At 47.0% G+C, this 55,098-nt stretch carries 62 protein-coding genes, 1 tRNA gene and 1 riboswitch (2 of these 64 running past the window's edge); of the genes, 32 read left to right on the forward strand and 31 right to left on the reverse strand.

What is annotated here, in order from left to right; genetic code table 11:
- From ACQ4M5_RS09650 to ACQ4M5_RS09660, 3 genes are all read right to left on the reverse strand, one after another.
- Positions 1–619 carry the 5' portion of a Uma2 family endonuclease gene (locus tag ACQ4M5_RS09650; RefSeq protein ID WP_430675369.1) on the reverse strand. 26 nt of this gene lie to the left of the window's left edge, so 619 of the gene's 645 nt are visible here — the first part of the coding sequence; its start codon is at positions 617–619; its stop codon lies beyond the left edge, outside the window.
- Between the two features lie 484 nt (positions 620–1,103).
- Positions 1,104–1,544, reverse strand: coding sequence for a peptidylprolyl isomerase (locus ACQ4M5_RS09655; RefSeq protein WP_430675370.1), 441 nt, complete (start codon positions 1,542–1,544; stop codon positions 1,104–1,106).
- A gap of 59 nt (positions 1,545–1,603) precedes the next feature.
- Complete coding sequence (locus ACQ4M5_RS09660; protein WP_430675371.1) at positions 1,604–2,734, reverse strand: cob(I)yrinic acid a,c-diamide adenosyltransferase; 1,131 nt, start codon at positions 2,732–2,734, stop codon at positions 1,604–1,606.
- A 160-nt stretch (positions 2,735–2,894) separates the two neighbouring features.
- Here ACQ4M5_RS09660 and ACQ4M5_RS09665 point away from each other — a divergent pair, with 160 nt between their 5' ends.
- A complete protein-coding gene (locus ACQ4M5_RS09665; RefSeq protein WP_430675372.1) occupies positions 2,895–3,425 on the forward strand; it encodes a phosphate-starvation-inducible PsiE family protein in 531 nt (176 codons plus the stop codon).
- 281 nt (positions 3,426–3,706) lie between these two features.
- On the opposite strand, the gene ACQ4M5_RS09670 is transcribed toward ACQ4M5_RS09665, so the two are convergent.
- The 5 genes from ACQ4M5_RS09670 to ACQ4M5_RS09690 form a co-directional block, all read right to left on the reverse strand.
- Positions 3,707–5,101, reverse strand: coding sequence for an amidohydrolase family protein (locus ACQ4M5_RS09670; RefSeq protein ID WP_430675373.1), 1,395 nt, complete (start codon positions 5,099–5,101; stop codon positions 3,707–3,709).
- Between the two features lie 23 nt (positions 5,102–5,124).
- Positions 5,125–5,436 carry an Mpo1-like protein gene (locus ACQ4M5_RS09675; protein WP_430675374.1) on the reverse strand — a complete coding sequence of 104 codons (312 nt, stop codon included), beginning with the start codon at positions 5,434–5,436 and terminating at the stop codon, positions 5,125–5,127.
- 346 nt (positions 5,437–5,782) lie between these two features.
- Complete coding sequence (locus ACQ4M5_RS09680; RefSeq protein ID WP_430675375.1) at positions 5,783–6,559, reverse strand: MBL fold metallo-hydrolase; 777 nt, start codon at positions 6,557–6,559, stop codon at positions 5,783–5,785.
- 35 nt (positions 6,560–6,594) lie between these two features.
- On the reverse strand, positions 6,595–7,962 hold the full coding sequence (locus ACQ4M5_RS09685) for a TRAP transporter large permease (protein WP_430675376.1): 1,368 nt from the start codon (positions 7,960–7,962) through the stop codon (positions 6,595–6,597).
- Positions 7,962–8,516, reverse strand: a complete 555-nt coding sequence (locus ACQ4M5_RS09690) for a TRAP transporter small permease subunit (protein WP_430675377.1) — start codon at positions 8,514–8,516, stop codon at positions 7,962–7,964. Before ACQ4M5_RS09690 ends, ACQ4M5_RS09685 begins: the two co-directional genes overlap by 1 nt.
- Before the next feature lie 132 nt (positions 8,517–8,648).
- On the opposite strand from ACQ4M5_RS09690, the gene ACQ4M5_RS09695 reads away from it, so the two are divergent.
- The 4 genes from ACQ4M5_RS09695 (at position 8,649) to ACQ4M5_RS09710 (ending at position 12,713) form a co-directional block, all read left to right on the forward strand.
- Positions 8,649–8,720 (forward strand) — tRNA-Asn (locus tag ACQ4M5_RS09695).
- A 10-nt stretch (positions 8,721–8,730) separates the two neighbouring features.
- Positions 8,731–9,891, forward strand: coding sequence for an aminotransferase class V-fold PLP-dependent enzyme (locus ACQ4M5_RS09700; RefSeq protein WP_430675378.1), 1,161 nt, complete (start codon positions 8,731–8,733; stop codon positions 9,889–9,891).
- 497 nt (positions 9,892–10,388) lie between these two features.
- The gene (locus ACQ4M5_RS09705; RefSeq protein WP_430675379.1) at positions 10,389–11,858 is read left to right on the forward strand and encodes a GUN4 domain-containing protein; all 1,470 of its coding nucleotides are present in this window, start codon (positions 10,389–10,391) and stop codon (positions 11,856–11,858) included.
- Between the two features lie 6 nt (positions 11,859–11,864).
- Positions 11,865–12,713, forward strand: coding sequence for an Rpn family recombination-promoting nuclease/putative transposase (locus tag ACQ4M5_RS09710; protein ID WP_430675380.1), 849 nt, complete (start codon positions 11,865–11,867; stop codon positions 12,711–12,713).
- Positions 12,714–12,774: 61 nt separating this feature from the next.
- Here the strand turns inward: ACQ4M5_RS09710 and ACQ4M5_RS09715 are convergent, their stop codons facing one another.
- The gene (locus ACQ4M5_RS09715; RefSeq protein ID WP_430675381.1) at positions 12,775–13,980 is read right to left on the reverse strand and encodes a phosphoglycerate kinase; all 1,206 of its coding nucleotides are present in this window, start codon (positions 13,978–13,980) and stop codon (positions 12,775–12,777) included.
- 80 nt (positions 13,981–14,060) lie between these two features.
- Between ACQ4M5_RS09715 and ACQ4M5_RS09720 the strand changes: the two genes are divergently transcribed.
- The 6 genes from ACQ4M5_RS09720 to ctpC all read left to right on the forward strand — a co-directional run bounded on the left by ACQ4M5_RS09720 (position 14,061) and on the right by ctpC (position 19,306).
- Complete coding sequence (locus ACQ4M5_RS09720; RefSeq protein WP_430675382.1) at positions 14,061–14,492, forward strand: universal stress protein; 432 nt, start codon at positions 14,061–14,063, stop codon at positions 14,490–14,492.
- Positions 14,493–14,496: 4 nt separating this feature from the next.
- Positions 14,497–15,081 carry a Uma2 family endonuclease gene (locus ACQ4M5_RS09725; protein ID WP_430675383.1) on the forward strand — a complete coding sequence of 195 codons (585 nt, stop codon included), beginning with the start codon at positions 14,497–14,499 and terminating at the stop codon, positions 15,079–15,081.
- 4 nt (positions 15,082–15,085) lie between these two features.
- Positions 15,086–15,928, forward strand: a complete 843-nt coding sequence (gene ylqF / locus ACQ4M5_RS09730) for a ribosome biogenesis GTPase YlqF (RefSeq protein WP_430675384.1) — start codon at positions 15,086–15,088, stop codon at positions 15,926–15,928.
- A 379-nt stretch (positions 15,929–16,307) separates the two neighbouring features.
- Complete coding sequence (locus tag ACQ4M5_RS09735) at positions 16,308–16,496, forward strand: hypothetical protein (protein WP_430675385.1); 189 nt, start codon at positions 16,308–16,310, stop codon at positions 16,494–16,496.
- A gap of 109 nt (positions 16,497–16,605) precedes the next feature.
- The gene (gene ispG, locus ACQ4M5_RS09740; RefSeq protein ID WP_430675386.1) at positions 16,606–17,829 is read left to right on the forward strand and encodes a (E)-4-hydroxy-3-methylbut-2-enyl-diphosphate synthase; all 1,224 of its coding nucleotides are present in this window, start codon (positions 16,606–16,608) and stop codon (positions 17,827–17,829) included.
- A gap of 199 nt (positions 17,830–18,028) precedes the next feature.
- On the forward strand, positions 18,029–19,306 hold the full coding sequence (gene ctpC, locus ACQ4M5_RS09745) for a carboxyl-terminal processing protease CtpC (RefSeq protein ID WP_430675387.1): 1,278 nt from the start codon (positions 18,029–18,031) through the stop codon (positions 19,304–19,306).
- Here ctpC and ACQ4M5_RS09750 read toward each other — a convergent pair.
- Positions 19,303–19,500: a hypothetical protein gene (locus tag ACQ4M5_RS09750; RefSeq protein WP_430675388.1), complete on the reverse strand. Its 198-nt coding sequence runs from the start codon at positions 19,498–19,500 to the stop codon at positions 19,303–19,305. The genes ctpC and ACQ4M5_RS09750 overlap by 4 nt on opposite strands.
- Positions 19,501–19,676: 176 nt before the next feature.
- On the opposite strand from ACQ4M5_RS09750, the gene ACQ4M5_RS09755 reads away from it, so the two are divergent.
- Positions 19,677–21,095, forward strand: coding sequence for a type IV pilus twitching motility protein PilT (locus ACQ4M5_RS09755; RefSeq protein ID WP_430675389.1), 1,419 nt, complete (start codon positions 19,677–19,679; stop codon positions 21,093–21,095).
- Between the two features lie 54 nt (positions 21,096–21,149).
- On the opposite strand, the gene map is transcribed toward ACQ4M5_RS09755, so the two are convergent.
- From map to ACQ4M5_RS09775, 4 genes are all read right to left on the reverse strand, one after another.
- Positions 21,150–21,911: a type I methionyl aminopeptidase gene (gene map / locus ACQ4M5_RS09760; protein WP_430675390.1), complete on the reverse strand. Its 762-nt coding sequence runs from the start codon at positions 21,909–21,911 to the stop codon at positions 21,150–21,152.
- A 65-nt stretch (positions 21,912–21,976) separates the two neighbouring features.
- Positions 21,977–22,372, reverse strand: a complete 396-nt coding sequence (locus ACQ4M5_RS09765; RefSeq protein WP_430675391.1) for an acyl-CoA thioesterase — start codon at positions 22,370–22,372, stop codon at positions 21,977–21,979.
- Positions 22,372–23,622, reverse strand: coding sequence for an ATP-binding protein (locus ACQ4M5_RS09770; protein WP_430675392.1), 1,251 nt, complete (start codon positions 23,620–23,622; stop codon positions 22,372–22,374). Before ACQ4M5_RS09770 ends, ACQ4M5_RS09765 begins: the two co-directional genes overlap by 1 nt.
- A 1-nt stretch (position 23,623) precedes the next feature.
- On the reverse strand, positions 23,624–25,213 hold the full coding sequence (locus ACQ4M5_RS09775; protein ID WP_430675393.1) for a site-2 protease family protein: 1,590 nt from the start codon (positions 25,211–25,213) through the stop codon (positions 23,624–23,626).
- Here ACQ4M5_RS09775 and ACQ4M5_RS09780 point away from each other — a divergent pair.
- The gene (locus ACQ4M5_RS09780) at positions 25,191–25,913 is read left to right on the forward strand and encodes an MBL fold metallo-hydrolase (RefSeq protein ID WP_430675394.1); all 723 of its coding nucleotides are present in this window, start codon (positions 25,191–25,193) and stop codon (positions 25,911–25,913) included. The genes ACQ4M5_RS09775 and ACQ4M5_RS09780 overlap by 23 nt on opposite strands.
- Positions 25,914–25,927: 14 nt before the next feature.
- Positions 25,928–27,565 (forward strand): ArnT family glycosyltransferase, encoded by a 1,638-nt coding sequence (locus ACQ4M5_RS09785; protein ID WP_430675395.1) that lies wholly within the window; start codon positions 25,928–25,930, stop codon positions 27,563–27,565.
- 249 nt (positions 27,566–27,814) lie between these two features.
- Here ACQ4M5_RS09785 and ACQ4M5_RS09790 read toward each other — a convergent pair whose 3' ends face one another.
- From ACQ4M5_RS09790 to ACQ4M5_RS09800, 3 genes are all read right to left on the reverse strand, one after another.
- Entirely contained in the window at positions 27,815–28,924 is a 1,110-nt protein-coding gene (locus ACQ4M5_RS09790; protein WP_430675396.1) for an ATP-binding response regulator, read from the reverse strand.
- Positions 28,925–28,999: 75 nt separating this feature from the next.
- Positions 29,000–29,527 (reverse strand): GAF domain-containing protein, encoded by a 528-nt coding sequence (locus ACQ4M5_RS09795; protein ID WP_430675397.1) that lies wholly within the window; start codon positions 29,525–29,527, stop codon positions 29,000–29,002.
- Positions 29,517–30,341 carry a DUF3891 family protein gene (locus ACQ4M5_RS09800; protein ID WP_430675398.1) on the reverse strand — a complete coding sequence of 275 codons (825 nt, stop codon included), beginning with the start codon at positions 30,339–30,341 and terminating at the stop codon, positions 29,517–29,519. Before ACQ4M5_RS09800 ends, ACQ4M5_RS09795 begins: the two co-directional genes overlap by 11 nt.
- A gap of 77 nt (positions 30,342–30,418) precedes the next feature.
- On the opposite strand from ACQ4M5_RS09800, the gene ACQ4M5_RS09805 reads away from it, so the two are divergent.
- From ACQ4M5_RS09805 to ACQ4M5_RS09825, 5 genes are all read left to right on the forward strand, one after another.
- Complete coding sequence (locus ACQ4M5_RS09805; RefSeq protein WP_430675399.1) at positions 30,419–30,619, forward strand: type II toxin-antitoxin system VapB family antitoxin; 201 nt, start codon at positions 30,419–30,421, stop codon at positions 30,617–30,619.
- On the forward strand, positions 30,616–30,843 hold the full coding sequence (locus ACQ4M5_RS09810; protein WP_430675400.1) for a hypothetical protein: 228 nt from the start codon (positions 30,616–30,618) through the stop codon (positions 30,841–30,843). Before ACQ4M5_RS09805 ends, ACQ4M5_RS09810 begins: the two co-directional genes overlap by 4 nt.
- On the forward strand, positions 30,830–31,015 hold the full coding sequence (locus tag ACQ4M5_RS09815) for a hypothetical protein (RefSeq protein ID WP_430675401.1): 186 nt from the start codon (positions 30,830–30,832) through the stop codon (positions 31,013–31,015). The genes ACQ4M5_RS09810 and ACQ4M5_RS09815 overlap by 14 nt, the downstream gene beginning before the upstream one ends.
- Positions 31,016–31,251: 236 nt before the next feature.
- Positions 31,252–31,767: an orange carotenoid protein N-terminal domain-containing protein gene (locus tag ACQ4M5_RS09820; protein ID WP_430675402.1), complete on the forward strand. Its 516-nt coding sequence runs from the start codon at positions 31,252–31,254 to the stop codon at positions 31,765–31,767.
- A 66-nt stretch (positions 31,768–31,833) separates the two neighbouring features.
- A complete protein-coding gene (locus ACQ4M5_RS09825) occupies positions 31,834–32,229 on the forward strand; it encodes a ketosteroid isomerase family protein (protein WP_430675403.1) in 396 nt (131 codons plus the stop codon).
- Here ACQ4M5_RS09825 and ACQ4M5_RS09830 read toward each other — a convergent pair.
- From ACQ4M5_RS09830 to ACQ4M5_RS09860, 7 genes are all read right to left on the reverse strand, one after another.
- A complete protein-coding gene (locus ACQ4M5_RS09830; protein WP_430675404.1) occupies positions 32,226–32,660 on the reverse strand; it encodes a hypothetical protein in 435 nt (144 codons plus the stop codon). The genes ACQ4M5_RS09825 and ACQ4M5_RS09830 overlap by 4 nt on opposite strands.
- A 386-nt stretch (positions 32,661–33,046) precedes the next feature.
- Entirely contained in the window at positions 33,047–34,084 is a 1,038-nt protein-coding gene (locus ACQ4M5_RS09835) for a Rieske 2Fe-2S domain-containing protein (RefSeq protein WP_430675405.1), read from the reverse strand.
- A 2-nt stretch (positions 34,085–34,086) separates the two neighbouring features.
- Positions 34,087–35,241 (reverse strand): LptF/LptG family permease, encoded by a 1,155-nt coding sequence (locus ACQ4M5_RS09840; RefSeq protein WP_430675406.1) that lies wholly within the window; start codon positions 35,239–35,241, stop codon positions 34,087–34,089.
- Positions 35,242–35,245: 4 nt separating this feature from the next.
- Positions 35,246–35,974, reverse strand: coding sequence for an LPS export ABC transporter ATP-binding protein (lptB, locus tag ACQ4M5_RS09845; protein ID WP_430675407.1), 729 nt, complete (start codon positions 35,972–35,974; stop codon positions 35,246–35,248).
- 42 nt (positions 35,975–36,016) lie between these two features.
- Positions 36,017–36,487 carry an LptA/OstA family protein gene (locus tag ACQ4M5_RS09850; protein ID WP_430675408.1) on the reverse strand — a complete coding sequence of 157 codons (471 nt, stop codon included), beginning with the start codon at positions 36,485–36,487 and terminating at the stop codon, positions 36,017–36,019.
- Positions 36,488–36,656: 169 nt separating this feature from the next.
- Entirely contained in the window at positions 36,657–37,070 is a 414-nt protein-coding gene (locus ACQ4M5_RS09855) for a DUF309 domain-containing protein (RefSeq protein WP_430675409.1), read from the reverse strand.
- A gap of 286 nt (positions 37,071–37,356) precedes the next feature.
- The gene (locus ACQ4M5_RS09860) at positions 37,357–37,845 is read right to left on the reverse strand and encodes a WbuC family cupin fold metalloprotein (RefSeq protein ID WP_430675410.1); all 489 of its coding nucleotides are present in this window, start codon (positions 37,843–37,845) and stop codon (positions 37,357–37,359) included.
- 38 nt (positions 37,846–37,883) lie between these two features.
- Here ACQ4M5_RS09860 and ACQ4M5_RS09865 point away from each other — a divergent pair, with 38 nt between their 5' ends.
- Entirely contained in the window at positions 37,884–38,294 is a 411-nt protein-coding gene (locus tag ACQ4M5_RS09865) for a gamma-glutamylcyclotransferase family protein (RefSeq protein ID WP_430675411.1), read from the forward strand.
- Positions 38,295–38,330: 36 nt separating this feature from the next.
- On the opposite strand, the gene ACQ4M5_RS09870 is transcribed toward ACQ4M5_RS09865, so the two are convergent.
- The 3 genes from ACQ4M5_RS09870 to ACQ4M5_RS09880 all read right to left on the reverse strand — a co-directional run bounded on the left by ACQ4M5_RS09870 (position 38,331) and on the right by ACQ4M5_RS09880 (position 40,018).
- On the reverse strand, positions 38,331–38,813 hold the full coding sequence (locus ACQ4M5_RS09870) for an anti-sigma factor family protein (protein WP_430675412.1): 483 nt from the start codon (positions 38,811–38,813) through the stop codon (positions 38,331–38,333).
- A 191-nt stretch (positions 38,814–39,004) separates the two neighbouring features.
- Positions 39,005–39,664, reverse strand: coding sequence for a sigma-70 family RNA polymerase sigma factor (locus ACQ4M5_RS09875; RefSeq protein ID WP_430675413.1), 660 nt, complete (start codon positions 39,662–39,664; stop codon positions 39,005–39,007).
- Between the two features lie 105 nt (positions 39,665–39,769).
- Positions 39,770–40,018: a hypothetical protein gene (locus tag ACQ4M5_RS09880; RefSeq protein WP_430675414.1), complete on the reverse strand. Its 249-nt coding sequence runs from the start codon at positions 40,016–40,018 to the stop codon at positions 39,770–39,772.
- A 197-nt stretch (positions 40,019–40,215) separates the two neighbouring features.
- Here ACQ4M5_RS09880 and ACQ4M5_RS09885 point away from each other — a divergent pair, with 197 nt between their 5' ends.
- From ACQ4M5_RS09885 to ACQ4M5_RS09895, 3 genes are all read left to right on the forward strand, one after another.
- Positions 40,216–40,791: a L,D-transpeptidase gene (locus tag ACQ4M5_RS09885; protein WP_430675415.1), complete on the forward strand. Its 576-nt coding sequence runs from the start codon at positions 40,216–40,218 to the stop codon at positions 40,789–40,791.
- A 24-nt stretch (positions 40,792–40,815) separates the two neighbouring features.
- The gene (locus tag ACQ4M5_RS09890) at positions 40,816–41,439 is read left to right on the forward strand and encodes a hypothetical protein (RefSeq protein WP_430675416.1); all 624 of its coding nucleotides are present in this window, start codon (positions 40,816–40,818) and stop codon (positions 41,437–41,439) included.
- Positions 41,440–41,573: 134 nt separating this feature from the next.
- Positions 41,574–42,056, forward strand: coding sequence for an NUDIX domain-containing protein (locus tag ACQ4M5_RS09895; protein WP_430675417.1), 483 nt, complete (start codon positions 41,574–41,576; stop codon positions 42,054–42,056).
- Here the strand turns inward: ACQ4M5_RS09895 and cysW are convergent.
- Genes cysW through ACQ4M5_RS09910 form a run of 3 tightly spaced genes read right to left on the reverse strand, consistent with a single transcriptional unit; the run spans position 42,041 to position 44,852 of the window.
- Positions 42,041–42,886 carry a sulfate ABC transporter permease subunit CysW gene (gene cysW / locus ACQ4M5_RS09900; protein ID WP_430675418.1) on the reverse strand — a complete coding sequence of 282 codons (846 nt, stop codon included), beginning with the start codon at positions 42,884–42,886 and terminating at the stop codon, positions 42,041–42,043. The two genes, ACQ4M5_RS09895 and cysW, sit on opposite strands and share 16 nt — an antisense overlap.
- Before the next feature lie 2 nt (positions 42,887–42,888).
- A complete protein-coding gene (gene cysT / locus ACQ4M5_RS09905) occupies positions 42,889–43,779 on the reverse strand; it encodes a sulfate ABC transporter permease subunit CysT (protein WP_430675419.1) in 891 nt (296 codons plus the stop codon).
- A 17-nt stretch (positions 43,780–43,796) separates the two neighbouring features.
- On the reverse strand, positions 43,797–44,852 hold the full coding sequence (locus ACQ4M5_RS09910; protein ID WP_430675420.1) for a sulfate ABC transporter substrate-binding protein: 1,056 nt from the start codon (positions 44,850–44,852) through the stop codon (positions 43,797–43,799).
- Positions 44,853–45,065: 213 nt separating this feature from the next.
- Between ACQ4M5_RS09910 and ACQ4M5_RS09915 the strand changes: the two genes are divergently transcribed.
- From ACQ4M5_RS09915 to ACQ4M5_RS09935, 5 genes are all read left to right on the forward strand, one after another.
- Positions 45,066–46,376, forward strand: coding sequence for a PQQ-dependent sugar dehydrogenase (locus tag ACQ4M5_RS09915; protein WP_430675421.1), 1,311 nt, complete (start codon positions 45,066–45,068; stop codon positions 46,374–46,376).
- A 50-nt stretch (positions 46,377–46,426) separates the two neighbouring features.
- Complete coding sequence (locus ACQ4M5_RS09920) at positions 46,427–47,224, forward strand: M15 family metallopeptidase (protein WP_430675422.1); 798 nt, start codon at positions 46,427–46,429, stop codon at positions 47,222–47,224.
- Positions 47,221–47,898 (forward strand): ATP-dependent Zn protease, encoded by a 678-nt coding sequence (locus ACQ4M5_RS09925; RefSeq protein WP_430675423.1) that lies wholly within the window; start codon positions 47,221–47,223, stop codon positions 47,896–47,898. The genes ACQ4M5_RS09920 and ACQ4M5_RS09925 overlap by 4 nt, the downstream gene beginning before the upstream one ends.
- Before the next feature lie 189 nt (positions 47,899–48,087).
- Positions 48,088–49,788, forward strand: a complete 1,701-nt coding sequence (locus ACQ4M5_RS09930; protein ID WP_430675424.1) for an NAD(P)H-quinone oxidoreductase subunit 4 — start codon at positions 48,088–48,090, stop codon at positions 49,786–49,788.
- Positions 49,789–50,215: 427 nt separating this feature from the next.
- The gene (locus ACQ4M5_RS09935) at positions 50,216–50,365 is read left to right on the forward strand and encodes a hypothetical protein (protein ID WP_430675436.1); all 150 of its coding nucleotides are present in this window, start codon (positions 50,216–50,218) and stop codon (positions 50,363–50,365) included.
- On the opposite strand, the gene ACQ4M5_RS09940 is transcribed toward ACQ4M5_RS09935, so the two are convergent.
- Entirely contained in the window at positions 50,362–51,216 is an 855-nt protein-coding gene (locus ACQ4M5_RS09940) for an ABC transporter permease (RefSeq protein ID WP_430675425.1), read from the reverse strand. The two genes, ACQ4M5_RS09935 and ACQ4M5_RS09940, sit on opposite strands and share 4 nt — an antisense overlap.
- Positions 51,217–51,427: 211 nt before the next feature.
- Between ACQ4M5_RS09940 and ACQ4M5_RS09945 the strand changes: the two genes are divergently transcribed.
- The 4 genes from ACQ4M5_RS09945 to ACQ4M5_RS09960 form a co-directional block, all read left to right on the forward strand.
- The gene (locus ACQ4M5_RS09945; RefSeq protein ID WP_430675426.1) at positions 51,428–52,243 is read left to right on the forward strand and encodes an ABC transporter ATP-binding protein; all 816 of its coding nucleotides are present in this window, start codon (positions 51,428–51,430) and stop codon (positions 52,241–52,243) included.
- A gap of 138 nt (positions 52,244–52,381) precedes the next feature.
- Positions 52,382–52,494, forward strand: a riboswitch (guanidine-I (ykkC/yxkD leader).
- 84 nt (positions 52,495–52,578) lie between these two features.
- Positions 52,579–53,580 (forward strand): ABC transporter substrate-binding protein, encoded by a 1,002-nt coding sequence (locus tag ACQ4M5_RS09950; RefSeq protein ID WP_430675427.1) that lies wholly within the window; start codon positions 52,579–52,581, stop codon positions 53,578–53,580.
- Between the two features lie 6 nt (positions 53,581–53,586).
- Positions 53,587–54,588 (forward strand): fatty acid desaturase family protein, encoded by a 1,002-nt coding sequence (locus ACQ4M5_RS09955; protein ID WP_430675428.1) that lies wholly within the window; start codon positions 53,587–53,589, stop codon positions 54,586–54,588.
- Between the two features lie 16 nt (positions 54,589–54,604).
- Positions 54,605–55,098 carry the 5' portion of a creatininase gene (locus ACQ4M5_RS09960; protein WP_430675429.1) on the forward strand. It continues 271 nt past the right edge of the window, so only the first 494 of its 765 coding nucleotides appear in the window; its start codon is at positions 54,605–54,607; the stop codon falls past the right edge of the window.

The following is a 55,098-nucleotide window of genomic DNA, read 5'->3' on the forward strand; positions in this document are numbered from 1 at the left end:
GTCTGACTTCTCGCAACATTCGGCTTGTCCCTTGAGCGATCGCAGTTTGTACCAGTTGCGGAATCAGTGTAATGATGGGTAGCTCTGGAAACGTGGGACTGGTAGAGGATTCAACGTAACGATCTCCCTGCAACAAACTGATTTTGAGAGTGTGATTGCGGTAGACCCAGATTTCAGGAACGCGCATCGCTTCGTAAGCACTAACTACGGTGATTGAGGTAACATCAGCTTCAATGGCTAAATCGGGTGGCGGATAGTTGTCTAGATTTAGATCAGTGCAGCCTTGAACGAGTGCAGCATTCTGAATGTAGAAGCAGGTATCAGGTTCAATGCCAGCAACTTCGGGACGTTTGAGTGTTGTGGAGCCAAAATTTTCCCAGTCGCGTCCTCGTAGCTCTAATAAGGTTGTGAGAATGTGAGTAATAATTCGATGAGAGCGTTCGTAGATAGTAGGTGAAGACGCAATTTCTAATGTGCCTTGATAGTATGCGATGCGGGTGTTTCGGCTTTCTCCCAAGTCTGTGAGCAGGGTTTCAAAGTCCTGCCACGATAGGTTGTAAATGCTCATCATGCTGCCGGGAGCAAGTTCGATCGCATTAATCGGAATTGTTAGAGTCATGATGTAAACCTATTCTTAAAGATTCAGAAGTTGATACTCATCGGGCGAGTCGTCGAAAAATCTTAGTGATAATAGGATTCTATAAAAGATTTGCTGAAAGATTGCACATCTCCCAGCAAACCTAAAAGCATGTTTGAAAAGTGTAAAAAGTCACTTCACTGCGATGTCTTCTCGCCCCGGAATGGAATTCGGGGCTAACCGAACGAAGTCCACTGAAGGGACTAATAGCCGATAAAACTCACGTCTTTAGGAGATTTCTACGAAAGAGCTTACCGCTTGAAAGACTGCCCTTCGGCTTCGCTCAGGGCGCGATCTCTAGCTGACTGAGCGAAGCCGAAGACAGCGGGTAATTTGTTTTCGATAAATCTCCTTAGTCCTTTGAAAAGGACTTTCCCCTGATAGCCCCGAATTCATTCCGGGGCGAAATCGAACGAAGCGAGAAAACGAAAACTTTCAGGCTTTTCAAACATCCTCTTAGACAGTTCTAAGCCTCAATCTTCACCGACAAAATACGATCGTTGCCACGAATCGCATTCACGATATCCATATCTTCAGTCTTACCAAACACCGTATGAACGCCATCCAAATGGGGCTGTGCAGAATGGCAGATAAAGAACTGACTTCCGCCCGTATTGCGTCCTGCATGAGCCATCGATAAGCTTCCAGCCTGATGCTTATTCGGATTGATCTCGCAGTTAATCTTATAGCCAGGTCCACCCGTTCCAGGCATTCCCGACGCGCCTTCGCGTGTATTCGGACAACCGCCCTGAATCATAAAATTCGGAATCACCCGATGAAACGCCAAGCCATCGTAGAATCCCTTATTTGCTAAATTCACAAAGTTCTTCACGGTATTTGGCGCATCTTTATCAAACAACTCAAGGTTGATTGTGCCTTTATCCGTTTCCATGATTGCGCGAGTCATATTGGCGCTCCCTTAATTTTCAGCTTTTCCATCCTATCAGGCAGTTCACGATCGCATCATTAAAAATCGACCCCCCGTTTCAGATCAATTCCTTTCTCTGCGTAATGTTTGTGACAGACCATCTCCGAGTGAACCGTTGCTAAATCAAAGTAAGCAGGCGGATTCTTACAGCGTCCAGTAATTACAATTTCCGTATCACGCGGCTTTCTTAACAAAGCTTGTACGATCGGTTCTTCGGGTAATAGTTCTAGATCAACTGTCGGGTTCAATTCGTCCAGAATAATAGTTTTATACAATCCCGATGCGATCGCGGCTCGTGCAATTTCCCAACCGCGTTCCGCCTCGACATAATCTAATTCTTGCTGTTGACCACGCCAGACGATCGCATCTCTACCCGATCGCTGATGATCAACCAAACTCGGATAGCTTTGTCTGAGTGCATTAATCGCCGCATCTTCGGTGTATCCGCTTCCGCCTTTGAGCCACTGCATGATTAACACGCGATGCGACTTATCTTGACTAATGCCTTTCCCGATCGCTTGCAATGCTTTTCCTAATGCACTCGTCGATTTTCCTTTCCCTGCACCCGTGTAGATTTCAATTCCTGCAATGCCTTCCTCTTTTGCCACATGATAGTGCGGTTTCATTTCAGAATGCAGATCGGCAATATCAATCAAAGCTTGTGGTGCAGCCCGACCCGTGACAATCACTTCCATGTGATCGGGCTTGTGTTTTAACGTTCTCACTACGTCATCAACCGCAAGCAATCCAAGATCCAGCACTGGATTCAGTTCATCCATTACGACGACCGAATAAAGTCCGGATGCGATCGCACCCTTCGCGACATCCCATCCTCTTTGAGCTTCTTGTCGATCGAACTTCGTAATCTCATCGGCTCCGAAGAATTCTCCCCGTCCCGTCCGAACTTGGTCGATTAGATGCGGAAACGCTCTTTGCAGCGCTTGAATCGACGCATCCTCGTCATACGTCCGTCCAGGACCTTTCAGAAATCGGAGAAGTAACACTCGTGTTTGAGAAAAAGTTTGAATTCCCAGCCCGATCGAGCGCAGCACCACGCCTAATGCAGCCTGAGACTTTCCCTTGCCTGCACCGTCATAGACATGAATTTGTCCGGTCATGCGTTCTGATCGCGCTTGGGCGGTGCGAATCCCCACGCCTGCTCTAGTCATATCGATCGCCGTTTCTAAATGCAGATTTACTGTAACAGTTTTCTTAGAAATGGAACATCGATCCTTGATGAAATCGATAAAGCACTCTGATGTAAAGTCTCTTGAAATATAAACTTCACTCAACTTAAATAGGAATCAGTCTCATATCAAGGAGTACGAAATGCAGGATTCGATTAAGCCATCGTTTACACCTATGACTGAAACTGATCGATGGTCTGCAAATTTCAGCCGAAATCATGTCGTCAAAGCATTAGAGACGGTTCAAGATCTGATCGTCGTATCGTTATGTATCGGATTGTTCTGCGTAATGGTAATTCAATTACGCGCCATGTTCATTTCTCTGTTTCCCCCGCTGCACTTTCATGAAGTCACGGCAGATATTTTGTTTTTGCTGATTCTGGTTGAGTTGTTTCGATTGTTAATTATCTATCTGCAAGAGCAGCGAATCTCGATCGGGGTTGCAGTCGAAGTTGCGATCGTTTCGGTTTTACGAGAAGTCCTGGTGCGCGGAATCTTGGAAGTACATTGGACTCAAGTTCTGGCGACTTGTTCTTTTTTGATGGCGTTAGCATTTCTGCTGATTGTCCGAGTCTGGTTGCCGCCGACTTTCAAGGGAATTGACCCGGAGAAGCGGTTTTCAGCACAACATCATGAGAAAGATTTTGAATCTATTTCGCTGAATGGACACTAATTTCTGAAGCTGAGTAGAGATTAGAGGATGTTTTAAAGGTAGCCGTTCGGACGCATTCATCCGCGCCGGACTGGAAGTCGGCGCTAACAGTGCGAAGTCCGGTAAACGGGACTGAAAATCCTGAAATTGGCTCCTAGTCCCCTTCAGTGGACTTCGTTCTGTTAGCCCCGAATTCTATTCCGGGGCGGGAGGGCAACGTGAGCGCAGAGCCTTTTTATACTTTTAAAACGCCCTCTCAGAATGGCGTAGAGATGACTAGCACCTCTGCGCCATTTTTCGATCTAAACCGCTGCTCCAACCAAGTTCGAGGACTGAGGCAGAGAGTTTCTAAGTCGATCGCCATACAATGCCAAAGCATTCCCGCTCAAGAGCAGTTCCAAATGAGCACGATCGTAATCCGAAACTTCAGCCGCCGATTTTACACAGTCGCGCAAAACTCCATCCCAGTGCCCGTAATCCCCAGAGAAACAAGTCAACCGCTTACCCATTTCACCCATCGCCATTGGCAGGTAAGCAGGAGCCGGATCATCCGATTCAAACGAGGTAAAGATCTGACCCCGATCGAAGTAATCCATCGGATCACGATGTTTTAGATCGAAATGCTCGTACAAGCTGGAATCATCGATTTTGCTTGGGTCGTGCTGTTTTGTCCAAAGCAAATCGAAGAGGTTTTTCGCCTGCGTGACGATGCTGCTACTGTTATGTGCGCCGCGTTCTTGAATCATCAGTTTCGTGAACTCGATCGCAGATGGACGATATGGGTGTTTCGGGTCAAAGTCGCGAATCCGTTTTTCCCAATGTTCATGAAACGCATGAGCCAAATCGGGAAGCCACCCACAGCCGCCTTCAAGGAATCCTACTCGCAACGTTGGATAACGCTCAAACACGCCATCGAAGACCATTCGAGCAAGTGCTAACTGCTGCTGATTGCGCTGCACAAAAATGTGACTCAAGACAAACGTTTCAGTGTGATCAGACAAGCCACCGACCATGTACGAACCGGGACCACCGTGAATTCCAAGTGCAATGTCGAGTTCAACCGCAGTTCGGATAATCGGGTCAAAATCGGGATGCGAAATCGTTTTACAAGTGCGAACTTCAGGGAAAGCTTCGGGTGCTTTCGGATGTGGAATTGCAATATTGGGCGGAACTGCTACCCCGATGAGTCCCAGTTCTTCCACACACCGCCGCATTTCCTTCACGGATTCTTCGACATCTTGAATCGGCAGAACCCCGATCGCTTTCAGTCGTCCATCATATCCACGACAATCATCAGCAATGTAATTGTTGTACGCTTTGCAGAGTGCAACGGCTAAATCTCGATCGAGATAACTGCCAAAACTCAGATTCCAAGTTCCGAAAATCACCTGCACATCGATTCCCTCTTGATCCATGTGTTCGAGGCGAATCCGGTTGAAGGCGGCTCCGAGTGTCGTTTCCGGGTGCAAGTTCCGGAATCCACCTTTGCCCAATCCTTGAGGTTGCGGAAACAGGCGCACCAAATCGTTTTGTCCAGTTGCAGGATTGAAATCGACGATTCGCATTCGTTGATCGCCGAGATTATCCACGATTAAACTAACGCGATCGCGATATTCCGGTTCAATATAATCGCGAATGATTAGCGGATTCTCCAATTTATGAGCATCAGCATCAATCACGAATATGCCGTTATACATAAACGATATCTCCAGAGTGAATATTATGAGTGTGCGTTGAAGCGTTGCAGGAGTTCTCGAAAGCCAAACCAATGATCAAATGACCAAGACAAAGAAGCGAGAATCGTAATACCGGGATATTTGACAAATGCAGGCTCGTTTTTTTCAAACACTGCATGACCGCCCAAAGCAAACACTTGGGTGAGGACTAAACATACGATCGTCAATCGCCAGTCAATAAATAGAAGAATGACAGCAGCGATCGCAAGCAGATTAGTTAAATGATGCAGTGCTTGATTGATTGGATGTTGATGAGATGCAATAAAGTGAGCTTTCGCTTCTTGAAAGTAGCTCATGACTGCCCTCCGAATGGATACAGTTTCACGAACGATAACACTAAGTAAACGAACGGCTGAGGGGATTCAGGAATATTTAATTTGACGATCGTAGTTCGTAATTTTAAGCAATAGAAAGCAACATGAACTCTTAGAGGATGTTTGAAAAGTAATCGTTCATCGCCTGAATCGCCCCTCGAATGGAATTCGGGGCTATCGGAACAAAGTCCGTTGAAACAGACTGAAGAGGATCTGACGACTGGCTTTTAGTCCCCTTTAGTGGACTTCCTCCGATAGACCGTGATTTCTAATCACGGGCGGAACGCAATCGCAGCGAAGAGTCTTTCTATACTTTTCAAACATCCTCTTAAAGCGAATTTGCGATCGCACCTGCCTGCACCGAAATCTCAAACCGCTCTCCAGGTTTCGGCTCAATCACTTGAGTGTTGAGATTGGCTTGAACGAGCTTCGATCGAAAATCTTCTGTTGTTCCGATCGCTTTAAGCAATGGAATCAAGATTCCTTCAAATTCAATGTCTCCACCTGCTGCGGTCGGCAGAATGACTTGCGGCTGAACTTGTTTCGCCAGATCTAATGCGCTCTCAGTTCCTTTAATAATTGAACCGACTAATGGCAATGCGAGATCAATCAGCGGTGTAATCACAACATCGATCGGACTTGGCAATACTGAAGGATGATTCCCGTGTGGCTCGTAGTAAAGCGTTACGCCTGTGGGTAGTTCGGTTAGCAAGTAGCCGTTTTCTTGTGTGCCAGGTCCTAATTGCGATCCAACTGTGGCTTGAATTTGGACGAATTGATCGATCGTATAACTTTCCCCATGCTTCAAAGCTGTGATCGATGTAAAACCAATTTCCTGTACCACCTTTGCAGCACTCGGAGAAGCAACAACTGGAATTGAATGATCGAGCCGTTTCAATGTTTCAGGATGAGCGTGATCTTCGATGCCTTGAGAGAGCAAGATTAGATCGATATTTTCGGGAATGGTGCGATCGCTCGATCGTTTCCCTTTAAACAACCAGCCAATACCGCCGAACAATTCCCCAACCAGCCAAGGATCGAGCAGGATTCGCTTGTCTGCTAATTCAATCAGCCAAGAATTACTATCAAGCCAAGTGAGATACATTGTTGCTGACCGGAATGCTACTAAACTTTACAGTCTCATGTTTTAGCGATCGACGGCAAGAAACTAACAATTCCCGGAAAGACGATGATCAAAATCAACACCAACAATTGCAGCAGAATGAACGGAATCACGCCTTTGTAAATGTTGGCAGTCGTCACTCCTTCAGGTGCAACACTCCGCAGATAAAACAATGCAAACCCAAATGGCGGAGTCAAAAACGAGGTTTGCAAATTTGCACCTAAAACAACTCCATACCAAACTAAATCGAGATTTAACTGACGCGCCACAGGCACAAACAGCGGAATCACAATAAAGCAAATCTCGAAGAAATCGATAAAGAATCCGAGCAAAAACACGACGAACATACTGACAAACAAAAATCCGACTTCTTCACCGGGCAAGTTTGTCAACGCATCAAACACAAAGCGATCGCCATCCAGTCCCCGAAATACCAAACTAAACGCAGTCGAGCCAAACAAAATAAACACGACCATCGCCGTATTTCTGAGTGTCACATCACACACGCCTTTGATCGATTCCCAACTTAATTGGCGATTCAATGCCGCAAGTACGATCGCGCCTAAGCTTCCAGCTGCGCCCGCTTCGGTCGGTGTCGCATATCCGAAGAAGATACTACCGAGAACGAGCAGAATGAGAACTAAAGGAGGCACGATCGCATTAAACACCCGTCCCAAAAATCCTTTACCGCCAAACTCTTTCCGCACTTCTTCAGGTAATGCAGGCGCAATATCCGGACGAATCCAAGCCGATATCAAAACGTGCAGCGCAAACGCTCCCGCCATCATCAATCCAGGAATCACCGATCCCACAAACAAATCCCCAACCGAAACCCCTAACTGATCGCCCAATACAACCAGCACCACGCTCGGCGGAATAATTTGTCCTAGCGTTCCCGATGCTGCAATTACTCCGGTTGCTAATTCTTTGTTGTATCCATATCTCAGCATGATCGGCAGCGATATCAATCCCATTGCGACAACCGTTGCCGCTACTACTCCCGTCGTTGCCGCTAACAATGCGCCCACTAATACGACCGCTAACGCCAATCCGCCCCGAAGCTTACCAAGCAGGATTCCTACAGTTTCGAGTAATCGTTCTGCAATGCCCGATCGCTCTAACATCGATCCCATGAAAATAAAATACGGAATCGCCAGCAGCGTATAGTTCGACATCGTTCCAAAGATTCGCTGCGGCATCGCTGTGAGAAATATCGGATCGAATACGCCTAAGACGATACCGATGATTGCAAATACGATCGACACTCCCCCCAGCGCAAATGCGACCGGATACCCAAACGACAATAGAACGAGCGCCCCCAGAAACATCATCGGACCGAGCCACTCTGAATCGAAAACAATCTCATATTGATTCCAAAAATCCATTATTCACGCTCCTGTAGATGTCCACGAAAAATCGCCCAGTTCTTAATCAGTTCTGAAATTCCTTGCACAATCAGCAGCGCAAAACTGACGATAATCATGGTCTTAATCGGGTAGCGCGGCAATCCACCGGGATCAGGTGAAACTTCTTGCGTGATCCAAGATTCCACGATCGTGCCCCACGAAAAATAAATCACCAGAACACAAAACGGAATCAGGAAAAAGATCGTCCCCAAAAAATCCGCCAGTGCTTTCGTTTTCCGATTCCACCGACTGTAAAACACATCAACTCGCACATGTTCATCGTGTTTCAGCGTGTAAGCGGCTCCAAGCAAAAACACCAAGTCAAACACATACCATTGACCTTCGATCAGCGAATTCGAGGTGAGACTTTGCCCGATCGCTTTTCCGACATATCGCCCGATCACGTTCCAAACTCCGAGTGCCACCATCAGCAACACAAGCCACAGCGTCAAGCGTCCGATGATTTCGTTGAATCGGTCGATCGCACGAGAAATTTTCAGTAAACGGTGAATCAATGGGGGGTCTGATACCATGAGATCTGCCTCGATCGCGGTTTTTTCATTTGACCATATCCCGCTGTCCGATTGGCGATTTGAGCAATTTTGAAAAATAACTTGCAAAGTTTTGTACTTTCTTGTTATTATCAAATTCGCAAACGAGCGCAATCCTCAGTAGCTCAGCGGTAGAGCGATCGACTGTTAATCGATTGGTCACAGGTTCGAATCCTGTCTGGGGAGTTTAACTAAAATGAAACAGTTCTGGTCACTTGATCCAGATTGCACATTTCTAAATCACGGCTCTTTCGGAGCTTGTCCGATTCCAGTCTTAGAAGTTCAACAAGAATTTCGATCAAGATTAGAACGGCAACCGCTCCGATTTTTAGGACGAGAATTTGAGCCGTTACTTGACCAAGCACGAGAAGCATTAGCCGCATTTGTGGGCGCAAGCGTTGAAGAATTAGTCTTTATTCCCAATGCAACGACGGGCGTAAATGCAGTTTTACGATCGCTCTCTTTTTCCCCTTCCGATGAACTTCTTACAACCAGCCAGGAATACAACGCCTGTCGAAATGCACTCGATTTTGTAGCAGAACGATCGGGAGCAAAAGTAGTCGTCGCTGAAGTGCCTTTTCCGATCGGTTCTCCTAGCCAAGTGACTGAAGCAATTTTGGCGAAAGTGAGCGATCGAACAAAACTTGCCTTAATCGATCATGTGGTAAGTCAGACTGGAATGGTTTTTCCGATCGCTCAAATTGTCCAAGCTTTATCCGATCTCGGAATTGATACGCTAATCGATGGCGCTCATGCCCCTGGAATGGTGGATTTGAATCTAACCGAACTGGGCGCGACCTATTATGCAAGTACGTGTCACAAATGGATGTGTGCGCCGAAGGGAGCCGCTTTTCTGTATGTGAAAAAAGACAAGCAAGCCGAAATTCGACCGCTTACAATCAGTCACGGTGCAAATTCTCCGAGACGCGATCGCTCCAGATTTCAGCTTGAATTCGATTGGATGGGAACCGATGACCCGACTGCTTATCTCACTGTCCCAAGCGCGATCGAGTTCATGAATTCGCTGCTTCCCGGTGGTTGGGCAGAACTGAGAGCAAATAATCGATCGAAAGCGCTATCCGCTCGAAAACTTCTCTGTGACCTGCTCAACGTAGCGCCCCCTTGCCCCGAAGAAATGATCGGTTCACTTGCCACAATTCTGCTACCAGATGGCTCATACATCGAGCTTCAAGATGCTTTGTACGAGAAATTCAACATCGAAGTCCCGATCATACCTTTCCCCCAATCCCCGAAGCGACTCATTCGCATCTCTGCTCAGATTTACAACACAATTCAACAGTATGAATATTTAGGAAAATCGTTGCAGACCCTATTGCAGTCTGAAACTTCTCAATAGGATCACTGAAATTTAGAGCGCGATCGCTCTTATAGGTTCCGCGATCCTTACCAGGAAGGTAGGGGTCTAAATTTGCCATCTTAGAATCGGCAAACGACTGAGATTTTCCTTAGTGTTGCCCTCACCTGATACTTCAAATGATGGCTCCTCATGTTTACAGCAAAACCCCATTTTCCCCTCTGGCAATATCTGAACCAGCCACTTTTCCATCTTGCCTACCCACTGGTTCTCAACCCGCGCCGCTATTGGTATCATTACCGCGTCGAACTGCTTGAGCGCTGTCTGATGCAAAGCTGCGAGTCGCAACACCGCGACTAAGTTGGAATCGATAAGAAAATTATTTTTTGACGATCGCGCTTTCGGTCATTTGTTCTAACGCCACCGACCGAGTTAAGCAAAGTGCGATCGTCTTTTGGTGTTTGGAGAATGTTCGGTTAAGCATTTGTTAGCTCAGGGCACACTTGCCAGTAGCAACTCCACAAAATTCGTACTGAACAATGGTTCTTCAATACATTACTGCCGCAACTGCTTTCATCGATGGTGCTAGTCGTCTTGTTGAGACGCTTAGAAATGCGTTACCCCATACATCTTCTAGTACACCAGGTTTAGTTTCTTCAGTCCAACAGAATCAACGCTATTCAGAAGCTTTGCAACTCTATCAGCAACAGCTTGCACAATCACAGCGAAATCAAGAACAACAATTGCAAGCACAATTGCAGTTTAACAAGCGATTGATTGAACTTTTGTCAGAAGTACAAATCAAAAACAATGAGGTTAAGCGGAATGAGCTTCAATTGATTTGGGATAGAGATAATTGGGGTTCTCGACTCAGTAGAGAGGAAACACAACAGATTCTAGGTCAGAACAATCATCATTTACTAATCTTGGTTGCGCCTCCAAATGTTAGCCCAGATTGTCCTGAATCGTTCCGGAACAATCTCAGTCGCGAAGTTGATAACAACACTCGCATATTTTTGAGTCATCATTATTCGCAGAATCAATTCTGTCCGATCGAGTTTTATGGCGACTATTTCAAGAACGCGATCGCAGCAGCAGACGTAAGACGGTTGCAAATCGTTCTAGGTGCTGTTCCAACCGCTGTGATTTACACAGACATTACTGATTACCAGGTTTATTTCCATATTGGATTTTGGGGATTGCAAGGCACAATTACACAATTCGATATGCAGCCTTGGGACTGGGAAAAAGCGGTCGAAGAACTCAAATCAGAAGGCTTAGATGAGCAAAAAGCTTATCGAAAGATTCGCCAAACGATCGTTGAATTTCACCAATTGTTAGCAGCTTTTATTACTGATTGGTATTACTTGAATCTCAATGTCGCTTACGAACCTCAGCTTTTTCAGCCAGAAATTTCATTTGATGGTTTGCCTAAAGAAGTAATTGAGCAATATACTTCAGTTCTTCGCGAGATTCAGCAGCAACGAAAAGAAGCTTTTGAGCAAGAAGAGGCGCAGAAGAAAGCAGAAGAGACTACTAAAAACAAGCAGAAAGAATTTGCATCCCAAATGTCTGAAGAAGAGAAAAAGAAGCTAAACGAACGCCTACAAAATTCTGAAATCAGTTATCAAAAACTCAGGTCTTTACTGGCAACAAAGCAATGGAAAAGGGCTGATAAGGAAACGTATAGACTGATGCGAGGTCTTATCAATCTTCCCTACTCTAAGCTTGATGCAGTGCAAACACGTTGCCTTCCCAAAGCAGATGTTCACAGAATTGATCAGCTTTGGGTGAAGTACAGTAAGGGGCAATTTGGCTTCAGTGTTCAGAATAAAATTTGGCAAAGGAGTCGTTTTCGTGCTGAGTTTTTGGATCGGATTGCTTTTTCTGAGCCTCCCGCTTACTACCACAGAGAATTTGATCTAGGCTCTCCGAAAGGCTCCCTACCCTGCAAAATTCTTTGGGAAGTAGATTACGCCGTTCTATATGACGAGTTTTTCACTGATTAAGCCCGATTGCTATCTCAAGCCCCAATCAAGCGCGATCGCTCCACAACAATCATTAACCTTTCAGAGCGTACAATCTTACTATTTCCAATGTACGACGATACTTGCCGCTTCCTTGCCGAGCATTTCTCAGCCGACTTTGCCAGTTGGCTACTCGGTGAACCAATCACACTGACCGAAATTCAGCCTTCCGAACTCTCCCTCGACCCAATTCGAGCCGATGCCCTGATTCTATTGGAATTAACTGAGTCCGTTTTGCATCTTGAATTTCAAACGCTACCGAAAGACAATGTTCCATTCCGAATGTTGGATTATCGGGTGCGAATGTACCGCAAAGACCCAGCCAAACCGATGCGGCAGGTCGTGATTTATCTGAAGCAAACGGCATCAGAACGGGTTTATCAAACGAGCTTCTCAATGGAATTTACACATCATGAGTTTGAAGTGATTCGCCTCTGGGAGCAACCCGCGTCACTCTTCTTGCAATATCCTGGGCTGATTCCGTTTGCGGTTCTCGGTCAAAGCGCCGATGCAGAAGAAACGTTACGTCAAGCGGCTCAGATTGTCGATCGACTTTCAGATCCGGTAGTAAAAGCGAATTTGATGGCAGCATCCGGGATTTTAGCCGGGTTAAAATTAGAAAATGAAATCGTCAATCGTATTGTGCGGAGAGACATTATGCAGGAATCCTCAGTTTATCGTGCCATCGTGAGCGATACCCAAAAAGAGACTAAGCGAGAGATCGCACTGAATCTTTTACGAAGAGGCGCAGACATTGACCTCATTACATCTTCAACAGGATTATCCATCGAAGAAATCCACCAACTCCAACAACAAGACACCCCTTCACAAAATTGAGAAAATAACCCGCCTCGCAACCAAATCTGCAAAGCGGGTTATTTCTAAGATTCAAACAGTCTTACGCTTCATCAAGCGCTGCAATTCCCGGAAGCTCTTTGCCTTCGAGCAGTTCCAAGCTTGCACCGCCACCCGTCGAAATGTGGCTCATTTGACTTGCCACGCCAACCTTCTCAACGGCTGCAACAGAATCACCGCCACCAATAATCGTCGTGGTTCCTTTCGGTGTGAGTTCTGCCAAAGTATGCGCGATCGCTTCGGTTCCTTTCGCAAACTTATCCATCTCAAACACGCCCATTGGTCCATTCCAAATCACGCTCTTGCACTGTTCCAAAGCGGCTTGGAAAGTCTTCACAGAATCTGGTCCGATATCCAATCCCATCCAACCATCAGGAATGTTCTCGACGCTCACGGTTTGAGTGTTCGCATCCGGCGCAAAGTTATCAGCCACAACCACATCAGTCGGCAGTAACAGTTCAACGCCTTTTTCTTTCGCTTTCGCTTCCAAGGTTTTCGCCAGTTCCAGCTTGTCTTCCTCGACCAGCGATTTACCAACCGCCAAACCACGCGCTTTGTAGAAGGTAAAGACCATTCCGCCGCCGATCAGCAGTTTGTCTACTTTGTCGAGCAGCGTTTCGATCACGCCAATTTTGCTAGAAACTTTCGAGCCACCAACGATCGCTGCTAACGGACGCTGAGGATTCTCGATCGCGCTTTGTAAATATTGCAGTTCTTTCTCGATCAGCAATCCTGCCACTGAAGGCTTGAGGAATTTCGTTACGCCTTCGGTCGAAGCATGAGCGCGGTGAGCGGTTCCAAACGCATCATTCACGTACAAATCAGCGATCGATGCTAATTTCTCAGCGAATGCCGGATCGTTCTTTTCTTCTTCTTTGTAGAATCGAACGTTTTCCAGAAGCAGCACATCTCCAGGCTGCATCGCCTCGACTTTCGATTTCACCTCGTCACCGATACAATCATCAGTTTTGACCACGGGTTTACCGAGCAATTCTGAAAGGCGCTTGCCCACCGGAGTTAACCGATATTTATCTTCAGGACCATTTTTGGGGCGACCAAAGTGACTCGACAAAACCACCTTTGCACCTTTAGACGTGAGCGCTTCGATCGTGGGCAATGCTGCTCGAATTCTCGTGTCGTCGGTAATGTTGCCTTGTTCATCCACAGGCACATTAAAATCTGCTCGGACTAAAACGCGCTTACCCTGCAACTCAGCGGACGATAAATCATTAACACTCTTCTTCGGCACGATCTTGGCTCCTAAATGAGTCTTTCTACCTATTTCTTATTTTTCCATTAATCGCGACACCTACGATCGAAGTTTCTGCAATGCTGGTAGAAGAAGTTCGGATGATTGAAATCATGTTTAAAACTGTGTTGTTTCCGATCGATGAAAGCCGCGAGTCTCGTCAAGCCGTCGAAACCGTTTCGGATATCGTCAAAATTCATCAAAGCCGATTGATTTTGCTGTCTGTCGTGGAATCGACTGCGGATCAGCCCGATGCGATGTCTTCCCCGGATGCCGTGGCGAATCTATTGGAAAATGCTCGATCGCTCTTCTCAGATCAAGGAATTGAAGCCGATGCGATCGAGCGCGAAGGCAAACCTGCTTTTACCATTTGCGATGTCGCTGACGAGGTGGAAGCGGATTTGATTATCATGGGATGTCGCGGTCTTGGACTCACGACCGAAGGCGCAACCGATAGCGTCACGAATCGAGTGATCAGCCTTTCTCCCTGTCCCGTTCTTGTAGTTCCATAGCGTTATGACTCAAGCAAAACCCAGATTTGCCACCTTTGAAGAGTACCTGGAATTCGATGACGGTACGGACGAGCGCTATGAATTGATCGATGGAGAGTTATTTGCCTTGCCACCAGAATCGGAACCGAATGATTTTATTCCTAATCTCCTCTTTCTGAAATTAGCAGAGGCAGGAATTCCACCCCGGCTCATTCGTCCGCATACGTGCGAAATTCAAGTTCCGGTTTTGGCAAGAAAAGACGCAGCAAATCGGTATCCTGATTTAGTTGTTCTCGATCCAGTGCATCTGAGCTTAACTCAGAAACGACTCACGATTCTGATCGATGCGCCGCCTCCTCAACTCGTGGCAGAAGTCCTGAGTCCTGGAAAAGCGAATCGAGATCGTGACTTAATCCGAAAACGCGCCCAATATGCCAAACGCGGAATTCCTGAATACTGGCTAATCGATCGCGAGAATCAATCGATTACAGCCCTCACCCTCGAAGGTGAAGAATACACTGAAGTCGGAGTATTTGAGGACGATCGCACAATCGTCTCCCCTCAATTTCCCCAACTTCAACTCACTCCCGCTCAACTTTTCGAGAACTAATTCCATGTCTTCACCCCCGATCCAGTGGTATCCCGGTCACATTGCCAAAGCCGAAAGAGCGCTCCTTGAACAACTCAAGCGCGTTGATGTCGTGCTAGAAGTTCGGGATGCCAGAATTCCGCTCTCGACTCATCATCCGCAAGTCGATCAATGGATCGGAGAAAAGGGGCGAATTTTGGTGATGAATCGGGTCGATATGATTCCACAGAAAGCCAAAGAGCAGTGGATTCGATGGTTTGAAGAACGGGGAGAAGAACCGCTGTTTACGGATGCTCAACATGGGAAGGGAATTGAAACGATCGCGAAAGCCACCCAAATCGCAGGCGCAAAAATGAACCAGCGTCGGATCGATCGTGGTATGCTCACCCGTCCCGTTCGAGCCGTTGTGATCGGATTTCCAAATGTCGGCAAATCTGCATTAATCAATCGCTTACTGAAACGGCGTGTGGTTGAAAGTGCCCGTCGCGCAGGTGTGACACGACAACTCAGATGGGTGAGAATTTCTGATCAAATTGAATTGCTCGATGCTCCTGGAGTACTGCCAAACAAGCTCACAAATCAGGCAGCCGCGATTAAATTAGCGATTTGTGATGACATCGGAGAAGCCGCTTATGACAATCAACGGGTTGCCGCATCGTTAATCGATCTACTGCAATCGTCCTCAGCCGCATTGGAATCGAGATATGGACTCGCGATCGACAGGTTCACCGGAGAGAGCTATCTCAAAACTCTGGCAGAGCAAAACTATAAAGGCGATGTCGAACGCACCGCAAGACAGATTTTGACTGATTTTCGCAAAGGAAACTTAGGCGCGATCGCTCTAGAGTTACCGCCCGCTGAAGGTTAATAAAGTTACATCACTTCCACAAGCAAGGGCGCGATACTTTGAAGAAACGTGAATTTGTCTAATTTTTCCGGAGTAACATTGAAGCAATTGAAACAGGTAACACGGTAAAAACTGTTTTCTCAACTGCGGGAACCTTCCAATTTTGCATACGTCGCTTTGCACCAAGTCCAGAGCTACTCTGGGCTAGAGCGATCGCGCAAATTTAAAACTTGTTCACATCGATACCGTTTTTTTCAGGTAAATTCCTCTAAGATTTCATCCATTGGTTTTCGTCTAGCTCTGCAAGTCATCGCTCGAACCTGCAATTTCTAGAAGTTGCATCAAGTCCAGAGTTTGTTCCTATTAATCTTTGTTCCTTTGTGGCTGATGGGGTGTTGATATGGCAAGAATACGCGAAGTAGTTCAACAAGCGCTCACAACCGGACTTCTCTCGATCGAAGCCGAAAATCAGTTACGACTACTGCTCGCCTCAAAATACGATCGAGAAGACCTCCGCGCCTTTATGACCCTGCAATATGCAGCAATGGCAGGTTCTGTCAAACAAGAATCTCGGTTATGTCGAGGTTAAGCCGACCGAAAAATCGGTCAAAGCGTGCATTTCTATGGCAATCTGAAAGACAGAAACTCCTATCTGTAGGATTCTGTCTTTTTTGCTATCGAGCTATTACCACCGCGTTATGCAAACCTTGCCCACCCCGATCGTATCGGCTACTCCTGTTGTTCAGTACTCAACTGACACCACCATTCATCGTCGCAAAACTCGTTCCGTTCCCGTTGGTAGCATCTCGATCGGAAGTGATCATCCCGTTGCAGTTCAATCGATGATCAACGAAGATACGCTCGATATTGAAGGTTCAGTTGCGGCAATTCGTCGCCTGCATGAAATTGGTTGTGAAATTGTGCGCGTCACGGTTCCAAGTATGGCGCACGCGAAAGCGATGGAAGAAATTCGCGATCGACTTTACAAGACTTACCAACCCGTCCCACTCGTTGCCGATGTTCACCACAATGGAATGAAGATCGCGATCGAAGTAGCGAAGTACGTTGATAACGTGCGAATTAATCCAGGTTTATACGTTTTTGAAAAAGCGAAAACAACCGATTACACACAAGCAGAATTTGATGCGATCGGTGAAAAAATCCGTGAAACGCTCGAACCTTTAGTGATCTCCCTGCGCGATCAGAATAAATCGATGCGAATCGGTGTCAATCATGGATCGCTGGCAGAACGAATGCTATTTACCTATGGCGATACCCCAGAAGGGATGGTGGAATCGGCTCTGGAATTCATTCGTATTTGTGAATCGCTCAATTTCTACAATATTGAACTCTCGCTCAAAGCCTCGAAAGTTCCGGTCATGCTGGCAGCGAATCGCCTCATGGTGAAGCGCATGAATGAATTGGGAATGGCTTACCCGCTACATTTGGGTGTAACCGAGGCGGGAGACGGCGAATACGGTCGAATCAAATCAACCGCTGGGATTGGAACGCTATTGGCTGAGGGAATTGGCGATACGATTCGGGTTTCTTTGACTGAAGCTCCTGAGAAAGAAATTCCTGTTTGCTACGGCATTCTGCAAGCCTTGGGATTACGCCGCACAATGGTCGAATATGTCGCTTGTCCGTCTTGTGGTCGCACCTTGTTCAACCTTGAAGAAGTGTTGCAAAAAGTCCGTGAAGCAACGAGCCATTTAACAGGCTTAAACATTGCCGTTATGGGCTGTATTGTGAATGGACCTGGCGAAATGGCAGATGCGGATTACGGCTATGTTGGTAAACAGGCGGGCTACATTTCTCTGTATCGCGGACGGGACGAGATCAAGAAAGTCCCAGAAGATCAAGGTGTGATCGAACTAATCAATTTGATCAAATCCGATGGCAAATGGGTTGAACCTAAATGAATCGCTGAGTTGTGAGGTTTCTTCTCACTAGCGATGCTTCACAACTCAACCCTAGGACACAAATCTTTACTGATTTTTGGCTGCATCTACAAAACTTCATTCAGAAAACTGGACAATTATTACGGATTGCCTCTAAGTGCCTGTGTTAAATTGGGCATAACCTTTTTGTCACTTTTCCAGAATTTAAGCAGGTATAGCCATGACAAAACGAGCGCTTGTTCTAGGTGCGACGGCTGCCGCCGTGACCGCAGTGACCATCACCGGAGCCGGAATTCATCTGAATAAAGGGCAAGCGTTCTTTCGGGATAGTCCCAAAGAGCTAGTCGATGAAGTTTGGCAGGTGATCGATCGCAATTACGTCGATGCCACCTTTAACCAAGTCGATTGGAAAGCCATTCGCGCTCAGTATCTCAACCGAAACTACCGGGATAAGCAAGAGGCTTATAAGTCGATTCGGGAAATGCTGAAGCGTCTGGGCGATCCCTATACGCGCTTTATGGACCCGGACGAATTCCGCAATATGCAGATCGACACCTCTGGCGAATTAACCGGAGTCGGGATTCAACTGGCAGCGGATGAGAAGACGAAGAGATTGACGGTCATTTCCCCGATCGAAGGAAGTCCCGCTTCGTCTGCTGGGATCGTTGCCAAAGACATCATTAGTCAAATTGATGGCAAGAGCACCGAAGGAATGGACGTGAATAAGGCTGTGACGCTGATTCGTGGTCCAGTCAATAGTCAAGTCCGTCTCACCATTCAGCGAGGCACTCAGCAATTAGAATTCAACCTCACTCGTGCCAAGATCGAGATTCATCCGGTTCGTGCCAGTGTGCAGCAATCTCAACAAGGCAAGATTGGCTATATCCGTCTTGTTACGTTTAGCGCCAATGCTGCTCCAGAAATGCGAGAAGCGATTCAGAAAATGGAGAAAGAGAACGTCACGGGATACATTCTGGATCTGCGATCGAATCCCGGTGGCTTGCTTTATGCCAGCGTCGATATTGCTCGGATGTGGGTTCCCAAAGGCGGGATTGTCTCGACCGTCGATCGACAAGGCGTTTCGGATAAGGAAGAAGCGAATAACCGCGCTCTGACTGATAAGCCGTTAGTCGTTCTTGTCGATGGTGGATCAGCCAGTGCCAGCGAAATTCTCTCTGGAGCAATCCAAGATAACAAACGCGGCACGATCGTTGGTACGAAAACCTTCGGAAAGGGCTTAGTCCAATCGGTTCGTAGCCTTGGTGATGGATCAGGAATGGCAGTGACGATCGCGAAATATCTCACGCCAAGCGGTCGAGACATCAACAAACATGGCATCGCTCCCGATGTCGTTGTGGAACTGACCGAACCGCAGCGTAAACTCCTTCAGCAAGAGCGCGACAAAGTTGGCACAAACAATGACCCGCAGTTTGTCCGAGCGATGCAAGTTTTGGGGCAAGTGATTACCTCAAAACAAGGCAACCGCGCTAAGAACTAACTCGGCTGACACTTGCCCGATCGAATCAATCCGACGCGACGTGCGATCGCTTCTCCCTCTGAGGTGAATGGACCCCAATGTTCCACCGTCTCAGAGGGATTTGTCGTTTGAATCTTCTCCAACTCATCCTCGGTCAGAATTTGACACTGGGCATTTGGACGTTTTACTACATACCACCGATCAGACCCACTCATATCGCCCACCATCCCCTGTTGATACTCACCCGTGACATCTGGGAAAGCTTAATTCATGTTAGGGGTCTGGCATTCTCTGTGCCAAGGTTCAAACCGTAAAGATTTTCCAATTTCCCCTAAAAATCGCCCCATCGCCCCATTCGTTCACTGCTCAGGGATTTTATCAACCTAGGGATATGACACCAGACACACAGCGTTCCTCGATCGTGCAGTCCACCGAATCCACTGCTCCTCGTCCCGTCGCTCCGCCACCCGCACCCAGAACTCCTCCTGCTCCGCCACCTGCCATGCGGACGATGCCTGCAAATCCAATGACAGAAGCCACAGAAGCCGCTGTCAATGTGAATCAGACTGCCGCGACCGAAACGTTTGCGATGCCTGCTGCAACTCGTCCTGCAACTGCCCCGGCTCCCATTCCCGCAAGTTCACCCTCTGCGTCTTTGGGAACTCCAACGGGAGCGACTCCACCGCCTACGATAGGACATCGCCCGACCACACCACCGACGACCCCCAGTTCAGCGCGTCGTTCCAGCAATGCGCCGACTTTAGAGCAAATTATTCGCACTGCGTTTGATAAGGGTTTCTCGGATGTGCATTTAGGTGTGGGAGAAGTCCCGCGCTATCGGAATCGAGGTGAGATCGAAACGACTGAATGGGGCGAAACCGATCAGGCGACCTTCATGAGTTGGTTACGGGAAGTTCTCACCGAAGAGGAAATTAGCCAGTTTGAAGAAACGCTGGATTTTGACGGTGCAACTCAATACGAATTTGCACGGGTTCGGATCAATATTTTTGGGTCGCTGTATGGACCTGCGATGGTTCTGCGTTTGATCCCGCTGAAAATTCTGACGATGGAGCAGTTAAACCTACCTGCGGTGTTCAAAGATGTCTGTCACTATCACAAGGGCTTGATTCTGATTACAGGTCCAACGGGATCAGGTAAATCGACCACGATGGCGGCGATGATCGATTACATCAACAAAGAAATGCCGAAGAATATTATTACGATCGAAGACCCGATCGAGTTTATTCACAAGAGCCGCAAAGCGTTAATCAAGCACCGCGAAGTCGGAATGCACACTCGCAAGTTTGACAATGCTCTGAAAGCTGCTCTCCGGGAAGATCCCGATATTATCCTGGTTGGTGAAATGCGGGATAAAGAAACGGTGAATACGGCATTGAAAGCGGCGCAAACGGGTCACTTGGTGATGGGAACTCTCCACACCAATAGTGCGGTGAAAACGATCGAACGGGTTCTCAGTTTGTATCAACCGAGTGAACAAGCAACAATGCGGGTCGCACTAGCGGAATCTCTAGTTGCTGTGATTGCACAGGGCTTGTGTCGGACAACAGACGGCAAACGGGCAGCATTCCACGACATTCTGATCAACACGGATGCGATTCGAGATTACATTCGCAAGGGTGAATTGGATGAGATCGAGGCGATCATTCCTCGATGTGGATTTGACGGAATGTGTACGATGAATCAGTCGCTCTACAAGCTGTACGAGCAAGGTCAGATCACAGAAGAAGTCGCGCTCGAAATGTCACCGAAACAGAACGAGATGGCTCAAATGCTGCGCGGTCGAGTTTAGAATGTTCTGAAAGTTGTACAGTCGCCCCGGTGTGTTAAGCATCGGGGTTTTCTTTTAGGCTTGCGTCAGGATTTCATAGCCTGTAGAAGTGACTGCGATCGTATGTTCACATTGAGCCGAGAGTTTGCGATCTTTGGTCAAAGCCGTCCATTTGTCGGGCATGACTTCAACTTCCCAGGTTCCCTCGTTGATCATGGGTTCGATCGTAAAAACCATTCCAGGGCGCAATTTTTTCCCGGTTCCTCGTTTGCCGTAGTGCGGAATTTGAGGAGCCGTATGGAAAATATGACTGATTCCATGTCCGACGAAATCTTGCACAACTGAGAAGCCTTGAGATTCGGCATATTCTTGAATCGCTGCACCAATATCGCCAATTCTTGCGCCTGGTTTTACTTCATCCATGCCTAACTGACGGCATTTTTCGGTCACTTCAATCAATCGTTTTGCCAGCGGAGAAGGTTCTCCCACAAAGTACATTTTCGAGGTGTCGCCGTGGTAGCCATCGACAATCAGCGTGACATCAATGTTGATAATGTCGCCATCTTTGAGAATTTGTTTGGCGTTGGGGATACCGTGACAAACGCACTCATTCACGCTCGTACAAATCGATTTTGGAAACCCGTTGTAGCCAAGGGGAGCGCTTTTTGCTCCGTGTGCTTGTGTCCAACGTTCGGCTTCGTCATTCAGTTCTAGGGTAGAAACACCCGGTTTAACGAATGCCTCTAAGTGATTCAATAACTGCGCTGCGAGTTTTCCGGCTCGACGCATTTTTTCGATTTCGCGACTCGAAAGCAGGGTAATAACTTCTTGTTCCATATCGACCATGTTAGCGAGAATGGGTCTGACTTTGAGCCAGAGCGTATCGATTGTAGACTGAATTGTTAGTTGTTGAGCCAGTCAAGCAAAACTAGGGGAAGGTCTTGGCGCGATCGAGCTTTCACATCAATACAGACGTGACGGGTTAACGCTTTCGCGATCGCATGATTTGAATTCGCCAACTGATAGGAAATCTCGAATTCGCTCGGTTTTAATAAGGTTGGGGTGAGCGCGATCGTGATTTGATCCCCACAAAACATCGGTTTGAAAAAATCTACCTCAGCGTGAACGATCGGAACTGCGATCGTTTGACTGGAGAAGAACGATCGTAAGTCAATTCCACTGGCAGCTAGAGAGGCTTCATAAGCTTCGTGGCAGAAGTTGAGAACATTGGCGAAATAAACAACTCCTGCCGCGTCGGTGTCGGAGAAGTGAATCGATCGAGAATAAGTAAATGCCATTAGGAAAAGAGTTCAGCTTTGAGAAAGTCGATAAATTGACGTGCGGTTCTGCCCGATCGACCATTGTGCCGAGTCGCCCATTGTAAGGCTCGAAATTCTAAATCTTTGGAGTCGAGATTGATTTGAGCTTGAGCGGCTAAATGGTGAACGATTTTGAGATAAGTTGGTTGGTCAGCAGGCTCGAAAGTTAGGGTTAAACCGAATCGATCGCTAAACGATAACTTCTCTTGCACAGTATCCCAGTGATGGACTTCATCGGCATCTCGTGGACGCGGGCGATCGTCAAAAAATTCGCGGATTAAGTGTCGTCGATTTGAGGTGGCATACACGACAACGTTTTGCGGTCGTGCAGTTAAATTGCCTTCTAGAACAACTTTTAGCGACTTATACGCATCGTCATCCTCTTCAAAAGACAAGTCATCGACGAAAATCACAAACTTCTGAGGTAGATTTCGCAATTGTTCAACGATCGCAGGTAACGCACTGAGTTCTGATTTTGGAACTTCAATTAAACGCAGATTTTCATATTTTCCTAGCAGTGATTTGACGAGCGATGATTTCCCTGAGCCGCGACTGCCGTATAGCAAAATGTGAAGCGCGGGCAATCCAGCTAATAAAAATTCGGTGTTTTTTAGCAAGGTATCGCGCTGGGTTTCATAGCCGACTAAAGCATCGATTTGAATTGGATCAGGAGTTGAGATCGCATTCAAGCCCCCATTCTGCCACCGAAATGCACGATATTCTGCAAAGATACCTGTTCCAAATCGACGATAGAAATTGATTAGATCTGGAAGTACGATCGACCAATCTTCAAGCGATTCTAATTGTTTCTGAATTCGTTGAATTTCGATTTGTCTTGAATCATTTTTCTCATAATCAATGTGATCGCACCAAGCAACAGTATTTTGATTTAATAATTCGCGAATCTGTTGACTTCCGTATTGATAGATCTGTTGTAGGATTTTTAGATCGTGTTTAACAGCTTCTAGTAGTTCGTTTGGAATATTGCCTTGATGAACTTGTTGAGTAAATGGATTTTCTGAGGACAGAATTCTTGTTAATAAATAATCGCGCCAACCTTGACGGAGTTTTGCCAATCCTGAGAACCATTCGCTGTAAGCTGCGATAGCGATTTCAGGACGATCGAGATTTTGTAAAACGGTGAGAAACGATCGTGCAATTTCATCATTCAGCACATCGCGATAAATTAACAGCGATAAACAGTTTTGATAAAGCGCTTTTCCGTTCATCCTACATTCCCAGAGCAGTCGTTAAAAACTTCGGAGCAGGCAACACAAGAATCATCAGAATTACCAATGCCATTAACCCTACAATATCGCGGAATGAATCAACCTCAAGTACATCATTCAATGTCGGTTCATTCAATGCTGGTAACAATAGTAATAGCACTGCCCAGAGTAATAAATGCGGATATACGATCGCAAATCCCAATAGTAGAAACCTCGAAATTCGTCCGATTCTGGCTCCAACTCTTCGCCCAAATACGGCATGAATCATCCGTCCGCCATCTAACTGTCCGATCGGCATTAGATTAAACGCTGTGAATAAAACTCCAACCCAACCCGCGATCGCAGTCGGATGTAATCGAATTGCAGCATCAGGAGTTAATTCACGCCCGATCGCTAATTTGCCAAAAACCGCCAACAAAATCGAAAATCTCGGATCAAGCGCCTGAAAATTGAAGAGTCCGCCTTGATTCGGTAACGCCACCACACTCGACTGCACCAATCCCCAAGCCAGTAACGGAATACTGATCGTCAATCCCAAAAATGCGCCAACCAAGCCAATATCAAACAGCGCTCTACGATCGGGAATTCGTGATTTCAACTGAGTAAACGCGCCGATCGTCCCAATCGGGAAAAACGGCAGCGGAATAATCGGCACAAAGTACGGCAGCGTGATTGCAATCTTGTACTTTCGAGCGGTGATGAATTGCCCAAAACTTCGAGCCGCAAAAAAGACCAAAATCGGGATCGAATAAGGAAAACCGTTTTCCATTAAAGCTTGGAACGTCGGAACTCGTCCCACCACTTGCAAGCCCGCCCAATTTGTCGTAAAAAACGTCAAAAGCGCTAAAACGATCGCAGATCCAGGACGAATCAGAACTTGCGGATTTTTCCCCTCGATCGTTGCCGCTGGATTCATTACCAACTCAAAAAACGGCTCTCCAGGGTGATACTCCTGAAAAATCACATCAAAGCGATCGCCAAATTGCGCCTCGACGTTTTCTCGCACCGTTCGATAAGCGACATCAGGAGCCGTCCGCAACTGACCTCGACAAACGACTCCTTGCGGGTGATATTCCAAATGGCGTAAATAGAATACCGACCAAGGAAAGCAGGTTTGCAAGCTCGTTTCTTCGGCGGGATTGAGCGGGCGCAGACTCGCTAAATTAGGCGGTTGAATCTCAGGGGTCGGCTCTGAAGGGACGGGTGGCTCAGTGTCCATTGTCGATCGTGCAATCCGTCCGCGCTGAATCAAATAGAGATACAGCACCAAGCATCCAGCGAATAGCACGATCGAGTATTGTGTCGGCATTGTTTGCCCTCGGAATACGATCGTCCACACGACCATGACAAACACAGGCAGCATCGCCACCAGCCACAGGAGCCAAACCGGAGTTCGGGTGAGACTGGCGACCCACTGCGTGATAAAGAGGTATGTGATTAATCCGAGAAGCAAAAGCCAAATCATGTCCAAAGGATGGGGCAGAGAGCATAGAAGGAAGTCATTCGATCTGGCACAATCTAACGAGGCAGAATTGCCGTATTCTTTAGTTTGACCGATCGAGAAGCTTGTGCCACCAGAATCTTCAATCACGCCGCAGTCCCGAACGCCGAAACCGCCACGTCCCGTGTTTTCGGAAGAAGTTTGTCCTGGCATTGCACCGATCTTTGCGTTTCCACCCAATCGGGATACGCTCGGTGGTACATCCTATCTCATTGTAGAAAAAGATGGAAATTTGGTAATTGATTCGCCAGCATGGGATGAAAATACTCGATCGTTTCTCGAATCTCAGGGCGGGGTTCGGAAGTTAATCATCACGCATCGCGGCGGAATGGGAAAGGTGCGAGAAATTCAAGCCGCGTTCGATTGCGAAGTAATTGTGCAAGAACAAGAGGCGTATTTGTTGCCGAATGTAAAAGTTACTTCGTTCCAGGAAAGTTTTGAGATCAATCCAGAAATCCGAGTGATCTGGACTTCGGGACACTCGCCGGGATCAGCTTGTGTTTACTACTCTGCTTGCGGTGGGATCTTGTTTACTGGTCGGCATTTAATTCCGAATAATCAAGGTGATCCCGTTCCGCTTAGAACTGCAAAAACGTTTCATTGGAATCGCCAGATCCGTCATGTTCGCAAGCTTCTAGAGATGTTCAATTCAGAAACATTGCGATTTATCTGTCCGGGAGCGAGTTCGGGATTATTGCGAGGGAAATTCGCGATCGACAACGCTTATTCCAAGTTGGCACAACTCGATCTAGAAACTTGTCTAAAAGCCGAACCGCTGAATCTAGGATAAAATCCTTGCACAGAATGGAAGCAAGTCCTGTGAACTGGAAGCGATTTCTCCCGTATTTCACATTGTTATTGTGGGTGTTGCCGATCGTATTGATTCGCAATTCTCAACAGAGTTTAATGGCGCATGATGAAGGCATTTATGCGGCTCAGGCAAAAACGATTCTCAGCACTGGAGATTGGATCACACCACAATGGGGCGGAGGGACACCCGTATTCGATCGGACGATTGGAATTCAATGGCTGATTGCGGGATCGTTTTTGCTGTTTGGAATCAGCGAAGATTCTGCCCGATTACCAAGTGCGATCGCGTTTATTTTGAGTGTTCTATTGACTTATGCGATCGGGGTTCGGCTCACGACTCCTCGAATGGCTTGGATGGGAGCGGCAATCTTTAGCGTGATTCCATTAGTCGCACAATACGGACGATTAGCCACTCAAGATATGGCGCTTGTTTGTGTGGAATTAATTGAAATTTGGGCATTGCTGCTGGCTGAATCGTCTGTTAGACCTTGGCGATTTGTAGCGGGTTCAATGTTTGGTTGGGGATTCATGATTAAAGGATTCATGATCATTCCAGCATCGATCGCACTATTGCCTTATCTGATCGTTCAACATCGCCGCCATCGTCATCTACTCGATCCTTGGTTGTATGTGGGATTAGCAACAGGATTAATGTTACCGATCGGATGGTTGTGGGCAGCGGTTGAAAGAGATGGAGTTTATCGACTTCAAGAACTGTTTGGGAAACTGTTTCATCTTGGTGGACAAACTTATCAAGGTGCGAATCAGTTTTATTATTTTTGGAATATTCCTGCAAATGGTTTTCCTTGGATTTTCTTTTCACTCGGTGGATTGTGGTTAGCATTTCGCAATCCAGATACTCGATCGTTATTAAAATCAACTCAAAGACGGTTTTTGCTAATTGGATTTCCGATTGTTTTATTTGTTGAATTAAGTATTTTTGGAACACGAACGCATTACTATCCAATTCAATTAATGCCGTTTGCAGGACTGTTAGCCGCGATCGCACTTTCTCATCTCGAATATTTGTACAAAAATCGCAAGCGTACCGGATTCTTCATTGGGTTGAATCTTTTTATGGGTGCGATCGCAATGTTTTTTCTCGCGATCGTGAATCAGCGCATGAGAGTGGCTGAACTGATTGGAGATTCCATGCGAAGTGAGACGCTTTTATCGATCGCGCTTGTCGTTCTAACCGTTGGATTAGGCTGGTTTAGCTTGCCCGTGATTTGGGTGTTACGCAATCGAATTTCTCTTGCTCAATCGGCAAAATTCTGGACTGCGGCTTGGTTGCTGACTTCTTGGTTTGCGATCGCAACTTTGCACGTTACTGGATTATGGGGCGATTACGATCCGCAACTCAAACGATTTATTCAAATGCCAACAATTCAGGCAATTCTACAAGCTCAACCCGTGAGTTTTATTGTGAATGAAGATCAAATGAGTCGTGACGATCGTAAACGTTATCTATTACTCAATTTCTACACTCCAAAAATCGGTCAATATATCGAGAATCCCAAGATTTTGCCGAATACAGAATACGCTTGGATCGATCCAAATCTTGCCAAAACGCCTGACCTTAACTATCAGATAGAAGACATATTTGAAGGCTGGGTTTTGGCAAAACGTTGACTGTCTGACGAATTCTATTCGCTGAGCCTCATGATTCCTAAGAGGGTATTTGAGAAGTATAAAAAGCGGCTTTGCTGCGTTGCGAGTTCGCCCGGAAATAAATCTCCGGGCTAATGGAGGAAACCCCGCTGAAGCGGGCTAAGAGAGTCATACGGAGTTCTTAGCCCAGTTTAGTGGGCTTCCCCGATTAGCCCGGAGATTCATTTCCGGGCGGGTAAATGCGATAAACGATTACTTCTCAAACACTCTCTAATGCGTCGGCAAATAAACAGTAAACGTACTACCTTTACCAACCTCCGTTGTGAGATTGATCCGACCGTTGTGAGCTTCCACAATTCGACGAGTCAAATGCAGTCCTAAACCGCTACCCGATCGCTTGTGTTTACCCGGAATAAAGCTCTCAAATAAAGTCGCTCGATCGCTCTCTGAAATTCCCGGTCCCGTGTCTTGTACCTCTAACTTAATTGCAGGAACTAATCCCGTATCGACTCGAATTAATCGAACGGTAACAGAGCCTTCATCGGTAAATTTAATTGCATTTCCAACTAGATTTGTCATCACCCGATAAAGTTCTAATCGATCGCCTTTTGCAGTGTAATCTTCCCCTTCGTTGAATTCTAGATTTAACTTGAGATTTTTATCGATCGCTAAAGGCGAGAGTTCTTTTACGACCTCTTGCGCCAATTCCGCTAAATTCACCGGAGAGAACACTAATGTTTTCCGTCCTGCTTCGTAGCGATATACCTCTAACAAGGTATTCACCATCGTGAGCAAGTTGGCGTTACTGCGAATCATCGTTGAAATCGCATCTTGCACATCGCCAGAAAGCTCACCTAATGCCCCTTGAGACATTAGATTCAACATACGATCAGCAGCAACTAATGGCGTTCTTAAATCATGCGTTAGTCGAGAAACAAAGTCCTCACGTTGACGAGCAATTTGATCGCGTTCATCCACACTGTGCTTCAATCGCAACAATGCTCGAACTCGCGCCAACAACTCATCAAAATGAACAGGCTTCCGAATAAAATCATCTGCACCCGTATCCAAGCCTTGAGCGACACTCGGCTGATCATACGCAGTCGTGAGCAAAATCGGCATAAACGGCAACGAAGGATTGGCGCGAATTCGCCGAGTCACTTCATAACCGTCCATTCCCGGCATCATGACATCAAGCAACACCAAATCCGGTGGAGACTGTTCAATAATCCGTAATGCTTCTTTGCCACTATCCGCGAGTTCAACCTGATAGCCTTCGTCCTGCAAAATTGCCTGAATCAGCAAACAGTTATCGGGTGTGTCATCAACCACAAGAATGCGATCGATGGTGCGGGAACGTGTGAAAGGGGAGTGGTTCATGCAATCCACCTACAGATAGGCAAAGTGAGGCAACATTATCAAATGTAATAAACACGACTATTGGTACTCCCTGCCTCATTCCTCTGGGGGATTTTTCGCCTGTTGTTCAATGTACTGGACAACGATCGGCGTAATCTTCTCTGTAATTTGGCTGAATGTCGATCGTTCTTCTTCGCTCCATTGTCGCGGTTGATTCATCAAACAAGGCTGCAATACGCCCCAAAGCTGATTGTTGTGACAAAGATGCCCGTGAATCAATGCCCGATGTCCAAAACTCTCCCGTTCAAATTCCGCATTCAAAACATCAGAACCCGCAGTCGTGACATCTTCGACAAAAATTGAAGGTTTAGTCGCCAGTGCCGCCGCAAACATTGGATCTTCATTGGGCAATGATTCCGGTTCAGGCTTCCAATCTTCGTCGTAAACCGTTGGAACATCCTCACTGCGAGTCCAGCAAAATGGAACCCGACCGAGTTTAGTACTTGGATCACGCAGATAGAGGAAACAGCGATCGCAGTTCAAATATTCGGCGATCGCGTTCATCAATTCAGGCAGTGCATGAGCCGACTTCGTTTCTAATAGTTCAGCAATTTCAGGCGGCATCTTTTACAAACGTCCATTCTAAAAGCTTACGAGGTGCAGTCTTAAGTGCTTCTGTGAGTTCATCATTGCTCTCAAATTTGACTTGAGTTAGCACTGTTGTTTCGACATTCACAGTGAATTGGTCATCTTGAAAACACCAGGGTGTAACTGTTACTAACCCGTTTTCAAGCTGTTTAATGTCATAGTCTTGACCATCGTGAGCTTTGCTAATTTCGAGCCGACGTTCATCTGCTGGAAGTTCTTGCTGGCAAAGGATCAAAGAACAGCGATCGCACCATTGCAGAAAGTCATAAGCTTGGATCGCTGCTTCTTCTGAAATGCCTAAATTTTCGCGCCACCGTTTCTGATTTTCTAACTGTTCTTGCAAAAATTTATCCGCTTCAGGGGTTCCACTCTTAGCTAAATTCAATCGATACAAGTGAATCGAAACTAACAATGCCACCCACCGACCGCGATAGAGTGAACCTTCAATATGCTTTCTCAAGCTGTGATAGTCGGTTTCTTGGTCGGTATCTTGTGTAAAGTCTTTTGGTGCGCCTGCTTTGTTTAAGTTATTCTCTTCCCATTCGCGCTCTAAGTCGTCATGGTGAGAGATTGCTGCGACCGTTTCATATAAGCGAGGGGGAGAATCTTTTCTGCGCCATTGTCCCGCGATTTGAGCCGCTAGAAGAGCATGGGCACGGTGGTAAATGACTTGCCAACCGTTTTGGGTTGCATTAACAATCATTGCGGTGATGGATGGAACGACACGACGAATCGTATTTGATCGCACCGTTTGAGCGAATCTATCTCGCGATCGAATAATTCCTCTCATTCAATCTGTCGATCGAGAAGTCGTTTACCGCAATGAAACACCGATAAACTAGAGAAATCAATATCACTCTGCTAACAATGGCTCATTCGATCAATCTAGATGAAACGCTGATGCAAGAAGCACTTGCAATTAGTGAGCAGCAGAACCCAGAAACCGTAGTTGAAACGGCTCTCCGTGAGTACATTCAGCGCCGTCAACGCGGCAAGATTGTAGAGCTATTTGGAACGATTGACTACGACGAAACTTATGATTACAAGGTGCAACGCCAAAGCTCATGAGCGTGATTGTCGATACTTCTGTTTGGTCATTGGCTCTACGCCGTAATGCACCCAATTCTCAAACGACTGATCGACTTCGCACTCTCATTACTGAAGATGAAGTGATTATTCTTGGAGCCATTCGCCAAGAAATTCTTTCTGGACTACGTACTCCTGAACAATTCACAAGGCTACGCGACTATCTTCGCGCTTTTCCGGACTTACTTAATTGTGACGCAGAATGACTATGAGACTGCTGCTGAGTTCTTCAATCTCTGCCGTCGCAATGGAGTTCAAGGATCAAATACCGATTTTTTGATTTGTGCTGTCGCTTATCGTCGCAACGACTCTATTTTTACGACGGATCAGGACTTCACAGCTTTTCAAGCCTACTTACCAATACTGCTGCTAGAGTAACGGCTACAACTTCTGCCCTCGATCGCTCAATTTCCACTATACCAACACGATTATCTTGGGTTATCCACGGATAAATCTGATATCAGTTTATCTAATCAGATATTTTGTAAAGTTTTATTTGCTAATTGTAAATTGGTGTTGCAGAATGATAAGCGTCTAGAGAAAAACGCCTTTAGGTTCTGCTTGTTCCGATTCTGAGCCAGGTTTCATACATACTCAATTTGATGGAGAGCGCTATGACCTTTTCCGCAGAGTCAACTTCCTCACGGTTTGCGAATCCTTATCTTTCAAGCATTCAAACCGATGCCGTTCCGACTGTGACCGCGCAGATTAAGCGCTTGAGTGTCGATGATCAGTTGGCAGTGCTTTGGTACATTTACACCGAAATGGGTCGATCGATTACGCCTGCTGCACCTGGAGCCGCTCGTTTACAGCTTGCCAATGGTTTGTTAACTCGAATCAGAACCGCATCTTTTTCTGAGCAGCTTGAGATCATGCGCGACTTGGCAGCTTGCCGGAATACGCCTGAGTCTCGTGCCTATGGTGTGCTAAGTGTGAATACGAAATTGGCATTCTGGTACGAGTTGGCAGAATGGATGCGCCAAGGGATTGCAGTGCCAATGCCCTCAGACTATCGTTTGCCAGAAGAAGGAATTGCTGCGATCGACAATCTTCGCCAGTTGGATATGGGGCAGCAAATCACCGTATTGCGGAATGCTGTTGTTGATATGGGCGTTGATCCGCTGGCATAGGTTTCCCTTGAGTCATGATGTGAGGCAGGTTTTTGAGCCTGCCTTTTTATATTTGGAGGCACTGAGATGCAAACCGTCGCAGCGATCGAGATTCCGCATTTAGTCATTGTTCGCTACTTTGAAACGCTCAATTCAGGCGAGTTCGAGGAAACCAGTCAGCTTTTCGCGATCGATGGTGCGATGCAGCCTCCGTTTGAATCTCAGATTGTGGGACGAGATGCGATCGCGGCTTATCTTCGCAAGGAAGCGCAATCCCTGAAGCTCTTTCCACAGCGATACAGTTCTAAGCTTCTCGATAATGGCTGCACTGAAGTTCAAGCGATCGGCAGAGTAGAAACATCTGTGTTCAGCGTTAATGTACAGTGGCAATTTATTCTCAGCCCAAATCAAGAGCTTTTCCTTGCCAAGATCAAACTATTGGCATCTTTAGAAGAATTACTACATTTGCGTCAGTTGAATTAAACCGCGATCGCTTGTTGCCAGCAGCGAGCTAACATCCGTCGCCCTAAATCAACATCTTTTGGCGAGCAGCACCAATCGGGATGTGCAGTCATCAACAAGCTTTCGAGCGTTTCACGATCGAACAAGTGCCATACGGGAGAGCCAAGTACGGTGGCTTCGATCGCATAACAATTTTCGCTGACACAGTGAATCTCACATTGCTCTGCTGCTCGGATGACGTGAATCTGCATTCCGGGCTGAAGCGATCGAAATTGACGGATTACACTCTTAAATTCATCCATTGAATCTACAGACAGTCCAGGAATCGCAACGATCAAATCATCCTGACTGTTGACTCGAATCCAGTAGCAGCGACTTGGATCAATACCTTCCAACCAAACCATTTCGTCATCCAACCGATAGCGAGGCGAGAGTGCGAAGGGTAAGTTCATGTGAGGATTCTTTTGCGTGTAGAGGGTGAGGACTCACTCAACTGTATGAGTTTCCTTAGTATTCGAGATTTGTTCCGAATATTTCAACGGAACGTAGCAAAAGTTATCAAATCGATGAGCAAACTTAATCAAAGCGATTTGAGCATAGAATCGCCTCTTGTTTAAGAGCATATTTGAAAAGTATAGGAAGATGCTTCACTCCGATGCGATTTCGCCCGTGATTGGAAATCACGGTCTATCGGAACAAAGTCCACTGAAGGGGACTGAAAGCTTCTTGTCGCAAACTCTTCAGTCTGTTTTAACAGACTTCGTTCCGATAGCCCCGAATTCCATTCGAGGGGCGATTAATGCGATGAACGACTACTTTTCAAACACCCTCTAAGTCACTAACTGCGCCATCTCAGGGTTTGTTCTTTCACCGGATTTACAAACGATCGATATTCCATTTGCGATCGCAGAAATTCCGCCTTGAGTTGGTAATACCATCGCGCTTGAGTATCGGCATCTTTAATCAACATCAAACCCGGATTATATTTCAGCCCGATTTGCTGTTTGATCACCATTTCCCGGTCTTGATTCAAGAAGGTTCGAGTCGCGGGAACGAGAAACGGCTTCAACAGATTAAACCAAGGAATCGTTGAGTAAAAAAGCGTCGTCACTTCTGTTTCGGTATCAGAAAGCGGAGTCATCGTGGTTAAGTTACAAACACGATGTTGTCTGGTAATCACTTGCTCGAATCGGACACCGGGAAGCTGAAAGGAAATCTCGACTTCTGGATCGCCACCAACTAAATCATAAAGAAAGGTCGATCGCTCTAATTTGTGTCGCCGCATGGTGAAGCCAAATGGCGATGGATCAAAGGTTTTTACTTCTTCTTCCAAGTTCGGATCAGCCCGCCACCACCACGATCGATGAACAAATGGAACGTGTGCTGGGTCCATTAATCCCGTCACCGCATGATCGAGATACGCGGGAAAATTCATCACGACCGCAGCTTGATAAGTACGATCGTCAAATCCTGGAACGCTAGGTGGCTCGTCTTCAGGCAGCGATTTTTCATCCTCGCCCATGAAGATCCAAATGTTTCCTTGAAGTTCGCGAACGGAATACGATCGCACTCGGAATCGAGAAAAATCGAGTTCCTGATCCTCAGTCAATGCTGGAATTGTCGTACATTGTCCAGCTTGATCAAATCGCCAACCGTGATAAGCACATTCCACTTCAGAGCCATCGAATCGTCCACAACTTAATGGAACAGCACGATGAGGGCAAATATCTCGGAGCGCGAACACTTTGCCCGATCGAGTTCTTCCAAATAAAATCGGTTCATTTAAGAGAATCTTCGCGATCGTTTGTCCCGGTTTCAGTTGACCTCCAGGAATCGCGTAATACCAAAGATTGCGAAGAAAGAGCGGTTTTTCCATTCCTAACGTGCTGCGCGTACTAATAGCCAACTTACCGCACCCATCCCGACAACGGTTGGCAACCAAGCGGCAAGAACTGGTGTGAAAATTTCCAATCGTCCGAACGCATCACAAACGAACGAGAGCAAGTAATACGTAAAGATGATCAAAATACTGATGGCAAAGCTGGCTCCTTTTCCGCCCCGTCGAGGACGAGTTCCCAACGTTGCGCCCGCTAAACCAAACACTAAACAAACAAACGGAAAGGCAATCTTTTGCTGAATCCGCATTCGTAGCTGATTTGCCCGTTTTTCATCTCCACTTTGTTTCACCAGTTGTAAATACTGCTGAACTTCACCGATATTCATTTCAGCCGAATCGGTTTTGTTCGCGGCAAGATCCAGGGGTGTTCGGGGGAGTTGGATCTGTTGTTGCTCGAATTTCAAAATGTTCCGATAAGAACCATTTGGATTCACCAGATAGATCGTGCCGTCGAAAAAATCCCAGGTTTGATCGTCATAATTCCACTGGGCTGAATTTGCTGTGACAATCTGATTTACGCCTTCCTGAGAAAAATCTAGCACTGTCAATTCCTGCATCCGAGTTCCATCGAATCGCTGTGCATAGAAGATTCGATCGAGCGTTTGCTGTGTCGTTCCATCCGGTTGCTTCACATCGCGATACTGCTGAAATACGATATTTTTCTCATCGAATTTCGGCTTTTCCTGCTTAAGTGCCTGTTCTAGCGTCAATCCTGCCTGATATTTCGCCGCTGGCACGATCGCTTCGTTAAAGGCAAACGTCATGACCGACACGAGAAAGCTGAGTACGATCGCAGGCGCAATCAGCCGATACACACTAATCCCCGCACTTCGTAGCGCAATCAATTCACTATCGGTCGATAAACGGCTATAGACGATCAAGGTCGAAAGCAGGGTCGCCATCGGAAACGACAAGGCAACAAACTCTGGCATCCGTAGCAAGAGAACCCGACCCGCCACATCCAACGGCAATCCGAGTTCCGTCATCTGCCGAATGAGTTCAAATACGGCTCCAACCGACACCAAAATCGATGAAAATGCCGCCACTCCGAAGATAAACGGACTGGTCAACTGACGCGCAATATAGCGATCGAGGACTGAAATCAGCGATCGTGGGGGCGAGGAAGCTAGGGACATAATTTTAGATCTGGAAATTATCTCCGAGATAATACTGGCGGACTAAAGGATTATTGTAAAGTTCCTCAGCGCTACCAGAGGCGAGAATTTGACCGTCGCGCATGATGTAAGCTCGATCGATAATTGCCAAGGTCTCACGGACATTATGATCGGTAATCAGAATGCCCATGTGTCGATCGCGCAATTGAGCAATGATGTCCTGAATCTCAGCAACCGCGATCGGATCAACGCCCGCAAACGGTTCATCCAGAAAGAGAAATTTTGGTCCATCGACTCCAGTTGCTAATGCTCGTGCGAGTTCAGTCCGCCGCCGTTCTCCTCCAGACACTTGAATTCCCAAAGTCGAAGCCACTTTTTCGAGCCGGAACTCTTTGAGCAAGCTATTTAATCGATCGTTCCATTGCCATCTCGGAACTTTCGTCTGTTCCAGCACCAATAAAATATTGTCTCGAACCGTCAAATACCGGAAGATACTTGCCTCTTGAGCCAGATACCCGATTCCAAGATGAGCGCGTTTATTGATTGGGAGATGAGTGACATCCTTATCGTTCAGCAGAACCTTACCGCTGTCCGGCTTTTCCAGTCCAGTTGCAATGTAAAACGTCGTCGTTTTTCCGGCTCCATTCGGACCCAAAAGCCCAACCACTTCACCTTGAGAAACGGATAAACTGACGCGATTTACAATTTGACGATCGCCAAACGATTTATGGATATTTTCTAGAACAATTCTCAAAACCCACTCCTGGAACCTGTATGAGATGAAGAGGGGACGTAACTAGCGATTGGTCGATTGCTGCAACTGAGGTCTTGGACTAAATGGAGCCGGATTTGCGGGTGTGGGTGTCGTCGGCGCGGGTGGCGCTTCGATCAGGTAAATCGCTTCGACTTGCTTATTTGGCTGCGGGAGCGCGACAAATCGCCCTTCATCGACCAAATACGTGATCGTTTCTCCTCGTAAACTATTGCCTTGTTGCAAGACGTAGACATCTCCCGACAGAACGATTCGCCGCTCGTTGCTGTAATAAATCGCTTGGGCAGAAGTCGCCTGGATTTGACGGGCAGGATAGTTGATTTGAACATTGCCTTTTGCGACCACGACTCCGGTTCGGGCGTTGGCTTCAGTGCTATTCGCTCTGAGGGTTAGTGGAGAAGCGGCGGGTGCTTGAGCGATCGAATTACTACCAGTGGCGAGAATTGTGGCAGTAATAGCGGGGAGAAGGAAAAGCGATCGACGAAGACGAGACATGGGCGGAGACTGATTGAGTAAGGATGAACGGAAGAATGTCACCGAATATATCATTACAGAAAGTTAATCAAACTCGATCGACGAATTCTTTGAATATTCGGCAGATATTCATAGTGTGCTGAATTTAGAGACGAACGACCAGTATCGCAAGTTTCGGATATCTATTGATTCAAGCTGAAGTTTCGATCTTCTGGATGATTGGTGGACGAAGAAAAATGCGATCGTCCAATTCAGAGGGAGTTGTCACAATTCGGGAAACGCGATCGGCTCCGATCGTCTGAACTTGGCTGAGAAATTCGGCGGTTTCATCGACTAACTGTTCGACGTTAATTCCGCCATAATCGGGCTGATAATCGCCCAACCGACTTAATCCTTCTCCCATCAAGATCACGGCTCCGCGCCAATTGTGATTCCCTAAGTGATATAACCCGACGGCTATCTGCAAGATTCCCTGATAGAACTTTTTGTCAAACATGGGAGCCTCGATCCAGATTGCTTCTAGAGTGTCATGACACGCATAGAATTCGCCTTGATTAAACTGATCAACACCCTGCCAAAATTCTTCTGGGATCTCTGTGTCCATAGTGTTTCACTTAAATTACGGGCAAGGAGATATTTTAGAAGGCAGCGTTCATTGCATCGATCGCCCCTCGAATGGAATTCGGGGCTATCGGAACAAAGTCTGTTGAAACAGACTGAAGAGCTTACTATGGAAGGCTTTAGTCCCCTTTAGTGGACTTTGGTACCGATAGACCGTGATTTCCAATCACGGGCGAACTCGCAACGCAGCGAAATGAATTCTTTATTCCATCATCTCCTGAAACCATATTCTCTGAAAATTGACACAGCAAGCATCTGCCCTCAGAAAATTATTCAAAGTAGCTTTGCCAAGTTTCCACCCATTGTTTTGCTTCAGGCGTATTCTCTAACGGAAATTGCGGCAGAAAATCCTTGTCATCCATTGGAATATAAGGACCTTCTTTGAGTTCAAACATTACTGAATCAGGCTCGATCGCAATTAATGTATGAAACATTCCCTCACCCAGTTCAACCCCGCGAGTCGTTCCCGTTGCGCTAATTTTTTCAGTCCGAATCACTTCCCCCGCTTCATTCAAAATCAGAATTCCGATCGCACCGTTCAACACCAGAAAAAACTCAAATCCATTCGCATCTCCAGAACGAATATGCCGATGAGGACGCACATAAGTTCCAGGCTGCAACACATTTAGAAACCGCTGAACTCGATCGCTATGTTCATGAAAGTTGTGATTCTTGCGCTGACGAGGACTCGATCGAGCTTGTTCGGCGACCGACTCCATCAACGGCTGAGTCAAACACTTAATCGGTAATTGATTCATAGGGCAAATAGAATAATTGAAACCGCTTTGACTTCGTGATGATTACTGTATTCGTCTACGGCACGTTAAAACCTGATGAAAGCAACTATTTTCTTTGTGTCGATCGCGTAACTTCATCAAAACCTGCGATCGTTCACGCTGCTCTTTATGATTTGCCGTTTGGCTATCCCGCGATCGTGCCTGGAGATGGAATCACTCACGGCTATCTCCTAACGTTCGATGATCCTAAAATTCTAGAAATCTTGGACGAGTACGAGCAGCACGAACCAGAAGCGATCGCGCCTTATGGATCAGATAACGATTACGAGCGTCGAGAACTTGAAGTGTTTGATTTCAACGGAACTCGAATCGGAATGGCTTGGGCGTATGTGATGAAATTAGAACAAGTCGATCGCTTAGGTGGCATCCGAATTCCAGGCGGCATTTGGCACACAAAAAATCACCCGTAGCCGAACCGCCACGGGCAACACAAACTGCCAATATTTTTAATTTCGACTGCGCGAACCCGGTTGAGTATTTGCAACCTTGATCGACACCACCGGACGATCGAGCGCAACCATCAAATCATCCGTCACTACGGGCTGTTCATTCGCCTGCACGGTTGGCTGCTTGGTCGGTTCGACTTGTGCCATTTGAGGCTGGCGAACACTAAACAACGAAACTGCACCTAGCACAGCAGCAGCGATCGCAGCACCACCCCAAACTAAGCGGAATTTCGGACGACGATCGACCTTTGCCAACACTTGATCCACCGTTCTTTCAACCGATTGAACCGGAGCAGGAGCAGGCAGTGATCGGAACGCATGACGGAGTTTTAGCAAGCGAGCATGAAGCTGTTGAACTGAGGCATCGGTAGACAACCATTCCTCAACTTGTTTGCGCTCACTCGCAGTCACTTCCCCATCCAAATAGGCACTAAGCAACTCAAAGCGATCGCGGGCGTTTAACTGGGAATCAGAGGGAGGCATAGCGTTATTGAGCGAATCAAAATTGGAGTTCATCGAGAGTTCACTATTCGTGTAATCGAGAATCTTGCGGGTCGAACGATTTTCAGTGTATTCAACCACTCCTCAAAGCACAATTCTCATTTCGAGCTACGTCTGAAAGTATATTAACAAAGCCAATCTGAAGTTTTCGTAATCTTACGGAGAGTTTAGATTTATTGTCCGTCAAGATAGTTTTGAAGTTGGGACTGTAACCGATGACGCGCACGGGCAATCCGCGATTTCACGGTTCCGAGCGAGACTCCGGTGAGTTCCGCAATTTCTTCATAAGCCATGCCTTCGATTTCTCGCAGCACGATCGTCGTGCGGAAGACTTCGGGCAGGTCAGCGATCGCTTCGTTCAACTGATCGTAGAATTCCCGCGTCGTCAGATCTTCATCAGGTCCGGGCGTTTCTGATGCGATTTCCCAATCCATTTCACCATCATCCAGTGACAACGGGGCATCAAGCGAAAGCGGCGTAGCTGTCCGTTTGCGCTTGCGGAGTTCATCGTAGAAAAGATTGGTGGCAATGCGACTCAGCCACCCACGGAATTTCACGGGTTCATTCAGGCGGGTAATGTTGCGATAGACGCGAATCCAGACTTCTTGGGCGAGGTCGGCGCGGTCTTGCCAGTCGGGAGCCAGGTGATAGAGGACTTTATCGACATGAGACTGATACCGCCGCATGAGTTCCGAAAATACGGCTTTCTCAGGGCGATGTCCAATCTGACATTGCAACACTAAATCGTAATTAGAGAGTTTTTCTGCTTGCACTGGACTCTGAAGAACCTTTGGCTCGATCGATGACCAGGATACAGGAAGGGACTGACTCATGGGCGGATGACGGTTGGGTTTGACGTTCCGTTTTGAATGACTTTTCTCGCCCTGAAAAGGTTCCTTCAAGTTTGCTGATCTGATCCAGGATATCTCGCAGCCGTTCTACCTGTCAGAATCTTGCAACAGAAATACGCTTCCGGAGAGATTTTCGTCTGGGAAGCTTGCTAGATGATGCGGTTCGGTTTCGGCTGAAGTTCTCAAGCTGTTTGGGGTCGGGGTTGACCAGTTGTGTAGCCAGCTTAGGACGATCGTGATGACGATCGCTAAAAATAATTTTTCTTTCATCGCTCTACTCACACCGAAACACCACGTTTGCCAGCATTGTAGATTCGGATCTTGGGGGTGAACCATTTTCAATTTGTGCTTCATCTAACCTTGGTCAGAGTCTTAAAATTCGTAGATCTTCCGGTTGGGAGAAGCAAGGTTCGTAGTAGTTACGAATTTGACAATGATATACCTATAGATTGAATCTACTTGCGTCTTAAGATTCACAGGGTGATGGAGTAGTTCCGGGCAAAATAAAAAAGTTGCAGTAATTTCGATCGACGATGCCAGCAAAAGTCCAAAATTCATCGCTTCCAAGAGCGCTCATGACCTTTTGTATGATCGCGGGATGTACGATCGCGGTTTTACAATTGCGCCGATTGCCTGCCGTTGCGTTTCCAAACATCGAATTGCCTGATTTTCAAGCGATGATTGCTCCGAAGCCGAGTCCATCTCCGTCCCTGGTGATTGATACAAAATTGGTGGTGGATTTAAGCGATCGTAAAGTTCGACTCTATGAGAACAAGAAATTAAAAGCGACTTATCGAATCGCGATCGGGCAGGAAGGCTGGGAAACTCCGACAGGAACATTTAAAGTGCAGCAGATGTACGAGAATCCTGCTTGGAAACATCCGATTACAGGCGAAGAGATTCCACCTGGTAGTAAAGATAATCCATTGGGCAAACGCTGGATCGGGTTTACTTCACAAGACAAGCTGTTAATCGGATTTCATGGAACGACTGATTATTCGCTAATTGGGCAAGCAGTTTCACATGGCTGTCTGAGAATGAAAAATGCGGATGTGATTGCACTATATAAAGAGATTCAGGTCGGAACTCCGGTTATCGTGAAACAATAGAGTCCGTGAAAGCTGAGATTCTTCATGCCCTCAATTCTGAACGAAGACCAAACTTACACCTTTAGTAACTTCTTTGAGTTGCGACTAGACGCGATCGATCTGGCAAACTATTTCGGCTATCAATTTCGTCGCGCTCCGCTTTCTCTGCCTCAATATTCAGGAACGCTCGATCGACTGCCGCAACTCGAAGAAGATTTGTTCGATATTATTCCTCGATTAGTGCGGATGAATGAGCAATCGAAACGAGAAGCATTGATCTTTCCGGTGATCAAAACAGCGGCTCGTTACGCAAATGCTTTAATCCGCATCGAACAACCGCTCAAAATCACTCATCAATTACAAGGCTCATTAGATTACTTGCTCTCGACAGACAATCTGCATCAACTGGTCGTGATCGAAGCAAAACAGGGCGATATCGATTATGGATTTACTCAATTGCTGTCTGAATTAATTGCACTCGACCAATGGGAACGATCGCCCACGCAAGAACAGCAATCGCACCTAATTGGAGCCGTAACGATCGGGGAATTGTGGCGATTTGGCATTCTCGATCGAGCGAAAAAACAAATTTGCGAGGACGTAATCGGCTATCGTGTTCCAAGTGATTTGGAAACGCTGTTGCGTCTATTAATTCAAGCTTTGCTATAGCAATCCTAAATCAGTCGTGAAATCAAGATTGATCGCGCCCCCTAGCCCCCAAGTTTGGGGGAACCGGAGTTTTAGCCCCAGAATTGGGGGTTTGGGGGCGTTCCTGAATCTTACAACTCAAAACGGATTGCTATATGAAACACCGAATTCGATCGGCTGGATTAATCGCCCGCGAAGATGAGATCTTATTGGTCGCTCACAAATCGCCTATCACTGGAGAGACAATCTGGATTCCTCCCGGTGGCGGCGTTGAACGAGAAGACGAATCGATTTTTGCTTGTGCCGCTCGTGAGATTTTTGAAGAAACGGGACTCACTGCGAGTTTGTCTAGAATCGCTTATGTTCGAGAGTTCTATGATGCTCAGTCGAACACTCGCAGTTGTGAATTCTTTTGTGTCGTCGATCGCTTTTCTGGAACTCCCACGATCGAGCATCTTCCCCCAACTGCCCCCGATTCGGATTGGATCACTGAGGTTCGATGGGTTAAACGGGAAGAACTCGATCGACTTGTGATTTATCCGGAGGAGTTGCGCGATCGCTTCTGGCAAGATTTGAAAGATGGCTTTCCTACAGTTCACCATTTAGGCTTGCAAACCCGCGATTATTCTTCATCCTGAACTTTCGTTTTACGCTGCATAAATTCCTTGATTACAAGTGTGACGACTGCTAACAACGCTAATAAGACCGCAGCCGAATAAGCCGATTCAGTCGCATACTGCTTGTATTCTTCTTCTACAAACAGCGGCAAACTCTGAGTTTTTCCAGCCAAGTTCCCAGAGACGACCGACACCGCACCAAATTCGCCCATTGCTCTCGCATTCGTCAGAATCACACCATAGAGCAATCCCCAGCGAATACTCGGTAGCGTCACTCTCCAGAACGTTTGCCAGCTATTAGCTCCCAAGGTGCTTGCAGCTTCTTCTTGTTCGGGTCCAATTTCTTCGAGAACCGGAATCACCTCACGAGCCACAAACGGCAAACTTACAAACATGGTTGCCAGTACCATTCCGGGGAACGCAAAGATAATTCTGATATCGGCTGCCTGCAACAGTGGACTAAACCAGCCATTTCGCCCATACAGCAAGACCAGCATCAAACCCGCAACCACAGGCGAAATCGCAAACGGTAGATCGATGATGCTCAAGAGTAGAGTCCGACCACGAAACTGTTTTCGTGCGAGTGCCCAAGCTGCACAGAGTCCGAAAACGATATTGAGGGGAACTGAGATTGCAGCAAGCGCGATCGTTAATCTCACCGCGACCAAAAAATTCGGTTGTCGTAGATTGGCAAGAAACGGACCAATTCCTTTCCTAAATGCCTGATAAAAGACGTTAATCGCGGGAATGTAGATAATCAGAGCGAGGAATGCGATCGCGATTGTAATCAGCACGATCGGAACCCATTCAGTTTTTTGTTTCGTCCGGGTGGAAGGCACGATCGTACTCATAGTTAGTGTCCTACTCGTCTGCTAGAAGAATTGTTGTCGTAACGTCTGCCCCAAGCTTGTAAAAGATTCAAGCCCAATAGCATCACAAGTGAAATCACTAAGAGAACGACTCCGATCACAGTCGCGCCTGCATAGTCATATTGTTCTAAACGCTGAAAAATTAATACAGGTGCAATCAAATCTTTGAATGGAGTATTAGATGCAACGATCACAGTAGAACCATATTCCCCAACTGCTCGCGAAAATCCTAATGCAACTCCAGTCAGAATCGCAGGCAACAATGGCGGAAGAATCACATACCGAAACGTTTCCCATTCAGATGCGCCCAAACTCCAAGCGGCTTCTTCGATCTCTTTTTCCATCTCAGCTAACACAGGTTGAACCGTCCGAATCACAAATGGTAACGAGATGAAGATCATCGCAATTCCAACACCGAGACGAGTGAAAGCAACTTTAATTCCAAACGGTGCAAGCAATGAGCCAATCCAACCGTTTTGACTATACACTGTTGCTAAAGTTAAACCTGCGACCGCAGTTGGAAGTGCAAACGGTAAATCAACGGAAGCATCAATAAATCGCTTCAACGGAAAGTCATATCGAACTAACACCCAAGCGATCAAGGTTCCGAATACGCCATTGATCAAAGAAGCGATCAGGGAAGTTGTAAACGTGATGTCATAAGTTGCAAGTGCGATCGGGCTTGTGGCAATCTGCCAAAATCGATCGAATCCGACCGTCGATGCTCTCAACAACATCGCACTTACGGGAATAAATAACATGACCGTGAGATAACCGATCATGATTCGCCAAGTCCAAGGCGCTTGGACGATCGATTTCGCGAACCCTTTCCCAACTGGAACTTTTTCAGACGATTCTGGGCTGGTAGCAACCATTTTGTTTCTACTCCGATTTACGATTTTGAGGCAGTCAGGGTTTGATCAAACACGCCGCCTTCTTCAAAGAACTTCTTCTGTACAGCGCTCCAGCCGCCAAAATCCTGGATCGTAGCGATCGTATTGACCGGAGGCAAAGTTGTCTCGGTCTTAGCAGTGAGCGGACGATAACCGAGTTTGATAAATTCAGCTTGCGCTTCTGGCGTAAAGAGAAATTGGACAAACGCTTCTGCAACTTTGCGCGTTCCATGTTTATCGACGTTTTTATCGACGATCGCCACGGGAGTATCGATCGATAAATTCACATCAGGAGCGACGTACTCAATCTCTGCTCCTTTCTGTCTTGCCAAAATCACTTCGTTCTCATAGTTGATCAGCGCTTCGCCTTGTCCCTGTTTGATAAACGCATCCATCGACTCTCGCGCGTCTCTGGCAGAAACCACTACATTTCGATAAGCCTGGGCGACGAACTGTTTCGCCTTCTCTACATCGTTATTGCTGCGTTTAAGCGCATCATTCCACAGCACCAAATAATTCCATCGTGCGCCGCCAGAAGTTTTAGGATCGGCTGTCACCCAATTCACACCGTCGCGCTCTAGGTCTTGGAAGGTTTGAATGTTTTTGGGATTACCCGGACGAACGACGATCGCTGCAACCGTTTTCGCTACCGTTCCATTATTCGGAGTGCGCTTTTCCCAATCTGGATTAATCAGTCCAGCTTGCACTAATTTTTTAGTATCGGCTGCAAGCGCTAAATGCGTAATGTCCGCTTCCAGACCGTCAACGACTGCACGAGTTTGCGTTCCCGAACCTCCGTAGCTCTGAACAAACGTCACTTCTTGCCCGGTTTGTTGTTTCCACTGTTCGACAAACTTTGGAATAATGGCATCGTGAGCGGCTCTGGGAACAGCATAAGAAACCAGCATGAGTTCGACTCTGTTGGAGTTCGCAGCGGTGAGATTGCCACACGACGCGATCGCTAAACTCAAACTCGCTCCGATGAAGAAAAGCGCGATCGTGTTTCTCAATCTCCAAAGAAGCGCTAATTTTGTCCAAAATCGCCCGCCCTGCATCGCTTTCTCCTTGAGATGTCCGGTTTCTCAGTCGTATTACCGGATTTTTTGTCGATCCTCATCCTATCGGGGAATGGAGCAGATCGCAATAACCATCTCCCCTTTTCTGGGCGGATTATGTGGGTTTGCAAAAATGGAAACAATCTACTGCCCCGAAGATGTCAGATTCACATTCAGTCTGTAATCTAGTAGCAAGTTGCACAGTCCCCACCCATGCTGATCCGTTTTCCCAAGAGTGCGATCGTCGCGCTGATTGCGATCGCTGCCTTGAGTTCCTGTTCTGCACCGAATTCTGAAGTCGTGAATGAAACACAGTCTGCTCAGGCATCCACACCCAATCGCAACATTCAAATAGAGGTGCTGAATCCAGAGCCGATTCGGATTGATCTCGCGCAACTTCCACAGCCCGGACGAACCGAAAGCGCTTCAAAACCGCCGACAGTTGTGCCAATTCCAGAAAATCCGGTGCTGCGGGTTCCAGTTGGTTTTACCGTGAATGTGTTTGCGGAGGGACTCGATCGACCTCGCTGGCTGGCATTGGCTCCGAATGGGGACGTTTTGGTGACAGAAACTCGGAGAAATCAAATCACGAAATTGCAGCATCGGGATGGCGTAGTTTTTAGCCGCAGACCGTTCGCGACTGCTGAAAATGGATTAAATTTGCCGCTAGGAATGGCGTTTGCGGGTGATTCGTTCTATGTGGGCAATACCGATGCGGTGTTGCGGTTTCCGTATGCGAACGATTCTATTTCTGGACGGGGTGAAAAAATCGCAGAACTTCCAGGACAAGGATATAACCAGCATTGGACGAGAAACGTAGTCGTTTCGCCGGATGGACAAAGATTATTTGTTTCCGTGGGATCTCGATCGAATGCCGATGAGGAACCGTTACCTCGTGCTTCAGTTCAGGTAATGAACTTAGACGGAAGCGATCGACGAACCTTCGCATCCGGTTTACGCAATCCAGTCGGACTCGCTTTCAATCCAGCCACAGGCGCACTTTTCGCCACGGTAAATGAGCGGGATCAGCTTGGAGATGGACTTGTACCGGATTATCTAACGCAAGTCGATGAAGGCGCATTTTATGGATGGCCTTACGCCTATCTAACTCCCGATCGACTCGATCCCCGTCACGTCAAGTCTGATGGAAAAAGCACTCGTCCCGATCTCGCTGCTAAAACTCGTACTCCAGATGTCTTATTCGAGGCGCATTCTGCCGCGTTAGGCTTGAAGTTCTACACAGGCAACACCTTTCCAGAAAGATATCGCAATGGAGCCTTTGTTGCCTTTCGGGGATCGTGGAATCGATCGCAAGGAACTGGGTATAAAATCGTATTCGTTCCATTCAGCGATGGTCGCCCGACTGGAGAGTATGAAGATTTTCTCACTGGATTTTTGCTCGATCCGAAAGTGCCGAGCACTTGGGGCAGACCTGTGGGGCTATTGGTCTTGAACGATGGCAGTCTGTTATTTACCGATGAAGCGAACAATCGAATTTATCGGATTCAATATGCTGCGAAATAACACTCGATCGCCTGAGATACTAGATGCAGTGAAGTTGAGGAGATGACCTTTTGAGTAATGCCAGCCCACCAGGAAAACCTCCACAAGATCCACCCTCGTTTGAAGATATTCCGATCGCTGAACGCGAAACAGTCGTCGAAACGGTAAAGAAACCGCGATCGTTCACTTGGCTCTGGTGGCTAGGGGGATTAAGCGCGATCGCTTTACTCTCTATTGGCGGTTGGTTTGCCTATCAAGCCTTTCAAGTTCGTACTCCTGAAACCGAAGCGTCTCCGACTGCTTCAGCGTCTCCTACTCCTGCGTCGGATGGACGCTTGCTGAATCATTATCCATACCAAGAAGCGCCACAATCTGAATTAGAAGCGATCACAGCCGATGGCGGTATCAGGTTAAGAAGTTCAGCCGCAAAAGCGTTCAGAGATATGGAAGCGGCTGCCCGTGAAGAAGGAATCATTTTGAATCCGCTTTCTGGATTCCGATCGGTCAAAGAACAAGAGCAAATCTATTTCGGTGTCAAAGCTGAACGAGAACAAACGGTGCAAGAACGGGCACTCGTGAGCGCTCCACCCGGACACAGCGAACATCACACCGGATACGCGATCGACATTGGTGATGGAAACGTTCCCGCCACCAATCTCAGCCCCGATTTCGACAAAACGCCCGCCTTCAAATGGCTCCAAGACAATGCAGCCCGATTTAACTTTGAGATCTCATTTCCAAAAGGCAATCAACAAGGCGTAACCTATGAACCGTGGCACTGGCGCTTTGTCGGAGATAAGAACAGCTTAGAAACGTTCTACCGCGCTAAAGAAAACCAGAAAGAATCTTCACCTGCTCCCTCACCATGAATCAGACTGCTTTAAATCTGGTTGCGATCGGCATTTTCACGATGACGCTCTCAACGTTGCTCAGTCCGTTGCTCCATATTTCTCCCGCGATTCCAGCACTTGCTACTTTCAGTATTCTTGGACTTGCCACACTCGACTCGTTCCAATGGCAAGGAAAATTCGGCTCGATCGCGCTGGATTTCTTTGCTCGATTTTCTCAAGAACATCGCGATCGCGTTCTGCGCCACGAAGCTGGACATTTTCTCACCGCTCAACAGCTTGAGATTCCGGTCGTCGGCTACACCTTAAGCGCGTGGGAGGCGTTTCGACTAGGACAAACCGGACAAGGTGGGGTACAATTCGACACCCAAGAACTCGAAGCAGAATTGAAACAAGGCAAGCTATCGGCTCAATTAGTCGAACGGTATTGCACCGTTTGGATGGCGGGAATTGCAGCAGAACAAATCACGTATGGCAACTCAGAAGGCGGAACTGACGATCGACAAAAATTCCGAGAAGCGCTCACAAAATTAGGCATTCCTGCTTCAGAACTCCCACAACGTGAAAGACTATCAATTCTCAGAGCTAAGGAACTATTGAAAAAGCACGAGTCAGCGTATGAAGCGTTAGTTGGAGCATTACGCGAGAAACAATCGATCGAACAGTGCTATGAAGCAATTCAAAACGCAACCTAAAAAATTTCGAGCAGCATAGCCTTTCTATTGTGTGTTTGCCATCAAGCTTTGCAAAAAAAGCGATCGAGCAGTTTCTACGCCTGATACATAATGCTAAGTCCATGATCAATCCGCAAAGGACTGATAGATGATGAGTCTCACAGTTGCGTAAGATGATCTTGACTCAATGGATAGGTATTTATTCTTATCATGATAGAACAGTTCCCCTGGCTAACCGCGATCGTGCTGCTGCCGTTGGTCGCCGCGTTGCTCATTCCTTTGATCCCTGACAAAAACGGCAAGACCGTCCGCTGGTATGCGTTGGCAGTTGGCATGGCTGATTTTGTACTGATGAGCTACGCCTTCTGGCGGCATTACGATGCGAGCCAGACAACCTTCCAACTGGCGGAAAAGGTCGTTTGGTTGCCGCAGTTGGGCTTGAGTTGGGCACTGTCGGTCGATGGGATTTCGGCTCCGCTGGTGCTGTTAGCGGGCTTTGTCACCACGCTGTCGATGTTTGCCGCTTGGCAGGTCGATCGACGACCCCGCCTGTTCTACGCATTGATGTTGACTTTATATGCTGCCCAGGTGGGAGTGTTCGTTGCCCAAGACCTGATGCTGTTCTTCATCATGTGGGAAGTCGAACTCGTGCCAGTCTATCTGCTGGTGTGCATTTGGGGCGGACAAAATCGGGGTTATGCAGCGACGAAGTTCTTAATGTATACCGCCCTAGCTTCGATTTTCATTTTGGTGGCAGCCCTGGGAATGGGATTCTATGGTGATACGCTCACCTTTGATGTTGCTGAACTAGGGTTAAAGCAGTTTCCCTTGGGGCTGGAATTGTTTCTGTATGCTGGACTGCTAGTGGCTTTTGGGGTCAAACTGGCAATCTTCCCCTTTCATACTTGGCTGGCGGACACCCACGGCGAAGCTTCTTCCCCGGTGTCGATGATTCTGGCAGGGGTGTTACTCAAAATGGGGGGATATGGGCTGATCCGGTTGAACTTGGAACTGTTGCCCCATGCCCATGTGTATTTTGCGCCAGTGTTGGCGATTTTAGGAGTCGTCAACATCGTTTATGGAGCACTGAACTCCTTTGCACAGACCAATATGAAGCGGCGGTTAGCTTATTCCTCAGTTTCTCACATGGGATTTGTGCTGCTGGGGATTGCTTCCTATAGTGATTTAGGAGTAAGTGGGGCGATGCTGCAAATGCTGTCTCACGGGCTGATTGCGTCGGTGTTGTTCTTCTTGGCAGGCGTGACCTACGATCGTACCCGCACGATGATGATGAATCAGTTGGGTGGGTTGGGTCAGGCGATGCCCACAGTGTTCGCCCTATTTACGATGGGAGCAATGGCATCCTTAGCTTTGCCTGGGATGAGTGGGTTTGTCGGAGAACTGGAAGTCTTTGTCGGCTTGGCAACAACGGACATTTATGGTTCCTCTTTTCGCTTGGTGACTGTTTTTCTGGCGGCGGTGGGGTTGATTCTGACTCCGATCTATTTGCTGTCGATGGTGCGGCAGGTGTTTCATGGAGCCAGCGCTGATCAAATGTGTGACCTGGTGCCTACCTGTGATCTGAATGATCTAGATTTGAAAGCTCAGGGCAACCAAGAAGCGAATTGTTTTGGCACAGATTGTGTCTTGCCGGAGCAAGCAGAATTTAAGGATGCCAATCCACGGGAGATTTTTATTGCGGTGTGTTTTCTGGGGTTAATTATTGCGATTGGGTGTTATCCCAAGGTGGCAGCCCAGATGTATGACGTGAAAACGCTGGCGGTCAATGCCCAGGTGAGGGCGGCTTATCATGAGTCCTTTCCAGATGCGGTACAGCGATCGGCGCAGGGGCGATGGAGTCCTGCAATCTCAGCGGCTCAATCTGCGGATGTCTGGGGTGTTGTCGAATGATCGATTCCCATTAATTACGCTAGACAGATAACTTCCCGCAGGATCGACCTACTCAATTTCATGCAGGGTTATCTATAGCAATCCTAAGTGAGTTGTGAAGTAGGGATAGTTGCGAAGAAGTGGGGAGTGGGGAGTGGGGTGTTGCTCCCGTTTTGACTCCCTACTCCCCACTCCCCACTCTTTCTAATGTTTACGACTCAAATAGGAGCGCTATATCCGCTGTTGAAGTTGTTGCAACTCTTCAATTGATAGCCCAGTCATACGAGCAACAGTTGCGATCGAAATCGCCTACTTCCTAGCATTCGTGCCCACCGGAACATCACTTGAAGCGATCGTCCAGACCGCAGGACTGCGGTAGTATTAGAGGCGTTATCTGCCTTGAATACCCTTTAATTCGGTATGAAACACTGCCGCGAGCTTTGGGGCGATCGGAGCATTCGCGGCAGATTCATTAAGCGAATCCGTGATGGGATCGCTGATGTATCAAACCTATGTGAATTTCAAAACTCAAGAATGGATGGACTATCACAATCATGTCTCTGATTGGGAAATTCAGCGCTATCTCAAGTTCTTTTAGTGTCGGGTTTGGTCTGCCCAAGGAGTAAGAACAGCAGACATCCACTTCAAACCGTAGTCGATCGCAAGTCCGATCAATCCAATCAGCAAAATACAAAACAGTACCTTTTCTGTCTGTAAAAACCGCTGCGCCTGAATGATTCTGAATCCCAATCCCGATTGAGCCGCAACTAATTCTGCAATCACCAGATAGTTCCAGGCTCCCGAAATGTTCACCCGCAATGTATCCAACACACTCGGAAACGTTGCGGGAACAATCACTCGAAACAATACATCTCGCCGCGTTGCTCCTAATGTATAAGCCACATTGATCATTTCACTTGGAATAAATTTGACCGCATCCGCAATCATGATCGCGTTATACAGCACCACACCCAGTGTAATGATCAGGATTTTCGCTTCTTCACCCAGTCCCACCCAAATCACAATCAGAGGGACAAAAGCAGTCACAGGCATATATCGAACCGTTCCCACAAAAGGCGCAAAGAAACTATCCATGCTGTAGAACGTTCCCATCGCAATCCCTATCGGCGCACCAATCAGCGCTGCCACAACAAAACCTGCAAAAACTCGACCACAACTCACTAACACATCTGATAGCAGATTATTGTTAATGAACATATCAATGCCTGCTTGCAACACTGCGGTTGGTGTTGGTAGAAACATCGGGGGAACGAGTCGCGCATAGCTGACGATCGACCAAAGCAACAGTGGAATTGCCAGCGATACGAGAATAATCAAAGCTGACAATCGGCGCGGAAATCCCTGTCGGATACTCCAAAACACCGAAGGTTTTAAGTATTGATGTTGTCGATCGACTGTTGTTGGGGCAGGAAGACTCGCGTTAGCCACTGGGATTAATCCTCCGATTGCAGAGATAACGTCACCAATTAATGACATTTGTTCAGTCTAAAGAGATGTGTCTGGTTTTTTGTATCTGTCATTACTATCGATCGAGTATTTCTCAGACTCTAATCGTTTATGTAGCGAAGTTGACACTTTGCCGTGAAGAGTTCGACTTAACTGGGAGGGATATTGTTATCGCTTCACTCTGGATACTCTTATGCTGAATACTCGATCTCAAGAATTACAGCGGCGATCTGAGCTTGAGATCGCACCCGAATCAACCGCAAAGTTAGAAGTTCGTGCGCTATCAAAGTCATTTATGCAGCCAAACGGCTCGATTAGCGTCCTCGAAAATATCAATTTCCAGCTTTTTCCTAGAGAATTTGTTTGCCTGGTTGGAGCTTCTGGCTGTGGTAAATCAACGCTGCTTAACATTGTGGCAGGACTGACTCCACCTTCTTCTGGAAGCGTTTTAGTAGACGGGCGTGAAGTGACTGGACCCGGCTCCGATCGCGGAATGGTCTTTCAGAACTATACGCTGTATCCTTGGCTAACAGTCGCTCAGAACATTGCATTTGGATTAAAACTTCGCAAACTGCCAAAATCGGAACAACGCGATCGCGTCAATTACTACCTCGATGTGGTGGGATTGACTCAGTTTGCTCAGTCTTATCCGAAACAGCTATCGGGTGGAATGAAACAGAGAGTAGCGATCGCACGAGCGTTGGCGAACGAACCTGCGGTTTTGCTGATGGATGAACCGTTTGGAGCCTTGGATGCTCAGACCAAAGAGCAGATGCAACAGTTCTTACTCGAACTCTGGGAGCAAACGCACGTCACGGTTTTGATGATTACACACGATGTTGAGGAAGCTATCTTTTTATCTCAGCGAGTGTATGTAATGAGTGCGCGACCGGGACGAATGAAGTTAGAAGTGCCTGTGAATCTTCCAGAGCATCGAGATTTAGAGATGAAGCTATCGGCTGAATTTGTTGAGATCAAGCGACACATTCTCCACACGCTTCGGGATTAGTAGCGCAGAACTATCTAAAGAGAAAGTGGAACTGTGCTTTAGGACACTTTATTTCTATTGCTACGTGATAGAAGTAGTGACATTGGATTTTGCCATCAGGAGTATCCCGCAAACAGAATTCTCATCGCCAATACCCATACAGATCGCTTCTAGGGTTCCGATTCAGCCACGAAGGTGAATGACTGGTCCGAGAGAAGCAAACTGTCTAAGCATAGCAGGCAGTCACACGGCGGGACAAAAGCCCGGGAGAGACGATTAACAGCGATCGCTGTTACGGCTCTTTCGGGCTTTTTGAGCAATTAGCCCCAAATCACACGGTTTCAAAGGAAGTCAATATGTTTAGGTCTCGATTCATCAAACTGCTCGCATTTGCTCTAGTTGCATTATTTTGGACAGTTGCTTGTTCTCCTCAAGCCTCGAACAACGCGGCAAACAATTCTGCAACTCAAGCTCTATCGGTCTCTACGAATTCTTGGTCTGGGTATTCCGGGCATCATGTTGCCGTGCAAAAAGGATTCTACAAACAAGCAGGATTGAACATCGAAGACACGCTCTTTCAGTCGAACACTGAGCAAATTACTGCATTTTTATCAGGTAAAACAGATCTTGCTTGGTTGACTGCTGGAGATGCCATTCAGATGGCAGGGAAAGATCCGAACCTGAGAATTATCTTTCTGTGTGACTACTCGAATGGGGCGGATGGTATTTTGGGACGAGACATCAAAGCACCTGCGGATTTGAAAGGAAAGACGCTGGCACATGAAAACGTTCTGTTTCAAAAAGTGCTGCTGAGAGCTTACCTCGAAAAAGGTGGGCTGACTGAGAAAGATATCACCATTCGAGATATGCCTGCGCCTGATGCGGCAACCGCGTTTAGTGCGAAGCGAGTGGATGCTGCTGTGACCTATGAACCATTCCTGACGAAAGCGGCAAAAGAAGGGGGCGGAGAGGTTATTTTTAGCTCCAAAGGTACGAATTTGATTGCAGATGTTTTGGTAACGCGCCCAAACTTGATTGCAAATCGCAGAAATGATCTCCTTGCATTTATCAAAGCTGTGGATCAAGGGATTAGACTGCTAAAAGCAGGAGATGCTGACGCGATCGCGGTTGCCGCAACTCGGATTGGAATCAAGCCAGAAGAACTACGCGAACAGCTTACGGGCATTGCCTTGTTTGATATCGAGGGCAATAAGTCGATCGGCTTTAATCCCGCTCACGAGAACAATGCGATCAAGAGTTTTGAACTGGTTTCTAAAGCAGCGTATGACTTCAAAATTGTGCCTCAGCCGCTTGATGTGAAGTCACTCTACGATGATTCTCTAGTAAAATCTCTCTAAATTGCTATGTCAATTAGTGACTACTTACAGCGCGATCGACCTTTTTATAATGCAATCGCACTGTTCTACACTCTAGCTGCATACCTCGGTGGGATTGCCCTGATTGTGCAAGCGAATGTTTGGCTGAATGTGATCGGGGTACTGGCTCTGACGCATGGATTGGTTCTATCTGCATACCTCGCGCATGAGTTCATGCACGGAACGATTTTTGCTTCAATGAAGTGGAATGCTGGATTTGGTACATTAATCCTGTGGCTAAATGGCGCTTGCTATTCCCGCTTTCAGGATTTAGCAAAAATGCACATTGCTCATCATGTCGATCGAGTTGATTTCTGTCGGTTTAACTTAGCAGAATTTCTCAATTCATTGCCTGTCATCGTTCGGAATAGCTTGCTAGTGATGGAATGGTTGTACTTTCCAGCCCTAGCATTTTTCACTCGATTTCGCTCTATTACTGCTCCGTTTTGGGTCGAAGAGCGCAAATCAGAACGATCGAGAGTTATGGCGATCGCACTGATTCGCATCAGTTTATTTGCTCTCTTGGGTGTGGTATCGCTCAAAGGACTTCTGCTGTACTTTGTGTCATACATCAGCATGATCCAAGTGTTGCGGTTTGTGGATTGCTTCCAGCATACGTATGAAATGTTCGAGATCGGGACTCCATTGCCGAAACGCGATCGCGCTCACGAACAAGCAAATACATTCTCGAACGTTGTCTCACTCCAGCATCATTGGCTGAATCTACTGCTGCTAAATTTTGGCTATCACAATGCTCACCATGAACTGATGAAATGTCCCTGGTATCGATTACCGGATCTCGATCGAGCATTATTTAAGGGCACAGAATCACACTATGTCACCTTGCCCCAGCTTATTTGGAACTATCATCGGTTTCGAGTTAGCCGCATTTTTTCTGGACAAGGAAGCGCGATCGACAAAAATGGCAATCTGAACTTGGAACAGTTTTACGGCGGGATCGAAGTGTCGTTTCTTGTACTGCCTGCTTAATCTGAGAGGAAAGATAATGCACCCGTTATTGATGGGCTGTCTGAGTTGGGTTGAATATCAGCAACGAGTAAAAGATAGCTCGATCGTTCTGATTCCCTGTGGCGCATTAGAGCAGCATGGACCGCATTTACCTTTAGGAACTGATGCTTTATTGAGTAGCGCGATCGCTCAAGGAGTCGCAGAACAAATCAATGGCATTGTTGCTCCAACCTTTAGCTATGGCTATAAATCCCAGCCTAAATCTGGCGGTGGACAACATTTTCCAGGAACGACCAGTCTAGATGGTCATACCTTGAGCCAAATGCTGCGGGATGTGATTCGGGAGTTCGCACGTCAAGGAGTGAAGCATATTGTCGTTCTTGATGGACACTATGAAAACCAGTGGTTTTTGACTGAAGGAATTGATCTTGCACTGCGCGAGATTGGACAGACAAATTTGCGAGTGATGCGATTGGAATATTGGGATTTTTTGAACGAAAAAACTCTAGCGACTGCTTTTCCAGAAGGCTT

It is taken from the genome of Leptolyngbya sp. AN10, from assembly GCF_050565645.1.
Lineage (GTDB): Bacteria > Cyanobacteriota > Cyanobacteriia > Leptolyngbyales > Leptolyngbyaceae > Leptolyngbya.

What these genes read in the sequence shown, in the direction of transcription:
- ACQ4M5_RS09895 (WP_430675417.1), top strand. Translation starts at nt 41,574, where the DNA reads ATGAAACACCGAATTCGATCGGCTGGATTAATCGCCCGCGAAGATGAG.
- ACQ4M5_RS09665 (WP_430675372.1), top strand. Translation starts at nt 2,895, where the DNA reads ATGCAGGATTCGATTAAGCCATCGTTTACACCTATGACTGAAACTGAT.
- ACQ4M5_RS09795 (WP_430675397.1), bottom strand. Translation starts at nt 29,527, where the DNA reads ATGCCGCCTGAAATTGCTGAACTATTAGAAACGAAGTCGGCTCATGCA.
- ACQ4M5_RS09725 (WP_430675383.1), top strand. Translation starts at nt 14,497, where the DNA reads ATGACTCAAGCAAAACCCAGATTTGCCACCTTTGAAGAGTACCTGGAA.
- ACQ4M5_RS09910 (WP_430675420.1), bottom strand. Translation starts at nt 44,852, where the DNA reads ATGCAGGGCGGGCGATTTTGGACAAAATTAGCGCTTCTTTGGAGATTG.
- ACQ4M5_RS09950 (WP_430675427.1), top strand. Translation starts at nt 52,579, where the DNA reads ATGTTTAGGTCTCGATTCATCAAACTGCTCGCATTTGCTCTAGTTGCA.
- ctpC (WP_430675387.1), top strand. Translation starts at nt 18,029, where the DNA reads ATGACAAAACGAGCGCTTGTTCTAGGTGCGACGGCTGCCGCCGTGACC.
- ACQ4M5_RS09945 (WP_430675426.1), top strand. Translation starts at nt 51,428, where the DNA reads ATGCTGAATACTCGATCTCAAGAATTACAGCGGCGATCTGAGCTTGAG.
- ACQ4M5_RS09785 (WP_430675395.1), top strand. Translation starts at nt 25,928, where the DNA reads ATGGAAGCAAGTCCTGTGAACTGGAAGCGATTTCTCCCGTATTTCACA.
- ACQ4M5_RS09770 (WP_430675392.1), bottom strand. Translation starts at nt 23,622, where the DNA reads ATGAACGGAAAAGCGCTTTATCAAAACTGTTTATCGCTGTTAATTTAT.
- ACQ4M5_RS09885 (WP_430675415.1), top strand. Translation starts at nt 40,216, where the DNA reads ATGCCAGCAAAAGTCCAAAATTCATCGCTTCCAAGAGCGCTCATGACC.
- ACQ4M5_RS09865 (WP_430675411.1), top strand. Translation starts at nt 37,884, where the DNA reads ATGATTACTGTATTCGTCTACGGCACGTTAAAACCTGATGAAAGCAAC.
- ACQ4M5_RS09850 (WP_430675408.1), bottom strand. Translation starts at nt 36,487, where the DNA reads ATGTCTCGTCTTCGTCGATCGCTTTTCCTTCTCCCCGCTATTACTGCC.
- ACQ4M5_RS09700 (WP_430675378.1), top strand. Translation starts at nt 8,731, where the DNA reads ATGAAACAGTTCTGGTCACTTGATCCAGATTGCACATTTCTAAATCAC.
- ACQ4M5_RS09810 (WP_430675400.1), top strand. Translation starts at nt 30,616, where the DNA reads ATGAGCGTGATTGTCGATACTTCTGTTTGGTCATTGGCTCTACGCCGT.
- ACQ4M5_RS09800 (WP_430675398.1), bottom strand. Translation starts at nt 30,341, where the DNA reads ATGAGAGGAATTATTCGATCGCGAGATAGATTCGCTCAAACGGTGCGA.
- cysT (WP_430675419.1), bottom strand. Translation starts at nt 43,779, where the DNA reads ATGGTTGCTACCAGCCCAGAATCGTCTGAAAAAGTTCCAGTTGGGAAA.
- cysW (WP_430675418.1), bottom strand. Translation starts at nt 42,886, where the DNA reads ATGAGTACGATCGTGCCTTCCACCCGGACGAAACAAAAAACTGAATGG.
- ACQ4M5_RS09955 (WP_430675428.1), top strand. Translation starts at nt 53,587, where the DNA reads ATGTCAATTAGTGACTACTTACAGCGCGATCGACCTTTTTATAATGCA.
- ACQ4M5_RS09915 (WP_430675421.1), top strand. Translation starts at nt 45,066, where the DNA reads ATGCTGATCCGTTTTCCCAAGAGTGCGATCGTCGCGCTGATTGCGATC.
- ACQ4M5_RS09855 (WP_430675409.1), bottom strand. Translation starts at nt 37,070, where the DNA reads ATGGACACAGAGATCCCAGAAGAATTTTGGCAGGGTGTTGATCAGTTT.
- ACQ4M5_RS09690 (WP_430675377.1), bottom strand. Translation starts at nt 8,516, where the DNA reads ATGGTATCAGACCCCCCATTGATTCACCGTTTACTGAAAATTTCTCGT.
- ACQ4M5_RS09685 (WP_430675376.1), bottom strand. Translation starts at nt 7,962, where the DNA reads ATGGATTTTTGGAATCAATATGAGATTGTTTTCGATTCAGAGTGGCTC.
- ylqF (WP_430675384.1), top strand. Translation starts at nt 15,086, where the DNA reads ATGTCTTCACCCCCGATCCAGTGGTATCCCGGTCACATTGCCAAAGCC.
- ACQ4M5_RS09805 (WP_430675399.1), top strand. Translation starts at nt 30,419, where the DNA reads ATGGCTCATTCGATCAATCTAGATGAAACGCTGATGCAAGAAGCACTT.
- ACQ4M5_RS09925 (WP_430675423.1), top strand. Translation starts at nt 47,221, where the DNA reads ATGAATCAGACTGCTTTAAATCTGGTTGCGATCGGCATTTTCACGATG.
- ACQ4M5_RS09830 (WP_430675404.1), bottom strand. Translation starts at nt 32,660, where the DNA reads ATGAACTTACCCTTCGCACTCTCGCCTCGCTATCGGTTGGATGACGAA.
- ACQ4M5_RS09735 (WP_430675385.1), top strand. Translation starts at nt 16,308, where the DNA reads ATGGCAAGAATACGCGAAGTAGTTCAACAAGCGCTCACAACCGGACTT.
- ACQ4M5_RS09790 (WP_430675396.1), bottom strand. Translation starts at nt 28,924, where the DNA reads ATGAACCACTCCCCTTTCACACGTTCCCGCACCATCGATCGCATTCTT.
- ACQ4M5_RS09680 (WP_430675375.1), bottom strand. Translation starts at nt 6,559, where the DNA reads ATGTATCTCACTTGGCTTGATAGTAATTCTTGGCTGATTGAATTAGCA.
- ACQ4M5_RS09655 (WP_430675370.1), bottom strand. Translation starts at nt 1,544, where the DNA reads ATGACTCGCGCAATCATGGAAACGGATAAAGGCACAATCAACCTTGAG.
- ACQ4M5_RS09930 (WP_430675424.1), top strand. Translation starts at nt 48,088, where the DNA reads ATGATAGAACAGTTCCCCTGGCTAACCGCGATCGTGCTGCTGCCGTTG.
- ACQ4M5_RS09870 (WP_430675412.1), bottom strand. Translation starts at nt 38,813, where the DNA reads ATGCCTCCCTCTGATTCCCAGTTAAACGCCCGCGATCGCTTTGAGTTG.
- ACQ4M5_RS09755 (WP_430675389.1), top strand. Translation starts at nt 19,677, where the DNA reads ATGACACCAGACACACAGCGTTCCTCGATCGTGCAGTCCACCGAATCC.
- ACQ4M5_RS09875 (WP_430675413.1), bottom strand. Translation starts at nt 39,664, where the DNA reads ATGAGTCAGTCCCTTCCTGTATCCTGGTCATCGATCGAGCCAAAGGTT.
- ACQ4M5_RS09820 (WP_430675402.1), top strand. Translation starts at nt 31,252, where the DNA reads ATGACCTTTTCCGCAGAGTCAACTTCCTCACGGTTTGCGAATCCTTAT.
- map (WP_430675390.1), bottom strand. Translation starts at nt 21,911, where the DNA reads ATGGAACAAGAAGTTATTACCCTGCTTTCGAGTCGCGAAATCGAAAAA.
- ACQ4M5_RS09765 (WP_430675391.1), bottom strand. Translation starts at nt 22,372, where the DNA reads ATGGCATTTACTTATTCTCGATCGATTCACTTCTCCGACACCGACGCG.
- ACQ4M5_RS09840 (WP_430675406.1), bottom strand. Translation starts at nt 35,241, where the DNA reads ATGTCCCTAGCTTCCTCGCCCCCACGATCGCTGATTTCAGTCCTCGAT.
- ACQ4M5_RS09880 (WP_430675414.1), bottom strand. Translation starts at nt 40,018, where the DNA reads ATGGTTCACCCCCAAGATCCGAATCTACAATGCTGGCAAACGTGGTGT.
- ACQ4M5_RS09750 (WP_430675388.1), bottom strand. Translation starts at nt 19,500, where the DNA reads ATGAGTGGGTCTGATCGGTGGTATGTAGTAAAACGTCCAAATGCCCAG.
- ACQ4M5_RS09660 (WP_430675371.1), bottom strand. Translation starts at nt 2,734, where the DNA reads ATGACTAGAGCAGGCGTGGGGATTCGCACCGCCCAAGCGCGATCAGAA.
- ACQ4M5_RS09825 (WP_430675403.1), top strand. Translation starts at nt 31,834, where the DNA reads ATGCAAACCGTCGCAGCGATCGAGATTCCGCATTTAGTCATTGTTCGC.
- ACQ4M5_RS09835 (WP_430675405.1), bottom strand. Translation starts at nt 34,084, where the DNA reads ATGGAAAAACCGCTCTTTCTTCGCAATCTTTGGTATTACGCGATTCCT.
- ACQ4M5_RS09675 (WP_430675374.1), bottom strand. Translation starts at nt 5,436, where the DNA reads ATGAGCTACTTTCAAGAAGCGAAAGCTCACTTTATTGCATCTCATCAA.
- ACQ4M5_RS09890 (WP_430675416.1), top strand. Translation starts at nt 40,816, where the DNA reads ATGCCCTCAATTCTGAACGAAGACCAAACTTACACCTTTAGTAACTTC.
- ispG (WP_430675386.1), top strand. Translation starts at nt 16,606, where the DNA reads ATGCAAACCTTGCCCACCCCGATCGTATCGGCTACTCCTGTTGTTCAG.
- ACQ4M5_RS09670 (WP_430675373.1), bottom strand. Translation starts at nt 5,101, where the DNA reads ATGTATAACGGCATATTCGTGATTGATGCTGATGCTCATAAATTGGAG.
- ACQ4M5_RS09720 (WP_430675382.1), top strand. Translation starts at nt 14,061, where the DNA reads ATGCTGGTAGAAGAAGTTCGGATGATTGAAATCATGTTTAAAACTGTG.
- ACQ4M5_RS09860 (WP_430675410.1), bottom strand. Translation starts at nt 37,845, where the DNA reads ATGAATCAATTACCGATTAAGTGTTTGACTCAGCCGTTGATGGAGTCG.
- ACQ4M5_RS09705 (WP_430675379.1), top strand. Translation starts at nt 10,389, where the DNA reads ATGGTTCTTCAATACATTACTGCCGCAACTGCTTTCATCGATGGTGCT.